The 57671-nt window shown below is 27.5% G+C and carries 52 protein-coding genes, 4 tRNA genes, 1 pseudogene and 1 riboswitch (1 of these 58 running past the window's edge); of the genes and pseudogenes, 20 read left to right on the plus strand and 37 right to left on the minus strand.

Annotated elements, in window-relative coordinates; translation table 11 throughout:
- Positions 1 to 227 precede the first annotated feature (227 nt).
- Positions 228 to 1376 (minus strand): CD0519/CD1768 family membrane protein, encoded by a 1149-nt coding sequence (locus X275_RS06395; RefSeq protein ID WP_047268065.1) that lies wholly within the window; start codon positions 1374 to 1376, stop codon positions 228 to 230.
- A 209-nt stretch (positions 1377 to 1585) separates the two neighbouring features.
- On the opposite strand from X275_RS06395, the gene X275_RS06400 reads away from it, so the two are divergent.
- Both X275_RS06400 and X275_RS06405 read left to right on the plus strand, forming a co-directional pair.
- Positions 1586 to 1676 (plus strand) — tRNA-Ser (locus X275_RS06400).
- Positions 1677 to 1722: 46 nt separating this feature from the next.
- Positions 1723 to 3753 (plus strand): alpha-amylase family glycosyl hydrolase, encoded by a 2031-nt coding sequence (locus tag X275_RS06405; protein ID WP_047268066.1) that lies wholly within the window; start codon positions 1723 to 1725, stop codon positions 3751 to 3753.
- A gap of 38 nt (positions 3754 to 3791) precedes the next feature.
- Here X275_RS06405 and X275_RS06410 read toward each other — a convergent pair whose 3' ends face one another.
- From X275_RS06410 to X275_RS06435, 6 genes are all read right to left on the minus strand, one after another.
- Complete coding sequence (locus X275_RS06410; RefSeq protein WP_047268067.1) at positions 3792 to 4919, minus strand: hypothetical protein; 1128 nt, start codon at positions 4917 to 4919, stop codon at positions 3792 to 3794.
- Between the two features lie 15 nt (positions 4920 to 4934).
- On the minus strand, positions 4935 to 5522 hold the full coding sequence (locus X275_RS06415) for a CPBP family glutamic-type intramembrane protease (protein ID WP_047268068.1): 588 nt from the start codon (positions 5520 to 5522) through the stop codon (positions 4935 to 4937).
- 129 nt (positions 5523 to 5651) lie between these two features.
- Positions 5652 to 5873, minus strand: coding sequence for a hypothetical protein (locus X275_RS06420; RefSeq protein ID WP_047268069.1), 222 nt, complete (start codon positions 5871 to 5873; stop codon positions 5652 to 5654).
- A 433-nt stretch (positions 5874 to 6306) separates the two neighbouring features.
- A tRNA-Phe gene (locus X275_RS06425) sits at positions 6307 to 6382 on the minus strand.
- Positions 6383 to 6392: 10 nt separating this feature from the next.
- A tRNA-Val gene (locus X275_RS06430) sits at positions 6393 to 6468 on the minus strand.
- Positions 6469 to 6480: 12 nt separating this feature from the next.
- A tRNA-Glu gene (locus tag X275_RS06435) sits at positions 6481 to 6556 on the minus strand.
- A gap of 195 nt (positions 6557 to 6751) precedes the next feature.
- Positions 6752 to 6853, plus strand: a riboswitch (purine riboswitch).
- 77 nt (positions 6854 to 6930) lie between these two features.
- On the opposite strand from X275_RS06435, the gene X275_RS06440 reads away from it, so the two are divergent.
- From X275_RS06440 to X275_RS06490, 11 genes are all read left to right on the plus strand, one after another.
- Positions 6931 to 7338: a 5-(carboxyamino)imidazole ribonucleotide mutase gene (locus tag X275_RS06440; protein ID WP_047264778.1), complete on the plus strand. Its 408-nt coding sequence runs from the start codon at positions 6931 to 6933 to the stop codon at positions 7336 to 7338.
- A 5-nt stretch (positions 7339 to 7343) separates the two neighbouring features.
- Positions 7344 to 8045, plus strand: coding sequence for a phosphoribosylaminoimidazolesuccinocarboxamide synthase (gene purC, locus X275_RS06445; RefSeq protein ID WP_047268204.1), 702 nt, complete (start codon positions 7344 to 7346; stop codon positions 8043 to 8045).
- Entirely contained in the window at positions 8042 to 8302 is a 261-nt protein-coding gene (gene purS, locus X275_RS06450; protein WP_047264779.1) for a phosphoribosylformylglycinamidine synthase subunit PurS, read from the plus strand. The genes purC and purS overlap by 4 nt, the downstream gene beginning before the upstream one ends.
- Positions 8302 to 8961: a phosphoribosylformylglycinamidine synthase subunit PurQ gene (gene purQ / locus X275_RS06455; protein WP_047264965.1), complete on the plus strand. Its 660-nt coding sequence runs from the start codon at positions 8302 to 8304 to the stop codon at positions 8959 to 8961. Before purS ends, purQ begins: the two co-directional genes overlap by 1 nt.
- Positions 8954 to 11098, plus strand: a complete 2145-nt coding sequence (gene purL / locus X275_RS06460; protein ID WP_047268070.1) for a phosphoribosylformylglycinamidine synthase subunit PurL — start codon at positions 8954 to 8956, stop codon at positions 11096 to 11098. The genes purQ and purL overlap by 8 nt, the downstream gene beginning before the upstream one ends.
- 2 nt (positions 11099 to 11100) lie before the next feature.
- Positions 11101 to 12471, plus strand: coding sequence for an amidophosphoribosyltransferase (gene purF / locus X275_RS06465; protein WP_052913699.1), 1371 nt, complete (start codon positions 11101 to 11103; stop codon positions 12469 to 12471).
- The gene (gene purM, locus X275_RS06470; protein ID WP_047268072.1) at positions 12461 to 13420 is read left to right on the plus strand and encodes a phosphoribosylformylglycinamidine cyclo-ligase; all 960 of its coding nucleotides are present in this window, start codon (positions 12461 to 12463) and stop codon (positions 13418 to 13420) included. Before purF ends, purM begins: the two co-directional genes overlap by 11 nt.
- 12 nt (positions 13421 to 13432) lie before the next feature.
- Positions 13433 to 13993 (plus strand): phosphoribosylglycinamide formyltransferase, encoded by a 561-nt coding sequence (gene purN, locus X275_RS06475; protein WP_047264783.1) that lies wholly within the window; start codon positions 13433 to 13435, stop codon positions 13991 to 13993.
- A 9-nt stretch (positions 13994 to 14002) separates the two neighbouring features.
- Positions 14003 to 15496: a bifunctional phosphoribosylaminoimidazolecarboxamide formyltransferase/IMP cyclohydrolase gene (gene purH / locus X275_RS06480; protein ID WP_047268073.1), complete on the plus strand. Its 1494-nt coding sequence runs from the start codon at positions 14003 to 14005 to the stop codon at positions 15494 to 15496.
- 12 nt (positions 15497 to 15508) lie between these two features.
- A complete protein-coding gene (gene purD, locus X275_RS06485) occupies positions 15509 to 16753 on the plus strand; it encodes a phosphoribosylamine--glycine ligase (protein ID WP_047268074.1) in 1245 nt (414 codons plus the stop codon).
- An 80-nt stretch (positions 16754 to 16833) separates the two neighbouring features.
- Positions 16834 to 17397, plus strand: a complete 564-nt coding sequence (locus tag X275_RS06490; protein ID WP_047268075.1) for a nitroreductase family protein — start codon at positions 16834 to 16836, stop codon at positions 17395 to 17397.
- Between the two features lie 55 nt (positions 17398 to 17452).
- On the opposite strand, the gene X275_RS06495 is transcribed toward X275_RS06490, so the two are convergent.
- The 28 genes from X275_RS06495 to X275_RS06630 all read right to left on the minus strand — a co-directional run bounded on the left by X275_RS06495 (position 17453) and on the right by X275_RS06630 (position 42809).
- Positions 17453 to 18553, minus strand: a complete 1101-nt coding sequence (locus tag X275_RS06495; RefSeq protein ID WP_047268076.1) for an SLC13 family permease — start codon at positions 18551 to 18553, stop codon at positions 17453 to 17455.
- A gap of 122 nt (positions 18554 to 18675) precedes the next feature.
- The gene (locus tag X275_RS06500) at positions 18676 to 20523 is read right to left on the minus strand and encodes an FAD-dependent oxidoreductase (protein ID WP_047268077.1); all 1848 of its coding nucleotides are present in this window, start codon (positions 20521 to 20523) and stop codon (positions 18676 to 18678) included.
- Between the two features lie 90 nt (positions 20524 to 20613).
- Positions 20614 to 21726: an NADH-quinone oxidoreductase subunit D gene (locus X275_RS06505; protein ID WP_047268078.1), complete on the minus strand. Its 1113-nt coding sequence runs from the start codon at positions 21724 to 21726 to the stop codon at positions 20614 to 20616.
- Positions 21723 to 22238: an NADH-quinone oxidoreductase subunit C gene (locus X275_RS06510; RefSeq protein WP_047268079.1), complete on the minus strand. Its 516-nt coding sequence runs from the start codon at positions 22236 to 22238 to the stop codon at positions 21723 to 21725. Before X275_RS06510 ends, X275_RS06505 begins: the two co-directional genes overlap by 4 nt.
- Positions 22222 to 22815 (minus strand): NuoB/complex I 20 kDa subunit family protein, encoded by a 594-nt coding sequence (locus tag X275_RS06515; protein ID WP_197072614.1) that lies wholly within the window; start codon positions 22813 to 22815, stop codon positions 22222 to 22224. The genes X275_RS06510 and X275_RS06515 overlap by 17 nt, the downstream gene beginning before the upstream one ends.
- On the minus strand, positions 22806 to 23717 hold the full coding sequence (locus X275_RS06520; protein WP_047268080.1) for a respiratory chain complex I subunit 1 family protein: 912 nt from the start codon (positions 23715 to 23717) through the stop codon (positions 22806 to 22808). The genes X275_RS06515 and X275_RS06520 overlap by 10 nt, the downstream gene beginning before the upstream one ends.
- The gene (locus tag X275_RS06525; RefSeq protein WP_047268081.1) at positions 23714 to 25555 is read right to left on the minus strand and encodes a proton-conducting transporter transmembrane domain-containing protein; all 1842 of its coding nucleotides are present in this window, start codon (positions 25553 to 25555) and stop codon (positions 23714 to 23716) included. The genes X275_RS06520 and X275_RS06525 overlap by 4 nt, the downstream gene beginning before the upstream one ends.
- Position 25556: 1 nt before the next feature.
- On the minus strand, positions 25557 to 26957 hold the full coding sequence (locus tag X275_RS06530; protein ID WP_047268082.1) for a complex I subunit 5 family protein: 1401 nt from the start codon (positions 26955 to 26957) through the stop codon (positions 25557 to 25559).
- Entirely contained in the window at positions 26950 to 27294 is a 345-nt protein-coding gene (locus tag X275_RS06535; RefSeq protein ID WP_047268083.1) for a sodium:proton antiporter, read from the minus strand. Before X275_RS06535 ends, X275_RS06530 begins: the two co-directional genes overlap by 8 nt.
- A complete protein-coding gene (locus X275_RS06540) occupies positions 27295 to 28044 on the minus strand; it encodes a Na(+)/H(+) antiporter subunit B (RefSeq protein ID WP_047268206.1) in 750 nt (249 codons plus the stop codon).
- Positions 28044 to 28289, minus strand: a complete 246-nt coding sequence (locus X275_RS06545; RefSeq protein ID WP_047268084.1) for a Na(+)/H(+) antiporter subunit B — start codon at positions 28287 to 28289, stop codon at positions 28044 to 28046. The genes X275_RS06540 and X275_RS06545 overlap by 1 nt, the downstream gene beginning before the upstream one ends.
- Positions 28276 to 28617 carry a monovalent cation/H(+) antiporter subunit G gene (gene mnhG, locus X275_RS06550; protein WP_047268085.1) on the minus strand — a complete coding sequence of 114 codons (342 nt, stop codon included), beginning with the start codon at positions 28615 to 28617 and terminating at the stop codon, positions 28276 to 28278. Before mnhG ends, X275_RS06545 begins: the two co-directional genes overlap by 14 nt.
- Positions 28614 to 28862 (minus strand): cation:proton antiporter, encoded by a 249-nt coding sequence (locus X275_RS06555; RefSeq protein WP_047268086.1) that lies wholly within the window; start codon positions 28860 to 28862, stop codon positions 28614 to 28616. The genes mnhG and X275_RS06555 overlap by 4 nt, the downstream gene beginning before the upstream one ends.
- On the minus strand, positions 28859 to 29344 hold the full coding sequence (locus tag X275_RS06560; RefSeq protein WP_052913701.1) for a Na+/H+ antiporter subunit E: 486 nt from the start codon (positions 29342 to 29344) through the stop codon (positions 28859 to 28861). The genes X275_RS06555 and X275_RS06560 overlap by 4 nt, the downstream gene beginning before the upstream one ends.
- Positions 29345 to 29418: 74 nt before the next feature.
- Positions 29419 to 29730 (minus strand): ArsR/SmtB family transcription factor, encoded by a 312-nt coding sequence (locus X275_RS06565; RefSeq protein WP_052913703.1) that lies wholly within the window; start codon positions 29728 to 29730, stop codon positions 29419 to 29421.
- A gap of 240 nt (positions 29731 to 29970) precedes the next feature.
- Positions 29971 to 31596, minus strand: coding sequence for a putative manganese-dependent inorganic diphosphatase (locus X275_RS06570; RefSeq protein ID WP_047268088.1), 1626 nt, complete (start codon positions 31594 to 31596; stop codon positions 29971 to 29973).
- Positions 31597 to 31687: 91 nt separating this feature from the next.
- The gene (locus X275_RS06575) at positions 31688 to 31996 is read right to left on the minus strand and encodes a ferritin family protein (RefSeq protein WP_047268089.1); all 309 of its coding nucleotides are present in this window, start codon (positions 31994 to 31996) and stop codon (positions 31688 to 31690) included.
- 11 nt (positions 31997 to 32007) lie between these two features.
- Complete coding sequence (locus X275_RS06580; protein WP_047268090.1) at positions 32008 to 32418, minus strand: hypothetical protein; 411 nt, start codon at positions 32416 to 32418, stop codon at positions 32008 to 32010.
- 143 nt (positions 32419 to 32561) lie between these two features.
- Positions 32562 to 32987 (minus strand): hypothetical protein, encoded by a 426-nt coding sequence (locus tag X275_RS06585; RefSeq protein WP_047268091.1) that lies wholly within the window; start codon positions 32985 to 32987, stop codon positions 32562 to 32564.
- Positions 32988 to 33061: 74 nt separating this feature from the next.
- The gene (locus tag X275_RS06590) at positions 33062 to 34795 is read right to left on the minus strand and encodes an NADH-dependent [FeFe] hydrogenase, group A6 (protein WP_047268092.1); all 1734 of its coding nucleotides are present in this window, start codon (positions 34793 to 34795) and stop codon (positions 33062 to 33064) included.
- A 15-nt stretch (positions 34796 to 34810) separates the two neighbouring features.
- A complete protein-coding gene (nuoF, locus tag X275_RS06595) occupies positions 34811 to 36601 on the minus strand; it encodes an NADH-quinone oxidoreductase subunit NuoF (protein WP_047268093.1) in 1791 nt (596 codons plus the stop codon).
- Between the two features lie 13 nt (positions 36602 to 36614).
- On the minus strand, positions 36615 to 37013 hold the full coding sequence (locus X275_RS06600; RefSeq protein WP_047268094.1) for a (2Fe-2S) ferredoxin domain-containing protein: 399 nt from the start codon (positions 37011 to 37013) through the stop codon (positions 36615 to 36617).
- Positions 37014 to 37025: 12 nt separating this feature from the next.
- On the minus strand, positions 37026 to 37529 hold the full coding sequence (locus X275_RS06605) for an NADH-quinone oxidoreductase subunit NuoE family protein (RefSeq protein ID WP_047268095.1): 504 nt from the start codon (positions 37527 to 37529) through the stop codon (positions 37026 to 37028).
- A gap of 532 nt (positions 37530 to 38061) precedes the next feature.
- Positions 38062 to 39129, minus strand: a complete 1068-nt coding sequence (locus X275_RS06610) for a GNAT family N-acetyltransferase (RefSeq protein WP_047268096.1) — start codon at positions 39127 to 39129, stop codon at positions 38062 to 38064.
- Positions 39130 to 39154: 25 nt separating this feature from the next.
- Positions 39155 to 40654: a YifB family Mg chelatase-like AAA ATPase gene (locus tag X275_RS06615; protein ID WP_047268097.1), complete on the minus strand. Its 1500-nt coding sequence runs from the start codon at positions 40652 to 40654 to the stop codon at positions 39155 to 39157.
- Between the two features lie 29 nt (positions 40655 to 40683).
- A complete protein-coding gene (gene ltaE / locus X275_RS06620) occupies positions 40684 to 41715 on the minus strand; it encodes a low-specificity L-threonine aldolase (protein WP_047268098.1) in 1032 nt (343 codons plus the stop codon).
- Positions 41716 to 41728: 13 nt separating this feature from the next.
- Positions 41729 to 42226 (minus strand): transcription repressor NadR, encoded by a 498-nt coding sequence (locus tag X275_RS06625; RefSeq protein ID WP_197072616.1) that lies wholly within the window; start codon positions 42224 to 42226, stop codon positions 41729 to 41731.
- Positions 42219 to 42809 carry an HD domain-containing protein gene (locus tag X275_RS06630; protein ID WP_047268100.1) on the minus strand — a complete coding sequence of 197 codons (591 nt, stop codon included), beginning with the start codon at positions 42807 to 42809 and terminating at the stop codon, positions 42219 to 42221. Before X275_RS06630 ends, X275_RS06625 begins: the two co-directional genes overlap by 8 nt.
- 314 nt (positions 42810 to 43123) lie before the next feature.
- Here X275_RS06630 and X275_RS06635 point away from each other — a divergent pair, with 314 nt between their 5' ends.
- From X275_RS06635 to X275_RS06660, 6 genes are read left to right on the plus strand one after another with little or no spacing between them, the layout of a single operon-like run.
- Complete coding sequence (locus X275_RS06635) at positions 43124 to 43564, plus strand: UPF0158 family protein (protein WP_047268101.1); 441 nt, start codon at positions 43124 to 43126, stop codon at positions 43562 to 43564.
- 13 nt (positions 43565 to 43577) lie between these two features.
- Positions 43578 to 46862, plus strand: coding sequence for a PD-(D/E)XK nuclease family protein (locus tag X275_RS06640; protein ID WP_047268102.1), 3285 nt, complete (start codon positions 43578 to 43580; stop codon positions 46860 to 46862).
- Positions 46863 to 46874: 12 nt separating this feature from the next.
- Positions 46875 to 50054, plus strand: coding sequence for a UvrD-helicase domain-containing protein (locus X275_RS06645; RefSeq protein ID WP_047268103.1), 3180 nt, complete (start codon positions 46875 to 46877; stop codon positions 50052 to 50054).
- Between the two features lie 44 nt (positions 50055 to 50098).
- The gene (locus X275_RS06650) at positions 50099 to 50410 is read left to right on the plus strand and encodes a hypothetical protein (protein WP_047268104.1); all 312 of its coding nucleotides are present in this window, start codon (positions 50099 to 50101) and stop codon (positions 50408 to 50410) included.
- 15 nt (positions 50411 to 50425) lie between these two features.
- The gene (locus tag X275_RS06655; RefSeq protein WP_047268105.1) at positions 50426 to 51613 is read left to right on the plus strand and encodes a metallophosphoesterase family protein; all 1188 of its coding nucleotides are present in this window, start codon (positions 50426 to 50428) and stop codon (positions 51611 to 51613) included.
- Complete coding sequence (locus tag X275_RS06660) at positions 51594 to 54404, plus strand: AAA family ATPase (protein ID WP_047268106.1); 2811 nt, start codon at positions 51594 to 51596, stop codon at positions 54402 to 54404. Before X275_RS06655 ends, X275_RS06660 begins: the two co-directional genes overlap by 20 nt.
- 298 nt (positions 54405 to 54702) lie before the next feature.
- On the opposite strand, the gene istB is transcribed toward X275_RS06660, so the two are convergent.
- Positions 54703 to 55461: an IS21-like element helper ATPase IstB gene (gene istB, locus X275_RS06665; RefSeq protein WP_047268107.1), complete on the minus strand. Its 759-nt coding sequence runs from the start codon at positions 55459 to 55461 to the stop codon at positions 54703 to 54705.
- Positions 55462 to 55518: 57 nt separating this feature from the next.
- Positions 55519 to 55883: pseudogene (locus X275_RS11785) on the minus strand (hypothetical protein); the annotation flags it as partial.
- Positions 55884 to 57009: 1126 nt separating this feature from the next.
- Here X275_RS11785 and X275_RS06680 point away from each other — a divergent pair.
- Positions 57010 to 57671, plus strand: the 5' portion of a protein-coding gene (locus X275_RS06680) for a glycerate kinase type-2 family protein (RefSeq protein ID WP_442914812.1). The gene runs 592 nt beyond the window's last position; the window shows 662 of its 1254 coding nt (coding positions 1-662); the start codon lies at positions 57010 to 57012; the stop codon falls past the right edge of the window.

The raw sequence follows: 57671 nt of genomic DNA on the forward strand, positions 1-57671 counted from the left end.
TTCCGGCACCAAATCCTCTATTGCTACCATCTCTATTTGTCTTCTTGCATCTCTTTTCCTTTTGGTGATCACTTCTTTCACCTCCAAAAAAAAATCCAAGTAATCCCTATTTTTATTATACCAGGATTACTTGGACTTTGTCGACAGTCTGAAATAAGTCACAGATAACTGTGACTTATTTTTTGTTTATTTCAAAAATTATTTGATTATATAATATACCTATGAATTCAGAAAATAAGAATATATAATAAATGGGTTATGAATCCTGCAATGATACCAGCAATTGTATGTGAAAGGATTGCTTTACTTGCAAGGTTTCTCGCTTTTAAAGAATCCATCATTGCTATATGAGTGGAAAGATATCCGCTCCACGTCATTCCAATAGCGGTTAAAACAGCTATATCATTTGGATGTATGGAATTTGTTTCTATAAATTTGGGAATTAAAGCTAATGCTGCTCCAGTTGAGCCTAAAGAGGTTAATGGAAAAGCTATTAATTTAGGCGATTTGAATCCAAATAAAAAATTTAAAATAAAATCCAATTTTGATCCTATCCATTGCAAAATTGGGACACCTTCATATGGTAATCCCTGATATCCAATTAAGGGATCTTTAGGTCCATTGGTAAACATCATTACAATAGTACTTATTATTAATACTCCAGGTATTATTGATAATCCTAAATCTACACCTGTTTTACCACCTTCAAGTAAAGCATCTATTAGCCTTGATATTACACTTCCTTTTGTTGCATTCCAATATTCAACATTCTCTAAATGTTGAACATGTTTAAAATCTTTATAATATTTTTTTGTATAAATAGAAAAAATCCTTACACTAATAATACTACCAATTACAGCACCAAAATTACCTAATAATACAGGCAGAAAAAGATTTTCTCCCATATTAGATGATTGTGCAATCATAAATGTTGTTACAATTAAGCCCATACCAAAAGATGTCCCTAAATTACATAATAAAGGAATTTGCCACTTTTCAAAATATTTTGTAAATTGTTTATCCTGAGCTAAAGATAATATTGCAGGATTATCAGATAAATATGTGGTCAAAATTCCAAGAGCAGAAGCTCCCGGGAGATTATATAAAGGTTTCATTAATTTAGAGAGTAATTTATTTAAAAGAAATACAACACCAAATTCTGATAACACATTACCAAATGCGCTCGTCAAAACTGCAACAGCCATTATAAAAAATACAGTATTTAACAATAAATCATGCGCTGTAGACATCAAAGTTTTAAAAAAATTGCTTAATCCCATATAATTCATTACAGGAAAAAAGATCAGAGAAGATATAATTAAAAACAAAAATGGTTCTCTGAGTTTGTCTTTTAACACAATTTCTTTTTCTTCCATAATAAACCTCCCGGCATATTGAATTTTTAAAATTGAATTTTCAAACAAAATATATTATAATAGATATGAAAATTTTTTCAAAGTTTAAATTTGACGATTTATGGTTTTTGAGTCCAAATAATACTATTTTTTCATTGATATAACAATAAATTTAATTAAAGCTTCAAATTTAAATAACTTATTTCTGTTAAAATATAATTACAATAAACGGAGGCGTGTTCCGAATTGGCTAAGGAGCCGGTCTCGAAAACCGGTGAGGGTTATACCCTCGTGTGGGTTCGAGTCCCACCGCCTCCGCCATTTTTTTATACATTATGGTTATATATTATGGTGGGAGGGTTTAGCAATGAAAAAATTAAAGGAATTATATGAATTTCTCATCGAAAAAGTCGAAAAGGGGAAAATAAACTATGCTATTCCGAAAAGATGGATGCCAGATGATTATGAAGGAAATATAAGATTGAAAGGAAGAACATTTGTTGTAAATCCATATGAATATTTTTCAAAAATAATAGAAAAAATACTAAATAACGCAGACGAAAATAATGATTATTCCAAACCTTTATCTTTTATAACAAAGGAAAAAACAACACAGTGGTTAAAAAAATCAATTATATATAGTGCTCATGTTAGAATGACCTCTGCTTACCAGCACGATATTAACTCTGCTTATTTTAAACCCGATGATGATCTTGGATATAGAGAAAGTGGCACCTTTCTAAAAATGATAGCTTTACTACCATATTTAAAACAATACAATGTTGATACAATTTATTTATTACCAATAACACAGTCCAGCAACAAATTTAAAAAAGGTGAAGTTGGTTCTCCCTATGCAGTAAAAAGTTTTCATCATGTTGAAAATGATTATCATGACCCATTGTTGACACGTTTCACTCCAGATGAAGAATTTTCTGCTTTCGTTGAAGCTGCACATATGTTAGGGATGAGAATAATATTAGATTTTATTCCGAGGACAGCCTCAAGAGACAATAATCTAATTTTGGAACATCCAGATTGGTTTTATTGGATTGATATAAAAGAATTATCTTCATACAAACCCCCGAAAATTGAGAATCTTGATTTTGAACAACCATCTATAGAAAATCTTCCCATTTTATACTCTAATGCTGATGTAAAAAAGCATTTGAAAAAGTTCAGATGGGCACCCAACATCACAAACCCCGAAAAATGGGAAAATTTTGTAAAAGCTAATAAAAATAACCCTGATTTTTTGGAAGAAATTGTCAAAGAATTTAAAATTATTACTGTTCCTGGTTTTTCTGATTGGATAAATGATCCACAACCAACATGGGATGATGTAACTTTTTTGAGATTATATCTAAGCCATCCAAAAGAAGCTGAAAAATATCTGGAAAATCCTGAAAAACAACCACCATATGTTTTATATGACGTTGTAAAATCAAGTAAATTCCCTGGAACGCAAAAAAACGAGAAATTATGGGATATGATTTCCAATATTATGCCATATTTTCAGAAAAATTTTGGCATAGATGGCGCAAGGCTCGACATGGGGCATGCATTACCTAAAGAATTAGAACATAGAATCATTTCAAATGCAAAAAATTATGACCCGTCATTTGCAATTATCGCTGAAGAATTAGCTATGGACAATCATAAGAAAGCTAAACTAAGCGGTTATGATGCTATTTTAGGAAATACATGGTGGGCAGAACCTAGACATAAAGAAAGCTGGTTTATAAAAACTGTTAGAGATATTATGCCAAATTTAGAACTCCCGTCATTTGCGACATCAGAAACTCCAGATTCTCCAAGAGCTGTAACAAGAGACGGTAAAGAATTATTTTCAAAATTATCAGCAGTTGTAAATACGTTTATGCCAAATGGAATTACCGTTATAAATTCAGGAAGTGAAATTTTTGAAAAACAACCTATGAATTTAGGGCTCGATTTTGAAAAACCAGAAGAGGCGAGATATAAGTATTTAAAACCTACAGATCCGTTTTATGGAAAATTAGCATTTTTTGATTATTATGCCCTTCACTGGGATGTGGACAAACATATGGTTAGATTATTAACCGTTCTTGGAAAAATAAAGAAAGAATATATTGATTTAATAACAAATATAAGCAATTATAGATATATTGAGCATATGGATAAAGTATTTTCAATTTTTTACTGGAATGGAAATAATGGCTTATTAATACCTGTTAATCTGAATTTTGATAAAGCAATATCTTTTGGTGTGGATTTAGGTTATCATACATGGCGAGGAAATCATAGAATTAGTTTATTACTGGAAAATTATAGAAAATGTGATTTTAAATGGGATGAAGGCGCATGGCTTAATGTGAATTTGAATCCTGGAGAAGCTAAGATATATCTTGTAGAATAAAACAAATGCCCTTATATAAGGGCATTTGTTTTATTAAATTATAAATTTAGTAATTTAGACATTAAACCATTATTTATTAAAATAATATTATTTTCATCAATAATGACAAAATTAAAATAACTATCACCAAACTCTTTTCTTTTAATAGTTTTATCTTTTGTGTCAAAGATAATAAAATTATTTCCAGATAAAATATATAATTTGTTTCCATATTTTTTTATTAAACTGCTATCACCATAAGCTTTTATTTTGTATCTTTTAACGTTCCCACTATTAATTGAAACTTCAAATAAATCGCCAAAATTTGTAGTAAAATATGAATTGTTAATATAATAAATGATATTCGAATTAATTTTCGGCTTATAATCTTTAAATTTATAATAATTTTCTAAATTTATAAATATTTCTGATTTATCTTTGGTATTTTGAATATAAAAAAAATTGTTTATGCTAAAAAGAATTTTTTCGTTGTAATAAATAGGAAACCCATATTTTATGTATTTCGGATCTTTTATAATAAAAGCGGTTTTTATAGGAATTACCTTTTTCACATAAGGTAATTTTTCCTCATCATGAGATATAATAACTTTGATAATAGTATCTTTTGTTTTCTTGAAATAAAAATAATCGTTATTATTTAAAGGATATATTTTTAAGTATTCATAAGCTGATATATAAGTATCTAAATATAAGGAAAACTCATTTATTTGAATATTTCCAGAATTTTCAATAATCATTTCACCTAATGATGGTAAATAATTTTTATCTTGATATAAAACTATAAATTTATTATCAGTTATTTTCCCTTTTAAAATTATAAACTTATAATCAAAATTTATTTTTTTTAGAACTTTACCTTTTAAATTTAACATATATAAATTAGAATTATTGGTTGTTAATATTAGTTTATCTTCTAAAGGTATAAAACTTAAAACGTTTGAATCAAAATTTTTTTCCCAATTTTTTTTTAAATTTTTTGAAAATGAATATAATTTATTATTTCTAAATCCTACATATATATTCCCTTTATTATCCTTAAACATATAAGATGAATTAATAAGATTTTTAAAAGAATACATTTTTTTTACAGATGTGTTTTTTATTATATATATCGAGGGTATAAGTAAAATAAATATAAAGATAATTAAAAAAAGATTTTTTCTCATTGAAAATAGCCTCCTTCATTTTAACGAAAAAAGATTTACTATTATATGAATTCCTGATAATATATATATATCTTTTACATAAGTATAGAAAATCAATGTGAAAAATTGATATAAAAATGTAAATTCAAAAAGTTTAAAATTATATGGTATTTTAAAAGTTTGTATTGAATAGTGAGACAATGTAAAGGCTAATGATAAAGCTATATAAATTAATAAAATATTGTATTTTTTTTCTTTAAACGAATTAAAAAGATACGCTTTAAAAAAGTATTCTTCACTAACGCCACCAATAATCAGAGTAAAAAAAAGAGCTTTTCTAATGAAAAAATACTTTAAATAAAAATAAACTATAATTATTAAAAGAATAATATAAAATGGAATATAAAACTTTTTAAGTTTAAAAGTTTTTTTTATTTCATTTTTTATGGATGGTTTCTTTAAAAATGAAATTATTAATAACGATTCGATAACAAATATTATATAAAAACCGTTGCTAAAAAAGTTATAATAGGTATTTAGATCATATATTTTAGATAAATTTTTTATAAATATAGAACCTAAAATATATATAGTCATATTAATATAGTCAATAATATCTTTCATATTATCACCTTAAAAATAAAAATTTGCAATAAAATGCGTAGGGGAAAAAACTTTTTTATTTTTATTATAAAATAGTGGTAATAATAAAAATTCCTTATTATAAGATTCAAAGCTATTTAAAAATATGCTTCATCTATGTGTTAGTTTTAAAATATCAGCTGTTCCGCCGCCGCCGCCCGTTCCTTGAATACCTTGTACAGTGCCCTGAATAGTTATAGTATTATTATAACGCTCCGAATAACTACCAGCATCAACTGTAGTAGATGTATTTCCATTCCCCAGAATTTTGTTATTATTTGCCGCATAATACGAACCATTTGCAGTGCCTGTAGATAAATATACAGCATTCATAAAATCCCCTCCTTGGATAAATTTGCATCATCCGGATGAATACATTATTATTATATACTTAAAAAGTAAAAAAAAAAAAAAAGTTATAGTTAATAATTAGTAAAATTTATAACATATTAATATTTTATTATATTTTAATTACTAAATGTTATAAAAAAATATCAATATATTATCTTTATATTAGAATTATTAAATTTATATTATAAATGTTTTATAAATAATTGGCAAAAAACTTTGAGATGACTTGATTCATCAAACAACTACAAAAAAATAATTGTTTACCTGACAACAATAAAAGTAGCAAAAATATTAAAAAGAACAAAAAGCAGGAATATATATTGTATAAAGAAAGAATAAAAAAAGATGAAAAAATGGATAAAAAATAATTTAGTATAAAAAAACAAAAAAATCCCCGAAAAATCGGGGATTTTCGTGGTGGCCAGGGACAGAATCGAACTGTCGACACCTGGATTTTCAGTCCAGTGCTCTACCAACTGAGCTACCTGGCCGCTAATAAAATGGTGGGTGCTGCAGGGATCGAACCTACGACCTTCTGCTTGTAAGGCAGACGCTCTCCCAGCTGAGCTAAGCACCCACTCGTTTTTTCTGGCGCCCCCAACGGGATTTGAACCCGTGCCTTTGGCGTGAAAGGCCAATGTCCTAGGCCGCTAGACGATGGGGGCAATTCAATTACAGTTTCTTTCGCAACCGAAGTATATAATACCAGAAAAAAGTTTAAATGTCAAGGAAATAATTATTGAATTTATGTAAATTCTAAATGGAGTATAAAATTTAATGAATTCATTTTATTTTAATCTTAAATATATTTCATTTTAATATTTTTTTTGATAGAATCGCGTTGTAAGGAAATAAAAATTGAATATTGTACATCCTCTTCCTGTATAATCCTGGGAATATGGCTCAGGAGTCTCTACCAGGCAGCCGTAAACTGCTTGACTACAGGAAGAGGGGTGTGGATTTTATATTAATCACGCCTCTCTTCCTGAGAGGCGTTTTTGTTTTTTTTAAAATTTATTTTTATCAAAGGAGGAATATTATGCCAAAGGTATTGGTAATTGCAGGTAGTAAATCAGATGAAAATTTTGTAAAACAGGCGTTAGAACTTTTTGAGGAATGGAATGTAGAATATGAATTTAAAGTTTATAGTGCTCATAGAAATCTCATTGAATTAACAAATTATATGAAAAATTTATCTCCAGACTTTAAAGTAATTATTGCTGTTGCAGGCCTTTCAGCTGCTCTTCCTGGTGTTGTTTCTTCTTTAACCTCTCTTCCTGTAATTGGGGTTCCTCGCGATGTTGGTCCATTAAATGGTGTTGATGCTCTTCTTTCAATTGTTCAAATGCCAAAAGGTATTCCTGTTGGAACAATGGGTATTGGTAATCATGGAATGAAAAATGCAGCTTATTTTGCAAAAAGAATTTTGGAATTGGAGGGTAAATAATGAATATACAAAATTTAAATTTATTATACGAAGGAAAGGCAAAGAAAGTATATGAAAATGGTGAAAATGAAGTTATTATTTATTTTAAAGATGATGTCACAGCATTTAATGGAGAGAAAAAAGATTCTATTCTTGGAAAAGGTAAAATAAATAAAAAAATATCAACATTTTTCTTTAAAATGTTTGAAGAAAAAGGTCTTCCCACACAATATATTTCAGATTTAAATGAAAATGCATTTATTGCAAGAAAACTGAATATTATTCCCCTTGAAATTATTATAAGAAACTATACTGCAGGAAGTTTTTGCAAAAGATATGGAATTAAAAAAGGTATAAAATTAGAAAAACCAATTGTTGAATTTTCACTAAAAAATGATGATTTAGGAGATCCGATGATTTGTAGAAATGTTATATTATCTTTAAAATTGGTTGAGGAGTATATTTTAAATAAATTAGAATATTATTCTTTAAAAATAAATACAATATTATCAGATTTTTTGATTTCAAAAAATATTATTCTTGTTGATTATAAACTTGAATTCGGAATTAATAATGGAAAGATATATCTGGGAGATGAAATTTCTCCAGATACGTGTAGATTCTGGGATAAAGAAACTTTAGAGTCACTTGATAAAGATGTTTATAGAGAAGAAAAAGGAGATATTATTGATAAATATTCCGAATTTTTAAGGAGGATAGATTTATGAAAAAGTTTTTCTTTGAAGTATTGATTATATTAAAAGATGGAATTCTGGATCCTCAGGGTAGTGCGACACAAAAAGTATTGAAAAGATTGGAATATCCTATTGATAATATTAGATTTGGAAAATTAATTACATTTGAAATAACAGCAAAAGACAAGGATAATGCAGAGAAAATTGCAAAAGAAATAACTTATAATTCTTTAATAAACCCTGTTTTAGAAAATTTTGAATTAAAATTGTTAAAGGAGATAGAAATATGATAAAAGCTGGAATTATAGTCTTTCCTGGTAGTAATTGTGATAGAGATGCAGAATTTGCCCTTAACATGGCTGGATTCAAAACAGAATATATATGGCATGATTATGAAAATATAAAAGATTATAATCTGATATTTATCCCTGGCGGTTTTTCATATGGAGATTACTTGAGAGCTGGAGCATTGGCTAAATTTTCTCCAGTTATGAAACAAATAGAAAAATATATCTTAAACGAAAATGGTTTTGTTCTTGGAGTTTGTAATGGTTTTCAAATATTAACAGAAGCTGAAATATTATCAGGTGCTTTAACAAAAAATAATTCATTAAAATTTATATGCAAAGATGTTGATATTAAACCAATTAATAGAGAAACGGCATTTTCAAGATATATAACAAAAGATAGTCTAACCATTCCTATAGCTCACTCAGAAGGAAACTATTATATAGAAAATTACGAAGAATTAAAAAATAAAAACTTAATAGCTTTTGAGTATATTAAAAATCCAAATGGCTCCATTGGAAATATAGCAGGAATATATAATGAAACTTTTAATGTACTTGGAATGATGCCACATCCTGAAAGAAATTCATTAAAAATCTTAGGGAATGGTGATGGATTAGAAATTTTACTTTCAATCAGGAGGTCTTTAGAAAATGAATAATTTTTATGTTGAAGTTGGTTTAAAGGAATTTGAATATGAAAAAATAAAAAGGACTTTAAACAAAGAACCTAATGAACTGGAAATATACATGTTTTCTGCTCAATGGTCTGAGCATTGTGGTTATAAGCATTCAAAAGAATTATTAAAAAAATTACCCAAGAACATTGAAAATGAAAATGCAGGATATGTTTTAATAGACGATTATGCGGTTGTTTTTAAAGTGGAAAGCCATAATCATCCCAGTGCTGTAGAACCTTATCAAGGAGCTGCGACAGGTATTGGTGGAATAGTTAGAGATGTCTTGGCAATGGGCGCAAGACCTGTAGCCTTACTTGATTCATTAAGGTTTGGAACTAGTGTAAAATCAAAAAATATTTTTGAGGGTGTTATTTCTGGAATAAGTGGATATGGCAATTCAATAGGTGTTCCTACAATCGCAGGTGAAACATTTTTTGATGAGAGTTATGATTCAAATCCACTTGTAAATGTTATGTGTGTGGGTTTGGTGAAAAAAGACAAATTAGCATCATCAAAAGCTAATTCATCAGAAAAATTATATGTTTATGTTGGTTCAAAAACAGGAAGAGATGGTATTCACGGAGCGTCATTTGCATCTAAAGAACTTTCAGGAAAAGACGAAAGACCTTCTGTTCAGGTAGGAGATCCATTCTCTGAAAAAAATTTAATCGAGGCAACTCTTGAAATATTAAGTTTAAGAGGGGTCTTGGCATGTCAGGATATGGGAGCTGCTGGTATTTTGAGTTCTTCATCAGAAATGTCTTTTAAAGGAAATCTTGGTTGTGAATTATATATGGAAAAGGTTCCTTTGAGAGAAAAGAACATGAAACCATGGGAAATATTGTTATCAGAATCTCAGGAAAGAATGCTATTTTTAGTTGAACCCGGGGAAGAAAAAGAAATAGAAAAAATTGCAAAAAAATACTTTTTGGATTATTCAGTAATAGGCAAAACTATAGAAGGAAAGAATATAAGAATTTTAAAAAATGGAAATTTATTATCAGAAATGCCTATTTCTGCCCTTGTTGATGCACCATCAATGTATAGAAAAACAAAAGAACCCGAGTATATATCAAAAATAAAAAATAAAAGTGTAAAAATAGATATTGATTTAAAAGAAGCTTTATTTAAGATGTTAGGTAATCTGAATATAGCGAATAAATCCTGGATATTCGAACAATATGATTATAAAGTAGGAACAAATACTTTAATTATTCCAGGGAAAGCAGATGCTTCTGTAATATGGATAAAAAATACAAAAAAAGGAATAGCAGTTACAATCGATGGAAATGGTTTATATACATATATTAATCCATTTGAAGGAAGTAAAAATATCGTTTTTGAAGCGGCAAGGAATCTCGTCTCTATTGGATCAAAACCGTTAGGAATTACTGATAATATGAATTTTGGTAATCCTGAAGATGATATGGTTATGTGGCAATTTGAAAAAAGTATAGATGGGATATCACATGCATGTAAAGTTCTCGATGTTCCTGTAACTGGTGGTAATGTTAGTTTTTATAATGAATCAGAAAATAAATCAATATTGCCAACACCTGTAATTGGCATGGTTGGAGAAGTGAATGTGGATAATATTATTGACATGACGTTTAAAGACAATCTTGATAAAGTTTATTTAATAGGAAAAGTTGAACTGGATAAAAGAAAGTTAGGCGGTAGTTTATATCAGAAAATTTTAAAAAATTTTGTTGGTGGAGAGATAGACATTATAGATGAAAGATTAGAATTAAATTTATATGAAACAATATTAGAGTTAATAAAGAATAAAATTGTTAAATCTGTTCATGATGTATCAAAAGGCGGTATAGCAATTGCTATATTGGAATCAGCTTTAAATGGTGGAAAAGGATTTAATGGTTATATAGGTAACAGTATTGAGGAATTATTTGGAGAAAACCAATCAAGATTTATTGTTTCAATATCTCCTGAAAAAGAAAAAATCTTTGAAAAATATTTGAAAGATTACAATATTGATTATAAAAAAATTGGAGAAGTTATGTCGGCTGATTATGGAATTAATTTAGGTTTTGAAAAATTTAGTTTTAAGGAATTATACAATACATATTTTAAATCTATTGAATCATATATGGAGGAATGATTATGCTAATGGAAGAATGTGGTATTTTTGGTGTTTTTTTGGAAAATAAAAGTAATGCTATTCCATATATAGTTGAAGGACTAATATCTCTTCAACATAGGGGTCAAGAATCTGCAGGCATAGCTTATGAAAAGAATAATGAGATTAAAGTCTATAAAAAGATGGGAATGGTTGCGGATATTTTTAGTAATGGGATAGTAAAAAAAATAAATAGTCATATAGCAATTGGTCATGTTAGATATTCTACCAAAGGTAAATCTGAAATTCAAAATTCTCAACCATTTCATGTTAGGTTTAGAAACGAACATTTTGCAATTGCGCATAATGGGCAGATAGAAAATTCGGAAAAATTAAGAAAAGAATTAGAAGAAAATGGCACGATATTCTTAACTGAAAGCGATACTGAATTAATATTACATATATTAATAAAAAATCTAAGTAAAAATATTTTAGAATGGACTTTAAAAGATATAGCCAGAACAATATTTAAATATGTATCTCCTTCATATTCCTTGTTATTATTATTTAAGGATAAAATTATAGCGATACGTGATAAATATGGATATAGACCATTATATTATTACGAATCAGAAAATGGATATTTTATTTCATCGGAAGACAGTGGATTTAATTTTTTGAATCCAGATTATAAAAACATAAAAGAAATATTACCCGGAGAAGCAATAGAATTTTCCGCTCACGGGATAAAAAAATACAAAATTGAGAGTAATAAAAAAAGATTTTGTTTCTTTGAACATATATACTTTGCAAGGCCAGACTCTAATATTTTTGGGAGAAATGTACATTTAATGAGAGAAGAATTAGGGAAATTATGTGCCATGGAAAATCCAATTGATGCAGATATTGTTGTTCCTGTGCTTGATAGTGGTTTTTCTGCAGCTATAGGATATTCAAAAGAAAGTAAAATACCTATAGAAATGGGATTAATGAGAAATAGATATGTTGGCAGAACATTTATAAATCCAAATCAAAAAGATAGAGAAATTGGTGTTAGAAGAAAGTTGCCTCCAATTTCTCCTGTTATAAAAGGGAAAAGAGTAATTTTAGTTGATGATTCAATTGTAAGAGGAACCACAATGAAAAAAATTATAACTATGTTAAAAGATGCGGGCGCAAAAGAAATTCATGTAAGAATCGCAAGTCCAAAAGTTGTTAATACCTGTCATTGGGGTGTGGATATACCAGAAAAAAAAGAATTAATAGCATTTGGTAAAAAAGTGAAAGAAATAAAAGAGGAAATAGGTGCGAATACTTTAGGATACACTTCCCTTGAAGGAATAAGAAAGATTTTAAAAGAAGACTATAACAATTATTGTTTTCATTGTTTTATGGAGGTGCATGATGAATTATAAAAATAGTGGCGTAAATATAGATGAAGCAAATAAAATGATCAATAATATAAAAGATAAATTAAAAGAGAATGCTGAAATGTATGCTGGTCTTTTTCCAATTAAGTATATTTTAAAGAATTATGATAATCCCATATTAGTCGCAAGTACAGATGGAGTAGGAACAAAAATGATTTTGCTTGAAGAAAGAAAAAAATGGGATATTATAGCTAAAGATCTCGTAGCGATGGTATTAAATGATCTTGTTTGTGTTGGAGCGAAACCTTTATTTTTCCTTGATTATTATGCAACAGGAAAGCTAAACAATATTGATGGTTCGGAATTTTTGAATTCATTAATTGATGTATTAGAAAGCGTTAACTGCAGACTAATTGGTGGCGAAACGGCTGAATTACCTGGATTATTGATAAACAATAGAGTAGATGTTGCAGGTTTTGGAGTTGGTATAGTTGATAAAAATGAAATTTTAGGAAAAAAAAATGTAAAAGAAGGTGACATATTAATAGGAATAAAATCTAGTGGTATACACTCAAATGGTTTTTCATTAATCAGAAAATTATTAAATGACGGAGTTTTAGAATTTTCAGAAAGATTAATCACTCCAACGAAGTTAATGGTTAATCAAACTCTATCAATAAGGAAATTTATAAATGCTGCAGCACATATAACAGGTGGAGGTATAGAAGAAAATTTATCTCGAGTAATTCCAGAAGAATTAAGTGCCAAAGTGTATGTTAACTGGACTTTAGATAAAGTTTTTTTTGATATATTGAATGCAGGAGTTTCTATAAAAGAGGCATTTAAAGTATTTAATATGGGAATAGGAATGATTTATGTTGTAAGTCCAGATAAATTAAATATGGTTAAAAATAAACTTTCTGAATATAAAGAAGAAATTATAGAACTTGGTAAAATAACAAAAGGAAAAAGAAAGGTAGAATTAATATTTTAGGAAGGCGATAATATGAAGAAAAAAATAGTTGTTCTTGCATCTGGTAATGGTTCGAATTTTGAAGCAATAGTAAAAAAATTAAGGAATAGATATGAAATAAAATTAATAAGTGACAATAAAAAAGCTTTTGTTTTACAAAGAGCCATAAATTTATATATAGATTATGAAATAGTAAATTTTAAAGATTTTAAAAAAAGAGAAGATTTTGAAAGAAAATTATTTGAATATTTGAAAAAAGAACATCCGGATTTAATAGTATTAGCTGGATTTATGAAAATATTACCTGAATATATAGTAGAATATTTTAACAATAAAATAATAAATATACACCCTTCTTTACTTCCTGCATTTAAAGGGTTGAATGCAATAAAAAAAGCTTTAGATTATGGTGTTAAATATACTGGAATTACCGTGCATTATGTAAATAATGAGTTAGATGGAGGTAAGATTATAGCTCAGGAAGTGGTAAAAGTGGAATACAACGATTCCTTAGAAAGTCTTGAAGAAAAAATTCATAAAATAGAACATAGATTATATCCTAAGGTAATAGATAAAATTCTAAGAAAAATATAGGAGGAGAAAATGAAAAGAGCACTTATTTCTGTTTATTATAAAGAAAATATAGAAAAATTAGCTGAAGTTTTAATTGAAAATGAATATGAAATAATTTCAACTGGAAATACTGCAAAATATTTAGAAAATCACGGATTTAAAGTTATTCGCGTTGAAGATATAACAGATTTTCCAGAAATATTAAATGGCAGAGTGAAAACTTTGCATCCTAAAATTCATGGAGGAATATTAGCCAGAAATACAAAAGAAGACAAAAAGACCATTGAAAATTTAAATATAAAAAAGATAGATTTTGTTTATGTAAACCTTTATCCTTTTAAAGAAAAAATGGAAGAAAATTTAAACACAGCACAATTAATAGAATATATAGATATAGGTGGTCCAACATTAATTCGTGCAGCTGCCAAAAATTTTGAAAATACAATAATTTTAGTTGATCCAGACGATATAGATCTAATAATAGAAAGTATTAAAAATCCCAATTATAAAACAAGGTTATACCTTGCATCAAAAGCATTTAATTTAACTGCTTATTATGACTCTATTATATCTTCTTATTTCAATAAAATACTAAATATAGATTTCCCTGAATATATGACATTGCCATTAAAAAAGAAAAGTGAATTGAGATATGGAGAAAATTCTCATCAAAAGGCTATGTTTTATGAAAATGTTATAGAAAACGGTTTTTTCAAAAATTTTGAACAATTAAATGGAAAAGAATTATCTTATAATAATTTTAAAGATATAGATATTGCATGGAAAATTGTTAATGAATTTGATGAAAAGGTTTGTTGTGCTGTAAAACATCAAACTCCATGTGGTGTTGCTGTTGGAAAAACAAATTATGAAGCATATAAAAAAGCATATGAATGTGACCCCATTTCAATATTTGGAGGTATTGTTGCATTTAATAATAAAGTTACAGAGGATACAGCAAAAGAAATAAAAAAAATATTTTTAGAGGTTATTATAGCACCTGATTTTGATAATAAAGCACTTGAAATTTTAAAAAAGAAAAAAAATTTAAGGATAATAAAAGCTAACATTCCACCTATTGAAAAACTTGAATATTCATCAATAGATGGAGGTATATTGGTACAAGAAAGAGATGTAAAATTATTTGAAAAATTTGAAATTGTAACAAATAATAAAATTGAAAAGGAATTAATGGAAGAATTAATTTTTGCATTCAAAATAGTAAAATATGCAAAATCAAATGCTATAGTTGTTTCGAAAAATAAGATGGCAAAAGGAATAGGTTCGGGACAACCAAATAGAATATGGGCTGCAATTGATGCTTTGGATAGAGCTAAAGATGGAATAGTATTAGCTTCAGATGCTTTTTTCCCATTTGATGATGTTGTAAAAAAAGCTGGAGAATATAAAATAAAAGCTATAATTCAACCGGGAGGATCAATAAGAGATGAAGATTCAATAAAGGCAGCAGAAAAACTTGGAATTTCTATGGTATTTACATATATGAGACATTTTAAACATTAATGAGGTGAAAAAATGAGAGTGACTATAATTGGAAATGGTGGAAGAGAGCATGCAATTGCGTGGAAATTATCAAAAAGCGAAAAAATAGAAAAAATATTTTGTATTCCCGGAAATGTTGGGACAAATATCGAAAATAAATGCGAAAATATAAAAATTGATTCAATTGAAGAAATAATTAAATTTGTGAAAAATAATAAAATAGATTTTACAATAGTAGGACCAGAAAAATATTTTATTGATGGCATTGTTGATGAATTTCAAAAAGAAAATTTAAAAATTATAGGTCCTGATAAAAGAGCTTCTTTACTGGAAGGAAGTAAAATATATGCTAAAAAATTTGCTAAAAAATATAACATTCAAACTGCAAAATATAAAGATTTTAATGATATTGACAATGCTCTATTATATTTAAAAAACAAGAAATTTCCAGTGGTAATAAAAGCTGATGGACTTGCAGCGGGTAAAGGGGTTATTATAGTAAACGATTATAATGAAGCAAAGGTTGCTCTTAAGAGTTTTATGATTGATGGAATATTTTCTGAGGCAGGAAAAAAAGTTGTTATTGAAGAATACTTGAAAGGTTATGAGATGTCTGTATTTGTGTTATTTGATGGTGAGAATTATAAACTATTTCAGACAGCTATGGATCATAAAAAAATATACGAAAGAGAAAAAGGACCAAATACTGGTGGCATGGGCGCAATATCCCCCCATCCAAAATTAAATGAAGATTTATTGAAAAAAATAGAAAATAAGATTATAAAACCTACAATAACTGGAATAAAAGAAGAGAACTTAAATTATAACGGTATATTGTTTATAGGCCTAATTATTCAAAATAATGAACCTTATCTTTTAGAATATAACGTAAGATTTGGTGACCCAGAAACTCAAGCTATATTACCATTACTTGAAAACGATTTAATGGAAATATTTGAAAAAACATATAGTAAAGAGCTAAATAAAATAGACATAAAATGGAAGGATAAAATATCCTGTTGCGTAGTAGCGGTATCAAAAGGTTATCCTTTTAGTTATGAAAAAGGGTTTGAAATTACAATTGATACTAATTCTCAGATTTTTTATGCTGGTACAACATTGAAAAACGGGAAACTTTTAACAGATGGTGGAAGAGTTCTTTCTGTGGTGGAATATGATGATAATATTAAAAAAGCACGAGAAAAAGCATATAATTCTTTACAAAAGATAAAATTTAAAAATATGTATTATAGAAAAGATATAGGAAATATGTTATAATATAATTTCATTGGAGTGATAATTGATGAAATGCAAATGGTAAAAATTTAGTTTTTTATTTTAAGTAGGGGGGAGATAAGATGAATATATATGAATTGGCGAAAAAAAGAAAAACTGTAAGAAAATTTAAAACAGATATACCGTCTTTAGAGGATATTAAATATGCTTTGAATGTTGCAAAGGAAGCACCGTCTGGTAAAAATGATCAACCATGGAAATTTTTATTAATTGATGAAATAGATAAAAAAGTTAAAATTAGAGAAATTTGTGAAAAGGGAGAAAAAGCTTTCTATGAAAAATCAAAAGGGAAATTAAGAAAATGGCTTGAAGAAAAAGGCTTTTCCTGGAAAAAAGAATTTTTAACTCAAGCACCATATTTATTATTAGCCTTTTCTTATGTTAGATCACCTTTTGCTAGCGAGTCATTATGGCTTTCAATAGGGTATTTATTACTGGCTTTGGAGGAAAAAGGATTGTCAACGGTAACTTATACACCAACAAATTTTAATGAAGTTTCTAAATTTGTAAACATTCCAAAAAATTATAAGCTTGAAGTTATACTACCAATAGGATATTCTGATGATATTAAACCAAAATATGAAAGAAAGAAATTGAGTGAAATTTTGTATTATAATAATTTTTAAATATTAGACATTACCTGAGGTGTATTTGCTTATCTTGCTTTTTTAATATGCAGTATTATGACAATATATAATATATTGTAAGAAATATAATAAGAAAAAATGGAATAGAAATTTTATGAAATTCTTTAAACCCTTTATCTATTTTAGATAATCTTAAACCAATTATATTAGCAAGAGAACCTAAAATAAAACCTATACCGCCAATGTTTACTCCATAACTTATTATCCTCCAGTTATCTGAAAAATTTGAAATAAAAATTGTAGCAGGTACATTACTGATAAATTGCGATAGCAAAACGCTAAAAGAAAAAAGATTCAAATTTTGATTTAGATTTATTTTTTCTATTAAAAAATTTATAAACTCAGCTTCTGAAATAATTCCAAAATTTATAAAGAACAAAATAAAAACTAATATAAGGTTCCAATCAGTTTTATAAATACTGAATTTGTCAAAAATAAGATAATAAATAAATATAAGGATAAAAAATGGAAAAAGGAAATGCGTTTTTGATATTATAATAAAAGTAATTAGTAAAAAAATAGAAAAGTAAAACTTTCTTTTATTATATGTTTCTTCTTTTAGATGTATTTCTAATTTCTCATCTCTAATCATAAAAAAAGAAAATATAGTGATTAAAGCTATTTGTAAGAAAACAATTGGCATCATTTTAACAACAAATTCTATAAAATTTATATCAAAATAATGCCATAGAAATATATTTTGCGGATTTCCGATGGGAGTAAGTGATGAACCTATATTTACGCTCAAAATTTCCAGAATAATAACTCTGGGAAAATCAAAATTCACTATTTTTTTCAATTCAATTGTAAATGGTATTATCAAAAATAAAGCAATATCATTCGTTAAAATCATAGATAATAATGCAGACATATATACAAGAAAAATAGAAAGAATTCTTTTTGAATGTATTTTATTGGATAAATGTTCAGCAATATAATAAAAGTAATTACTGTTTTTCATAGATGTAGTAATTATCAAAAGTCCGGATAAAAAAAATATAGTATTCCAATCTATGAAATTTAGAATTTTTTCATAAGGTGGTCTGGTAATTATTATCAATATTATAAAAAGAAAAATTAAAAAAAATAGTAGTTTTTCTTTTTTTAAAAAATATATTAGATTATTTTCAATCAAAAAAAAGCCTCCAATCCTGTATTTTCTATTTGATGTTTAATTATATCATAATAATACTAATATATTTTTAAAACCAAATCCCCGGATTTTTAATATTCCGGGGATTTTTTTTATCACATTATTTATTTTTTATCTTTGTCATACCCAGTTAAATAAAAATCAATACCTTGAGCAGCTTTATGCCCATCAGCAACACCGTGTATAATATCCGGACCATGAACAATATCTCCACCAGCAAATAACCACGGCACTCCAATAACATGATTATATTCATCTGTTTTTATCCTTCCTCTAACTATTTCTATTTTATCTTTTATATCTTCTGGCAAATATGAATAATCTGGCATTTGACCTATTGACTCAACAACCAAATCTGCATCTAATTCAAGAATCTGTGATTCATCATATTTTGGATTAAATCTTCTATTTTCATCAAATATTGATAAGACCTTTTTAAATCTTGCTTTTTTAACTTTGTCTCCTTCTGTTACTATTTCAATTGGACCCCAACCAGGGTGGAATATAACTCCTTCTTCTCCACCTTCATGCTTTTCATCCCAATCTGATGGCATTTCTTCTAAAGTTCTTTCCAAACTTACTACATGAACTTCTGATTTGCCATATTCAATGTTTTGTAATCTAACCATTGTTCTTGCAACATCCATAGCAACATTACCGCCACCAATAACAACCAATTTCTTTGGAATATATGGTTTTGGCCCGTCACCTACGACATAATATTTCATTTCTTTTAATACAACCATTGCTTGTTTTACCATCGGATGTTCTGTTCCAGGAACTCCAGTTGATCTACCTAATGTAAATCCAGAAGATAAAAATACTGCATCATAATTATCCTTTAATTCTTCAAGGGTGACATCTACTCCAACTTTTGTATTTAATCTAAATTCCACTCCTAATGATTCAATATATTTCCAGTCTTTTTCAAAAGATTCTAAAGGTAATCTGTATGTAGGTCCGCCATAATTTAAAACACCACCTGGTCTTTTTTCTGCTTCAAATACGGTAACCTTATATCCCATTAATATAAGGTAATATGCTGCTGATAATCCTGCAGGTCCTCCACCAACTATGGCCACTTTCTTATCTAATTTTTTAATTATTTGTTGTTCATGTTTTAAAACTTCATGATATTCTTCTGCTGGTATTTGGTCAACTATGTATCTTTTTAGCCATCTAATAGAAACTGCTTCACCTCTATGGCCTATTGTACACGCAGTTTCACATCTGTGAGTACACATTTTACCACAAACTAAAGGTAATGGATTTGTTTTATATAACCATCTTAAACCTTCTTCTACATTATCATCATATACAGTTCTAATATAATCAGGAATATCCATATGAGCTGGGCATGTTTTTGTACATATGCCGCAATCTACGCATCGAGCAGCTTCTTCAATTGCTTGTTGTTTAGAAAAACCTTTTACAACTTCAAGGAATGTTTTCTTTCTTGTTTCTGCATCAAGAATTTCCATAGGCACTCTTTCTAAATCAAGTAATTCTGAATCTTCAGTTCTTTGATAAGCTTTTTCAACTTCAATATGATGAATACCATCTTCTTTTGGTAAAAAGAAGAATGAATTTGGATCATTTGATAAATGAACATATTCTTTTGACATATTTAAAGAACCTGTTGTACATATATCTACACATAAGCCACAAAATGTACATCTTCCGTAATCAAATGCAGGTCTTTCAGGTTTTGATCCTTCTTCATCAGGTAATTCTGGAATTTTTATCATATTTATAGCTTCAGCTGGACAAATTTTAGAACATGTACCACAGCCTATACATTTTTCCCAATCATTTGTATGAAAACCTCTATAATTATCTGCGGCTTCTCTTGGATTTTCTATTACATCGTCTAATGGAATAGTTACGGGTTTTTTTGTTAAATATTTCCAGGCTTTTGCCGGCGAAAAGAAGCTCTTATTTATTTCAGACATGAACTCACCTCCGGTGGGATAATAATTTTACCCTTTTCTTTTTTTAAAATAATATAAAAGATTCCATTTAATATATATTCATCAAAAAAGTTATCTATCAATTTCTGGAGCACATACACCCATAGTATCTAACCAAATAGCTACATCATCAATTCTTGTTCCTGGTAAATATTTTTCAATTCCCAATAATCCTTGAGGGTATGAAGCGCCTCTAACTGCTATTCTATATGGCATATTTGAGCCATCAGAAACTATATAATATCCATATTCACCACGAGCACATTCAATATGACTAAATACTTGCCCTTTTGGAACTCTCCATCTTAAAGCACTACCCCTTGAAATACTTGCTCTTACAGGTCCTTCTTTTGGCATTTTGTCTAATACTTGTCTAATTATTCTAATGCTTTGTTGTATTTCTTTATATTTTATTGTTAATCTAGTATATGCATCAGAGTATGTGGCAGTTGGAACTTCAAATTCAACCTCATCATACCTTGCATAAGGATCAACTTTTCTAATATCATATGGTTTTCCTGATGATGATCTTAATCCTATACCAGTAACTCCAAGTTCCCAACATACTTCTTCTGGTAAGACAATATTATCTACAGTTCTTGCCTGAACCATTGGATTTTTTAATATTAAGTCATCATATTCTGGTAATCTTTTTTCTAAATAATCAAGAAAATTTTCTATTTTCTTTTCAATACCATTTGGAAGGTCTTTTCTAACACCACCAGGAACTATATACATGTGGTATACCCTTGCACCTGTAATTTCTTCAAATATATCAAGAATTAAATCTCTATCAGCTATAGCCCAATTAGGACCAGTATATAAACCGGTAGGGCCACCAATACCTCCTAATGACATCATATGATTTGCTATTCTTGCTAATTCTAAAATAATCATTCTTATCCAATGTGCTCTTTCTGGAACATCAACTTTTGCCAATGTTTCTACACCCATAGCATATACCATTTCGTTTATATCAGGTTCAGGAACGCAAATTCTTGGTATTAATGCAAGATTATTCATCCATAATCGTCTTTCCATTAACTTTTCGAATCCACGATGAAGCATTCCAGGTAAAGGTCTAGCTTTTTCTACTATATCTCCATCCACATAAAGATGAACACTAAAATTACCGTGCATACCTGGATGATTAGGCCCTAAAAATAGTTTTACCTGTCTTTTCATTCAGCTTCACCTTCTTTCGGAATAAAATCAACTTTATATTCTCTAACATCAAATTTCTTTTTAGAATATGCCAAAGGATCAAAATCTTTTCTCATAGGTGGCAGGTCATCCCATAACTCGAGGAATAATTCTTTTTCATGATTTGGATTTCCTTCAAATGTTACACCAAAAAATTCATGGACATCTCTTTCATACATTTCTGCACCAGGATAAATATTTATAATAGTTCTAAATTTAGGATTATTTCTATCAATTTTTGTTCTTATTTGAATTGTTATTGAATTTTCCCAATTCATTAATATATATACAAGTTGAAATTTATTTTCTTTTATCCAATCAACACATGTAAGTATAGTTAATTGTTTCCAACCCTGTGATTTTAAATAAGAAAGAACAGAATGTACTTCTTCGTTTTTTAAGTCAATAGCTATTTGATTTTTCTTTACAATTTCTGTATTTTCAGGGTTAAATTTTAACTTTATATCTTCAATAATATTATTCATGGAATTCATCTTTTACATACACCTCCCCAAGGGCGCGAATCTGGTTCTTTTTGTACCAGTCATAATATTTTTGATATCTTTTCCAACCTAATGCTTCACCTTTTTTAATCATATCCATTAATTTTTTAAAACCACTCATTACTGCTTCTGGTCTTGGCATACATCCTGCAATATATAAATCAACAGGAATATAATAATCTAATCTTGAAATAACAGCATATGAATCATAATAAACTCCGCCATTCAATGTACATGAGCCAAAACCAACTACATATTTTGGATTTTGCATTTGTTCATATGTATAAATAATTCTCCTTAATGTTTTAACACTTAGGTATCCTGTTATTAATAAAACATCTGCTTGTCTTGGAGTAGCCATTGGAGCCATACCTATTCTTTCCATATCAAATCTAGATGTCATTGTTGGAGGTAGTTCCATAGCACCACAACCAGTACAGTAATGCAACATCCAAATTGATTTACTTCTGAAAATATTACCAAATTTTTCCCAGAAAGTTAATGTATCTCTACAATCTAATTCATTTACATCTATTTCATTAATTTTTTCATTTTCATTTAAAGCCATATGCTCACCCCCAAACCGGTGAATATTACAATTGCTGTTTGAATTAAAGCTAATGCTAATGGAACTTTATAATAAAATACTACCAGTTGATCTATTTTGAATCTTGCTACTACAGAAGCAATCATAGTTGCTAAAATATATACAATAAAATATTTTATTAAGAAAGCTATTAATGTTCCTCCTCCTAAGAACAAATTGACAAATAATCCAACTTCTACAAAAGTTGCAAATTCATGTTGTAACATTAACATTCCTAAATGTTTTCCTCCATATTCTACTAAAGGACCTGATGCAATTTCTGCAGGAGCTATAGGAGCATCATAAGGTTTTTTTCCAAGCATACCCATTAGTGATATAAAACCAACAATTACGCCTAAAGGCATTCTAAACATATTCCATCCTAAAATACCCATTGTTTGTTGAGCCTGAGCTATTGCATGAATAGAAGCAGTTTTATTTGCATATATAATTCCAAATACAGTCATAATATAAGGAATCTCATATGCCAACATTTGCGTTAATGCTCTCATAACCCCTATGCTTGCCCAAGGATTCCCTGAACCAACGGCACTCATAGCCATTCCTAAAGATCCAACAGCCAAAAGATAAACTATAACAAAGAAATTATCAAGTTTATCAAAAACAACAATATGACCTGCTGGAACAAAAATTAATGTTGCTATAGTTCCACCTAAAGCCATTAATACTCCAAAATCATATATAAATCCATGAGAAATTGAACTCTTGCTCCATGTCTTAAATAAATCTATAAAATTTTGATACCACGGAGAACCTACCCTTCTATGGATTCTAGCTGTAACTTTTCTTTGAATACCAGCAAGGGTTAATTGCCAAAAGAAAGCTAATAATACTAATAATGTAGCTTTAAAAAACGTACTCATATTTTATCACCCCACATAAATATAGCAGTTATTACTATCGAAATCCAGAAAACTGTAAATGCAGGATTTTCATTAAAGAACCATGTTTTTATCAATTGTCCCAATTCATTTACTCTTAACGCTATTGCATTATAGAACTTTTCTACAGAAGGATGTTTTGCATATAATCTTTCAAATGGGGCATAATAATTTGATGAATAATGATATTTATCAGGATCATAAATAAACTCAGCAGATGTATATGTATCCATTAAATCTACCGATTTTGATTTTGGTAATACAAAATATAATATTGTTGCAATTATGAATCCTATTGTAAATACCAAGGTTACTATCCAAGAATCCCACATTCCATTTGGAGTTAATATTTTAAATCCTTCAACTTCAATAGCTTTTAAACCAACTGTTTCTTGAATTTTTGCGATGTATTTAAGCATTAGTCCAGGATAAACACCATATAATATAGTTAAACCAGAAATTACTAACATTGGTAATTGCATCCAAAAAGGTACTTCCTTAATTTCTTTATGTTTAGGGGATAATTGTCCTAAAAATGCTCCAGCTAATGGTCTGAAAACATACATAAATGATCCAACGCTACCAAAAAATGCAGCAAAAGCAATAAACATATTTCCTTTTCTAATTAATCCTTGATATATTAACCACTTTGAAGCAAATCCGCTCATTGGAGGAATACCAGCCAACGAAATAATAGCAATTAAATATGCAGTAAATGTAACTGGCATCCTTTTTATTAATCCACCAAGTTCTGATATTTTGGTTGTTCCTGTTCTATATGCAATTGCAGCAAATGAAAGGAACATAGCAGCAGATGCCATAGCATGATTAAATACATGCATCATTCCACCAGCGAATCCTGTCTGATCTACCATTGCTAAACCTATTAAAATATATCCACTATTACTTACTGTAGAATATGCAATGAGTTTTTTTGCATCATCTTGTTTTATAGCCATTAATGTTCCAATAATAATACTGATAGCACCAAGTATCATTAATATATAATTTTCATATGGATTATTCAATATATTTAAATGATTTGCAAATACTTTTGATGTTGGTAATACTGCTGTCATTAAAAAGGCTATAAATCCACCCATTTTTACAAGACCACCTGATAATACAGGTGAAAATGTATGTGGAGCATTCCCGTGTGCAATAGGCAACCATGTATAAAATGGGAAAATACCCAATTTAGTTAATCCGGCCATAATAATTAAAAAGAAGAATAATACGGCAAATTTTGGATCATTGGACATATTTTGAATATTTGTTTGTATATCAAATGTACCATACTTAACATTTAACATTAAAATTGCATACAACATTGAAAAGGAACCTATTGTACTAATTCCATAATATACAACCGTGGCTCTTCTGGATTTTCCCAAAGGAATAATAAACATTGAAGACCAAACTACTAATTCCCAGAAAATAAACAAAGTTAAAAAATCTTTAGAATAAAATACTCCTAAAGTTCCACCTAACGATAATAAATAGAATAAATTATATGCAGCTGGATGAATTACTTTCTCCATCCAATATGGATTAAAGAATGAAACCATCGAATATACGAGAACCATTACAATTGAAAAATACCATGCATAATTTGATGTAACTAAGTTTAGTGAATAGTTTCCATAGTTAAACACATTAAGTATAACTCCCGAAGAATCTTTCATAGAATATATAACAAATAAAGAAACTAATGATATTATTACTGTTAACCATGCTCCTGTTTTGCTATTTATTTTACTTACAAAATAAGTTATCAATCCGCCTAATAATATGAATAAGATTAAAGTATTTAAAGCCACGTCACATCCCTCCCGCAATATTGGAAAGGTAATTGCTTATACCTTGTGTTATAAATTCTGGATTATAGCTAATATAAATAATAAATAATCCTACTGCAATTGCTAATACAGCATAAGCAAATGTGTTTTCCAAAGTTAATTTTGTTGTGTATTCATCTTTTGATTCTTTACCTTCTTTTCCAGGATTCCATAATTTTGCTAACATTCTTATGTAATAAATCCCTTCAATTAAACTTGCAAATAAGATTAACGCTGGTAACCAGAAACTATTTAATTTAAGTAAATTTGTTAATGCAAAAATTTTTACATAAAACCCATAGAATAATGGCAATCCAACTAAAGATAGTGCAGCAACACTAAAACCGAATCCTATTAATTTATGTTTTTTAAATAAACCTTGCAATTTTTCAATACTATCTGTACCAGTGTATACATACATTGCACCAGCAATTGTAAACATTAATAATTTAGCAAAGGCATTATTTGCAACTTGCATCATTGCTCCACCAGTAATACCTGTTAAGAACAATGTTGCTATTAACCCGGCTTGTCCTATACTAGAAAATGCAAGAATACTTCTTATATTTTTTTGTGAAAATGCTGCAATTTCACCAAAAATAAATGTTAATACTGTAATAGTTAAAAATATTGTTTTTAAATTACCTTCTAAAACAAATATAGAAGTGAACAATCTTCCAAAAACTAAAATAACTGCTGTTGCATATGCAGAAGCAAAAATTCCACCATTTAAATCATTAACATTTCCATATACCATTTTTACCCATCCGTTGAACGGCATTATTTTAGCTTCTACTGCAAATCCAGCGAATATAAATGTTAATGCTAATAATAATATGTTATTATTTACAAAGCTAATTTTTGAAGACATATCAGCCATGTTTAATGTTCCAGTCGTTGCATAAAGAATAATAATTCCCAATAAATAAAGGTTTGAACCAAGAGCTCCTAAAATTATGTAGTTAAAGGTTCCTTTAAAACTTTTTGTCATCGTTGATATAATATATGCTGAAATTGATGCAATTTCTAAAAATACGAATAAATTAAACAAATCTCCAGTTAACATCATTCCATTTAATGAAGCCAGTGAAACCAATAATACAGTTGAATATTTTTTTACTGAAGCTAATGATGTAATAACAGATAAGGCAAAAACAATATTTAATATCATTAATCCAAATATCGAATATTGATCAACAACAAGATTTATACCAAATGGAGGTTTCCAACCACCAATGATAATATTACCTTCCTGAATAACAAGAGCTCCAAAAACATTAAATGCAACTGCAGCTAATAAAAGAGTTTTATCAGCTTTTTTGAAAATAACAGATAAAAAGGCAAACAGTAATGGGATTGCTATTAATAAAACAGGATTAATCATTGCTTTCACTCCCCATCTCGTCCAATTCTAATGTTTCATATTTTTCATAAATTTTTCTTACAACTGTTAGTGCTAACGCTGTAACTCCAACACCTATAACAATAGCTGTAAGAACAAGAGCTTGAGGTAAAGGATCAACAAACAAATTATTATTTGTTTTTACACCATTAAATAAAATAGGAGCAACTCCATCTTTAACATATCCAATAGATATAATAAATAAATTTACTCCAACTTCCAAAACATTTAATGCTACAACAATCTTAATTAAATTCTTTTGAGTTAAAAGACCATATATACCTATTAATATTAAACCTATAAATAAATATTGTATCATTTATTTCCCCTCCTCTGAGAGAAAATCTGAGATTAAGTTTGAAAGCTCAGATCCTACTTTTAATCCCACAAAAATGTAAATAATTGGAACTATACCTGCGCTGAATAATTCTCCGACTGTGCCTGTAGGTAAGAAATTGTATAAGAAATATCCACCTAAAGATAATCCTAAAAGACCGAATATTAAATATAAACTTCCAGCTGTTCCTTCTAATACTTTAAATGATTTTACTTTTGTTTTAAATTCATCATCAGATATGTAGAACAATAATACTGCAGAAGCAATCATAGAACCACCTGGAAATCCACCACCAGGAGTTAAATGACCATGAATGAATATATAAACGCCTGTTATTAAAATAATTCCTGAAATAATTCTTACTGCAGTTTTTAAAATAAAGTTTGGTGGTGTTTTAAATTTCATTCTTGTGTTACCGCTTAATAACAATCCAATACCTAAGGCGGAAACAAATAACACTGTAACTTCACCTAATGTATCAAATGACCTGTAATTTACAACAATTGAAGTTACCATATTAGCCGAACCGCTTTCTGCATCTTTTGTTTTCTTAAATTTTATTTCACCTGAATTTTCACTAACATTTTTATTTACAAAACTATTTGATACTCTTTCAGTTAAATTTACTTCACCAAATTTTGGAAATAATTTACCTTCACCTGTTGAATAAAGATTTGTAAAAATAAAAATTCCTAAAACCAATACTATTAATGCAGCAATAACCTTTTTCATCATTTTTTATCACCAACCTTTTTTATAGAAAAAAGGGTAAATATAAATATAGCTGTTACTAAGCCTGAACCTATCACTGCCTCTGTAATAGCAACATCTGGAGCTTTCATAAATATAAAAGATACTACTGATAACATACTTAATATTGATAAATAAATTACAGAGTTAATTATTTTTTTGGATTCTATAGCTAAAAAAGCAAAAATTAATAATGCAATACCTACTAAAATTTCAATTATTTGCATTTTCATCACCTCTACTTTTGTAGAGTTCATCTAAATCATTTTTTGTTAATTTAAATGGTTTTGCGCCGTAAATATAAGAAGCCTTAGCTAAAACAGAACTACCAACTGGATTAGTAATTGTTAAAAAAACTACGATTAATAATGTTTTTATAAACCATTGTGGTTGGGCAATTCCAACGCCTAAAACTAAAGAAAATGTTCCTAATGTAGTAGCTTTAGTTGCTGCTTGAAGCCTGTTATAAACATCAGGCATTCTGTATAAACCTAAGCCACCTAAAACATAAAAAAGAGCACCTATTATCATAAATACATATCCAATTATAGTCATTTTTTCCCCTCCAAATAACGGGCAATAACAACAGTTTCAAGAAAAGATAATGCCCCATAAACTAAAGCAATATCAAGATATAATTCACTCTTGAAAATATAGGATAAAAACACAATAGAACCTGTTATTATAACATTTAATGTATCAACAGCAACAACCCTGTCTGGTGTTGTGGGACCCTGAATTAATCTTAAAATAGAGAAAAATGCACCAATAGCAATTAAAATTCCTATTAAACTATTCATTTATAAATCCCTCCCAAAATTTTCTCAAATTTTCCTGAGACATATTTTTGATATTCTTCGGGAGATTCGCCTTTAACATCGATCCAATGAATATAAATATAATCCTTATCAGCATCAATCGAAAGAGTACCTGGAGTTAATGTAATAGAATTTGCCAACGTTAATTTTCCAACATTACCTTTCAATTTAGTTGGTATCTTCACGAATCCTGGATTTAATGGTAAAGACGGATTCAATACTCTCGCAGCAACATCAAAATTCGCTTTTATCATTTCCATAATAAAAACAGGAACATAGATAAAAACAAATACGAATAATTTTGGTACAATGGAAAAATCAAAAGAGTAATCAACTGTGTTTGCAATAATTCCAGATAATACCAGAGAAACTAATAAACCCGTAAGAATTTCTGGAAGCGAAAATCCTGTTAAGGCTATCCAGATTATCCACAGGGTTAAAAAAGTTGAAATATACTTTTTCAAAATACTCCCTCCTTTTTAAAATTTTTTGTGAAAAAAATCTTTATTTTTTCAAAATACATAGTATACCAATAATCTTATGTTTTACTTATGATCTTATTAGCTTCTTTGAGTTCTTGTGAAATTATTCTTTTTCCGTCAGATAAAAGTTCCAAAACTAAATTATGTTTCAATTTACAATAAACTATATTTCCTTTTTTTTCTTTTAAAATAATACCATTTTCTTCTAAAAGTTTTAAGTGCTGAGATATACTAGACTGACTTGTATTTAATTTCTCTGTAATTTCTAAAACAGATAATTTTTTATTACTTAAAAGCTTGATTATTTTTAATCTAATCGGGTGCGATAAACATTTAAAAATGTTAGATATTAACTTACATTCATCCAAAATATCATCTCCTTGTTATCTAGATTGACGAAAAAAGAATATTAGAAAATTCTAATATTATTATAATACAAAAAAACTTATTATAAAAATAAAGATTATCGAATATAAATAACAATAATTCTATATAAAACATATTATCTAGCTATAATCATGAAAAAATGAAAAGAGCGTAAAAATCGCTCTTTAATTGTTTTTTTACAATACTTTAAATACAGATAATTTTTATCTATATTGTTTTTGCTATAAATTCCTGAAAATTAAAGGCATAACTTGCTTTTTTCTTGATACTATTCCATTTAAAAAAGCTATTTTATTATCGAACTTAATTTTAAATATTTTTTCCGCTAATTTATATTGTCCTGCTGAAAAAATATAAGATCCTTCTTTAAGCACATCTGTTAATAAAAATAAAAATAAAACATAGTTTTTTTCTTTTGCGTATTTTTCCATTGATTTAAGAATTTTTTCTTTTTCTAAAAGAATTTGATGAGGATCTATAACTTCAATTTGAGATACTGCAATTTTACCTTTTGATATTCGTGTTTCTTTTAAATCCAGGGTTAAAATATCTTTTTCCGAAAAACCTTTTAAATTTGTTTTAGCTTTATACATATTGATTCCATATTCAATTGGATCTATATTTAACATCTTAGAAATTTCTTCAACTGTTTGTTTATCTTCATATGTCGTAGTAGGAGATTTTAATATCATAGTATCTGACAATATGGCAGATAACATTAAACCGGCAATTTCAGGTGGAGGGGAAATTTTATTTTTTTTATATAAATCCCATATTATTGTATTGGTACTACCTACAGGCCTAATATGGGCAGTAATTGGAAGACCTGTTTCCAATCCTCCTAGTCTATGATGGTCAATTATTTCTAAAATTTCTGCTTCTTTTATTCCTTCTACAGTTTGAGATTTTTCTGAATGATCAACAAGAATTACCTTTTTATTTTTAGGTTTAATTAAATCATGCCTTGTTATTATCCCTTTTACTGTATTATCATTATCTATAACTATCGCAACACCTTTTTTATCTTGCATCAATTCTTCTTCAAAATCTTGTAGCAATTCGTCTGGAAGTACTGTAAGTGGGTTTTTTTCCATTATTCTCTCAACATGAGTACTTAATCTTAATAATCTTCCTGTAATATATGTTGGATGAGGTGAAACAACAATTGGAATATTTTGTTTTTTTGCCAGTTCAACTATATCTGAATCTGGAAAAAAATTACCTGTTATTATCAAACAGCTTACTTTTTTTTCAAGGGCAATTTTTTGTACATCTTTTCTATTTCCTGTAATCAATACATCGTCTTTTTTTACATAACGTTGTACTTCTTCAGCTGTCATTGCACCAATTGTTGGACACCCTTTTAATTTTTTATTTTTATCTCCAACTATTAATTTTCCATTCATTGTTTTTATAACATCTTTTACTTTTGGAGGATTTTCTTCAAGGGTAAAATTTTGAATTTCATGTAAAAAATTTTTTGCTAATTCTCTTTCTGTTAAAAGCCCAATTAGTTTATTTTCTTTATCAACAATTGGAATACTTTTTATTTGATTATCAAGCATTTTATTTCCAACTTCGTAAATAGTAGATTCTTTATAGGCTGATATAACATCCTTTGTCATAACATCTTTTGCCTGTATATATACATGTTTTAAGAGTTTTGGAGGCTCAACATTAAAAAAATTCAAGACATATTTGCTTTCCGGATTAAGATTTCCAAGTCTATAAGGTATATATATATATTTATTATCGATCTTATTTTTTAAATAAGCATAAGAAATAGAAGCAACGATACTATCTGTATCAGGTTTTTTATGTCCTATAACATATATATTTTCTTTCATTGTATCCCTCCGAATTATTAAAAATAACGAAGATATTATAACATAAATAATTATATTTTCAAATAATAAACCGGTATCTTAAGATACCGGTTTATTTTGACTTAAACTTTTCAATTTCCTCTTCTACTTCTTTAGCACCCTCGTTATAAAATTTTTCTTCTTCAGGATCTAGTTCTTTTAATAATCTTAAAAATTCTCCAGCATGAACTCTTTCTTCATTAGCGATATCAGCCAATACTTCTTTTGCTAATTCATTATCTGTAGATTCAGCTAATTGCATATATAATTGTATTGCTTCATATTCTGCAGCAACCATATAGCGAATAGCTCTAACTAATTCTTCATCTGTTAATTTTCTACCACTTTTTAATCCTGAAAATGGATTTGCAAATTCCGGCATATTCCCCCCCCTTAATCATTTTCACCAAAAAGAATGGTGATACTTGCATTATTCGTTAAATTGATATGTTTTGTTGCATCTGGTGTGTTATTTAATAATGATTCTAAATTATTTTTATCAATATTATTATTGGCATCTGTATATACTTTCAAAATATAATTTCCTTCAAGAAGATTTTCTATTTTGAAGTAATCGTTTGTTGGTTCTTGATCATTAGCAATATCATAACCTTTAATTTTATTACTTGAATCTAAAGCAAGTATTACAAATTCTCCACTCCACGGATGTAATTGCCCATCTCCTTGATCATCCTTAAAATACCCTTCAATATAATAATATGTTTTTTCATTGTTTAAACCCATGCAACCATAAAGCAAAAATACTAAGAAAAAAATGCCTATAAAAAAAAATGCTTTTTTCATTCTATCCCTCCTTAAATTTAAAAAAATAAATGAAATATATATTAATATTATATCTCAGATTTCAAGCTAAGTCAACTTTTAAAACTTTTTTCTAAAAAGCAAAATAAAAAAGATGGCAAAAGCCATCTTAGAATATATTAATCTTAAAATATATCAATTATTAATAAATATAAATTTTTTATTTGATGATGATTTTTAATATTTTCAAATATTTTATAATTATCAATATGTTCAAAATCATTGCCATCATGAAATACCAGTTTCCATTCTTCGGGATAAGCATATTTTCCGTTTTCAAATCTTTTTAAATTATCTTTTAATTGATTTAAAATATAATCATCTTCAGGAACTTTTCCTTCAAATCTTTTTATCATATTTTCTGACGCTTCTTTTAAACTTTTATACATAGAAATTAAATCATTTACTGTATCTTCAAATAATTTTTTTTCATTTAAATAGTTAACACATGAAGAAACATTATGATTTCCATATCTTCTTGCATATTTTGAAGCTAAATTGTAAGCTTCTTCTTCATTATTTGCAATTAACATCAATCCATATGTATACATTTTGCACCTCCTAAATACAATATAAAATTTAAATTTTTATAATAAAAGCGGGGAAAATCCCCGCTTTTATTATATCATAACCATTCTCTTTCAAAATATTCAGTATGTAATAAATGATGTGCTTTTTCACTATTTGGTTTTCCTAAAAATTCGTCATAAATTTTCTTTATAGAAGGATTTTCATGTGATTTTCTTATAGGTTTATCCTTATCTATTTTGTTAATAGCTTCAATTCTTCTTTTTATAACATTGAAATCTCCGTGATGATAAGGTTGTCCTCCACCTCCAACACAACCGCCAGGACATGCCATTACTTCAATCAAATGAACCTTGACTTTTCCTTCTCTTATATCTTCCAACAATTTCCTTACATTTCCTAAACCATGTGCAACACCAACTCTAATTATTGTTCCTTTAATATCGATTTCTGCAATTCTTACACCTTCGTAGCCTCTCAATCCAACAAAGTCTACATCTTTTAATTCTTCACCTGTAATAAATTCATAAGCTGTTCTTAAAGCAGCTTCTGCAACACCACCAGTTCTACCAAAGATATCAGCTGCACCAGTTGATTCGCCTAAAGGATTATCATATTCGCCATCTGGTAAATTATTAAAGTTTATACCTGATTCCCTAATCATATCTGCTAATTCTCTTGTAGTTATTACAAAATCAACATCCTGATATCCTGAATCTCTTAATTCATCTCTATTTGCTTCATATTTTTTAGCCAAACATGGCATTATTGATACTACAACAATATCTTCTGGATTGATTCCTGCTTTTTGGGCATAATATGTTTTTGCAACTGCTCCAAACATCTGTTGAGGAGATTTAGCGGTTGATGGCATTTCCAATAATTCAGGGAATTGATGTTCTAAAAATTTAACCCAACCAGGACAACAGCTTGTTAACATTGGCATGTATCCGCCATTTTCTAATCTTTGAATAAATTCAGTAGCTTCTTCCATTATTGTTAAATCAGCAGAAAAATTAGTGTCAAATACTTTATCAAAACCTAAAACTCTTAAAGCAGAAACTAATTTCCCAGTAGATATTGTACCTGGTTCATGACCAAATTCCTCAGCAATAGCAACTCTAACTGCTGGGGCTGTTTGAACAACAACATGCTTCTTTGGATCTTCTAAAACATCCCATACCTGATCAATATATGATCTTTCAACTAAAGCACCTGTTGGACATACGGCTACACATTGACCACAGAATGTACAAGCAGTATTTTCGAGATTCCAGTCAAAGGTAGGTTTAACAACAGCATCAAAACCTCTGTTTACAGCGGATAGAACACCGACAGTCTGGAATTCATTACACATAGTTTCACATCGTCTACACATTACACATTTATTTGGATCTCTGATTATTGCTGCTGAAATATCCTTTTTATGTAAAGACATTTTACCCATATATGGATTATTATGAATATTTAATTCAGCTGCTAAATCCTGTAATTCACATTCACCATTTTTTGGACATTTTAAACAGTCTTGTGGATGATCAGATAATAATAGTTGAACTGCAGTTCTTCTTGCCTGTATAGCTCTTCTTGAATGAGTTTTTACAATCATACCTTCTGCAACTGGAGTAGCACATGCTGGAGCTAAATTTCTTCTTCCTTCTACTTCAACCATACATACTCTGCATGAAGCAGGTTTGTTTTCAATTCCTATATCATCTAATTTCATATAACATAATGTTGGAACATATCCACCAACAGATTTAACAGCATCTAAAACTGTATAATTTTCAGGTACTTCAACTTCTTTACAATTTATAGTAATTTTCGGCATATTTTTTCCTCCTTCCTATATCTTTTCTATAGCGCCAAATCTACATGTTGCATAACAAGCGCCACATTTGATACATTTTTCTTGATCTATTTCATGAGGATTTTTAATAGACCCATTAATAGCTTCAACAGGACAAACTCTTGCACAAGCGGTACAACCGACACATTTTTCTTTATCTATAACATATGTGATTAAGTTTTTACATACACCAGCTGGACAGGTTTTATCAAGAACATGAGCTTCATATTCATCTTTAAAGTAATGAAGTGTTGATAAAATTGGATTCGGCGATGTTTGTCCTAAACCGCAAAGAGCAGAATCTTTAATTGTTTCTCCAAGAATCCTCATTCTTTCAAGATCTTCCATAGTAGCTCTTCCAGATGTAATTTTATCTAATATTTCTAATAATCTAACATTTCCAATTCTACATGGAGTACATTTTCCGCATGATTCTTCTACTGAAAATTCCAGATAAAATTTTGCAACATCAGGCATACATGTATTTTCGTCCATAACAATCATTCCACCTGATCCCATCATTGAACCCAATGCTGTTAATGTATCAAAATCTATAGGTGTATCTAAGTATGCTGCAGGAATACATCCTCCTGATGGCCCACCAGTTTGAACAGCTTTAAACTTTTTATTTTCTCTAATTCCACCACCTATATCAAATATAACTTCTCTTAAAGTAGTTCCCATAGGAACTTCTACAAGTCCAACATTATTTATTTTACCAGCTAATGCAAATACTTTAGTTCCTGGAGATTTTTCTGTACCTAAACTTCTAAACCATTTTGCCCCTTTTAATAATATTGGAGCTATATTAGCAAATGTTTCAACGTTATTTATAATTGTGGGTTTTCCCCATAATCCTTTATTTGCAGGAAAAGGAGGTTTTGTTCTTGGTTCTCCTCTATATCCTTCAATAGAAGCTAATAAAGCTGTTTCTTCTCCACAAACAAAAGCTCCAGCCCCAAGTCTTATTTCTAAATTAAATGAAAAGTTTGTCCCAAATATATTTTCTCCCAATAAACCATATTCTTTTGCCTGCTTTATAGCATTTTCTAATCGTTTAACAGCTAAAGGATATTCAGCTCTTATATAAACATATCCTTGATTGGCGCCTATAGCATAAGCTGCAATAGCCATACCTTCGATAACTGAATGCGGATCACCTTCAAGAACGGATCTATCCATAAATGCTCCAGGATCGCCTTCATCGGCATTACATACTACATATTTAATATCACCTTTAGCTTTTTGGGCGAATCCCCATTTCAAACCTGTAGGAAATCCACCACCGCCTCTACCTCTTAATCCTGATTCTCTAACTTCTTCAACAACTTTTTCAGGTGACATAGATAAAGCTTTAGCTAATGCCTGATATCCATCATTAGCTATATACTCATCTATATCATCAGGATTGATTAATCCTGCATTTCTTAAAGCAACTCTTATTTGTTTTTTATAAAATGGCATTTTTTTTGATTCATCTATTCTTTCATGTTCTGTTGGTTCAACATATAATAATCTTTCAACCTTTCTACCTTTTATAATATGTTCATTTACCAATTCTTCAGCATCTTCTGGGGTAACTCTTACATAAAAAGTATTATCAGGTAAAAATTTCACTATTGGTCCCTGTTCACAGAATCCAAAACATCCAGTTCTAACTATTTGAACATCGTTTTCCAAACCTTTTTCTTTAACTAATTTTTCTAAATTATCTTTTATTAACTCACTTTTGGAAGAGGTACAACCTGTACCACCACATATCAAAACGTGATATTTATATGATGACATTTTTATTCCCTCCTTATTCATTAATTGATTTGTGAGTTTCCCCTATGATTGAGTCCTGCAATAATTCTCCATTTAAAATATGTTTTTCTATCAATTCTTTTGCTCTATCACCTGTAATTTTTCCATATAATATAGGTTCTTTTCCTGGTTCGTTAACTTCTACTGTAGGTTCAGCATGACAGTAACCCATACATCCTGTTTGTATAACTCTTATATTATCCAAATTTTTTTCTTCAATAATTTCAAGTAATTTCTCAAAGGTTGTTTTAGCTCCTGCTGCAATTCCACATGTTCCCATTGCAACTTTGAGAGTTATAATGTCATCTTTATCAGCTATTTTCCTTAAAGATAATTTACTTTTAGCTTCTTCTTTTTGTTTTAATAAATCTTCTAAGCTTTTTATTTTTGGCATAGGATCCCCTCCTTATTTATCTCTATTTCTATATTCGTTTATTAATCTTTTCACATCTTTTGTTGTTAATCTTCCGTGAACTTCGTCACCAATCATTACTACTGGGGCTAGTCCACACGCACCTACACACCTAACTGCATGGATACTAAACATACCATCTTCTGTAGTTTCGTTTTCTGTTATACCAAGTTGTTTTTTAAACTCTTCAAGGATATCACCCGAACCTCTAACATAACATGCAGTACCTAAACATACATTAATAGGATATTTTCCTTTTGGTTTCATACTGAAAAAATTATAAAATGTTACAACACCATATACATCAGATGCATGAACATCCAGTTTTTTTGCTATTATTTTTTGAATTTCAATCGGAAGATAACCAATTATTTCCTGAGCTTTGTGCAAAACATGAATTAAATAGCTTCTTTTTGTTACTTTATCTTTGTTTTCGAGGTTTAATGAATCAATATATTCTTCTACTTCTCTAAATTTGTTTTCAAGTTCTAAAGACATTGCATTCCCTCCTCGCTATGGATTTATTCTTATATACAAAAATTATATATATTAAATAGATAGATATTTTTTTCACAAATTATATAAAATATTTAATTTAGATAAATATTATCCAAATAAGATATTTTTTTCACAATTTCACAAAAAGAAAAACAAAAAATTTGATGAAGAAATCTTCACATAGATTATATAATATTATGATTTAAATTAATATGTGAAATATAACAGACAAGAAAAGAAAAGATTAATTTTGTGTAAAAAAGTCCAACTATACAGCTTTTAATTTAATAAATGATTAATAGGGTGTCCAATTAGTAAAGTAAGCGAAAACTCGCAGATTGTCCGAAAAAATAACGAATGATGCCGGTCAATTTTGCACGGATGCAAAATACCGAACATGGATGTGAGTCTGATATGACCGGCGAGAATGAGCTATTTTTGAGGATTAACAATCAAGGTTTGAGCGACTTTACTTTTTGGACATCGTAAATGATTAATATAAAACATCAAAAATACAAATAATTCACAAACTTTAAAACAAAAAAATTGGTTCTGTTATATACCCCATCATTATAATATCTAAATATTTAGAGTCAATATAAACAGCTTCTTTACGTCGTCCCTCTTCAACAAAACCTAATTTTTTATACAAAGAGATAGCTTTTATGTTATTTGAAAAAACTTCTAATTCGAGTCTATGTATATCGGGATTTTCTATACACCATGTTATATGATTGTTAATTAATGTTGTGGCTATACCCATATTTCTAAAACTTTCAAGTACACTAATTCCCAATTTAGCAGTTTTTTTTAATCTTTGTCTTTGAATATTCCAATAAATATCAGCATTACCTATTATTTTATCAGTAAATTTTGTAACTAATATCCTTAATCCAAACAATTTTTTTGATAAGTTGATGATTTCCTCAAAGTCTTTAACTGTTTTATTAAATTCGTTTAGTTGAGTTGCCAGTGTAGTTGAATTTGAAAAAACTTTTTCATAAAAATTAATTATCTTTTTTGAATCATTTTTTTGAGGATTTGTAATATATATACCATGCGAATTTAATTTATAAATATAAAAATTTCTTATATCAATAGTATTTTTGTTTGATAATAAATTTTTAAAATTTTTTTGATTAGAATATACGTTTATAACGTATGAGTTATTGACAAAGTAAGAAATATCTTTTAAAGTTTGAGTAATTAAATTTATATTTTCATTTTCAAAAAAAACAAAATCTACAACATTGTTTTTTAATATGTAAAATGCCAAAATTTTATTATATTCCTTTAAATAGCGAATTTTATATCCATTTTTATAAAAATTTACCAAATCCCATATAGTAAATGGAATTAAGGAATTTTTTGATAATTTTAAAATTGAATATATAAGACTATTATCTGGAATAAAATTTTTGAAACTTTTTTCTTTGCTTTTTTCATTTTCTATTTCTAAAACATGTAAAGTTCCTATATTATTCATATAATAAAAGTCACTTTCTACTTCGGAAAAGAAGTAAACATCTCTTTTAGGTATTTTAATTATTGAATCGAGTATCTCTATAAATTCTAATTTATCTTTTATTTTGAAAAACATATCTCCATATGAATTTTTATAAATTTTAATCCCCCCTGAATTGAAAGGCCTCTGCTATATCTTCAATTTTTATTTTATCGCTTCCTTTTAAATCGGCTATTGTTCGTGCAACTTTTAATATTCTATTAATTCCTCTGCCGGTCATTTTAAATTTTTTCGCACCAGTTTTTAAAAACCTTTCAACACTTTCATCAAGCTTAATAATTTTTTTTACTTCCTTTTGGGTAAGTTTTCCATTTAGTTTTCCCTGTCTTTTTATTTGTATATAACTTGCTTTTCTTACTCTTTCGCGTATAGTTGCTGAACTTTCTTCATTTATATTGCTGAAAATATCATCTATTTTAACACGTTCGATCTTTATTCTGATATCGATTCTATCATAAACTGGGCCCGATATTTTTCTATTATAATTATTAATTTGGTTTAATGTGCATGTGCATTCATGCTCTGGGTCACCATAATATCCACAGGGACATGGATTTTGTGCTGCGATTAACATAAATTTTGCGGGATATGTAGCAATTAATTTTGCTCTGGAAATCGTAACAATTCCATCTTCCATAGGTTGTCTGAGAGCTTCAATTACATCTGTTCTGAATTCAGGAAATTCATCTAAGAATAAAACACCATTATTTGCCAGGCTAACCTCTCCGGGTTTTGAATCGGCACCACCACCAATTATTGAAACAGCAGATGCAGAATGGTGTGGAGAGCGAAAAGGACGTTTTTTTATTACCATATTTAGATAACCATATATAGAATAGATTTTTGTTGATTCTATTATTTCATCTTTTGTCATTTCAGGTAAGATAGTAGGAATTCTTCGTGCAATCATTGTTTTACCAGATCCTGGGCTTCCCTTCATTAATAAGTTATGAAATCCAGCTGCGGCTATTTCAGCTCCTCTTTTTGCAAAAAATTGCCCTTTTATTTCTGAAAAATCAAGTTGTTCATCATTCTTTTCATAATATGTATTTTTAGGAGAAGCTTTATAATTTTCAGATTTTTCTGGATCGAATATATGAATTATATCAGTTAATTTATTAATTATATAAACTGTATTTTTTTCTATAAACAAAGATTCTTCTTCATTTTCTTTTGGAATTATAAACCGGGCATTTTTATTTTTATGGGATATATCCAGTAACAATAATGTTATTCCTGGTATTCCTCTGATTTCACCGTTTAACCCAATTTCACCAAATATATAATAATTATCAATATTAAAATTTAATTGTTTTGAAGCCAATAATATAGATATCGCTATTGGCAAATCAAAATGTGTTCCGTGTTTTTTAATATTACTTGGTGCAAGATTTACGGTTACATTCCCATTTGGGAATTTAAATCCTGAATTTCTTATAGCACTATATACTCTTTTTTGACTTTCTAAAATTGCTGTATTTGGCATGCCAACTATCTTAAAGATTTGTTGTGTTGCTTTTGAATTTATATCAACTTCCACAATAATAGGTTTTACTTCAAAACCTGAAACATATGCGCTATTCACTTTTGAGTATTTCACCCCATATCCCCCTTATACAAAAACTATAGTTATTTACTATGATAAAAATATTTTTCTATATTTTTTATTGTTTTATCGATATCCTCTTTTTTTATCCAGTAATGAGTAACAAACCTGTATATGTTTTCTTCTGGTGGATTTATTTTTATACCATTGTCTTTCATATATAATATAAACTCATTATCATTAAAATTTTTATTTATTTTAAAAAACACCATATTAATATCAACATCTTCGACAATATCAATAAAACCAAGTTTAGAAAGTTTATGAGCCAAATATTTAGCCTTTTCATGGTCTTCATTTAATCTAAAACGCATTTTATTTAAAGCAATTATTCCTGCAGCTGCTAATATTCCTGCCTGTCTTAGACCGCCACCCATAATTTTTCTATTTCTTTTAGCATTTTTTATAAAATCATAACTTCCAACAAGTAAAGAGCCAACAGGAGCGCACAACCCCTTTGAAAGGCAGATGTTAATAGAATCTGCATATGAAGCTATTTTTTGCGGTTCAACGTTTAATGATATGGCGGCATTGAATAATCTTGCACCATCTAAATGTATAGGAATATTATATTTATCAGCTATTGTTTTTATTTTTTCAAAATTTTCTAACTGTATGGCTCTTCCATTAGAATGAGCATTTTCTAATGTAATCAATCCGGTTTTAGGAAAATGTATATCTTCAACCTTTCTTATTCTTCTTTCTATTTCTTCTGGAGGAAGCATGCCTTTATTTGATTTAATTGTACGTAATTGAACACCTGCGATGATTGCAGCAGCTCCAGCTTCATGTTGAACAATATGACAATCGTCACCTAATATTACCTCATCACCTTTATTACAATGTGTGAATAAAGCTAATTGATTTCCAAATGTTCCACTTGGAACAAAAAGAGCTGCATCTTTTCCTAATATATCGGCTGCCAATTCCTCTAACTTTTTTATGGTGGGATCTTCTTCATAAACATCGTCTCCAACTTCAGCCTCACACATAGCTTTCCTCATTTCTTCGGTAGGTAATGTGACAGTATCGCTTCTCAAATCAATAAATTTCATATTATCCCCCCATTCAAAAATCTAAAATTAAGTATTTTTTTATCGCTTCTTTTACTTTTTCGAAGGTTTTTTCATCTTTGACCTCAATTGTATGAATATGAACGCCATCTGATAATTCCAATAATGGTGTTGCTTGTGTGGTTTTTAATAAACTCATAAATCTTATAATATCTTCTTCGTTTTTTACATCGATTCTTCCTTTAATTTCACCATAAAGAGGGTGTTCAACAATAACATCTATAATCTTTCCTCCCGCCTGTACAATAGCAAATAGTTCATTTTCAATTTCATCTGTTGAATGCTTTACAGCTATCATCTTTCTAATTCCTAATTCTTTTTCCAGAATATATCCATCTCTTGTAGCAATAATTTTATGTCCATCTGATTTTAATCTGGATATATATTGTATAATCATCTGACGGCTTATACCAATTTTTTCTGCTAATATTTTGCCTTTTACAGGATTTTCTGAATTCTCTAAAATTTTTAAAATCCTTTGTTTTTTATCCATCATCCACCTCATAAATATATAATAATTCTTTTTGCAAACCTTTTATAAATGTTTCAACAATTTTGGATTTTTCTTCTACCAATATTTTAGCGGTTTCTGTATTCATTAAATGTTTGAGTTTAAGTATTTTTTCGTAAAAGTGTTCGATTCTTTCTTTTAAATCTCCGCCATTTTTATGCATGAAAACTCTTGTTATTCCCACGTATCCTAAAGCATCTAATCTATCAGCATCTTGTATAATTTTTGCTTCTAATGTTTCTGGAATATTTTTCTTTCTAAATCTGTGATGTTCTATACAATATGAAACTTTTCTATATTTTGGATACTTAATTTTTCTTAAAAAAATTTCAGCTCTTCTTGCACCCTCGAGCGCATGATCTTCTATTTTTCCGGATAATTCATCATTTCTTGCTATATCATGAAGTAAAGCTGAAATAATAACAACTTCTATATCGGCATTTTCGTTTTTTGCTATAAATTCAGCATTTTTTGTAACTCTTAGTATATGACCTAAATCGTGTGTAGAATCAAAATTTTCATTTATAACATAATTATACACAAGATTAATAAAATTATTTTTCATAGTTTTCCACCTTTTTTAGCTTTGATTTAGTATAACATTTTTTTGTATTTTTTGTCAATATATTGAATATACGATATGATATAATAAAGATAAATTGAGAAAATAGATAAAAATTCACTAAAGATATTATAGGGGGTATTTAAGTTAGGAAAAAGAATAATATGATAAGGAGTGAATTTAATTTAGAGAGAGTCATTCCAGGAAAAAAGCAAAAAATAAATCAAAGGAAAGAAAAGATTTGAATTTGCACAATTTAAAAATACTATGAAAGGGGGAGAAACTATGAAAGTTAATATAAAAGACTTGTAGAAGAAATGGATGCGCAATTCTCAGAAACAACCAAATATTATAACAAAAAAACAGGTGAATTTGTTACGATTGAAAACGACTTTCTTTCAAAAGCTGAGTATGATGATTATGATTATATCTATTCAAAAGCTCAAGATTGGGAAAAAGAAGAGTTGAAATTAGCAGATGCTATATTAACTTATCCAGAAATCTATATTCCAATACCCTCGCAATATGATATTTATGAATATAAGATTATGAGAAACTTTTCTATTTATATGGTTGATGATGAAACTTCTGAAATTTTATTAAATGCACTTAATGGTAGAGGAGCATTTAGATTTTTTAAATATGAAATCTCCAGGCTTGGTTTAAGAGATAAGTATTATGAATACAAAATGGAAAAATTGAAAGAAATTGCTATAGAGTGGTGTGAAGAACATGGATTAGAATATTATGAGGAATAGCAGGAGGAATAATATGAAAAAAGTAGAGATTATTGATATAAAACGTAATCATTTTGAAGAGTTAGGGGAAATTATTCTTCCCTATTATAAAAAAGACCCGATGAATTTTTTGTTTATAGGACCATCTGGTGATTATGTAAAGCAAATTGCTGAAAGTGTTGCGAGGAAAGTTGATAAAACTATTAATAGAGATGCTTTTAGGGTTATAAATCAATATGCTGTTGAAATATTTAGAAAATATGAACCTTCATTCCTGTTTATAGACAGGGATTTTTTAAAATCATATATAGCAAAAGAAATGGAAGATTTAATAGAAAAGGAAAAAAATAATCCACAATTCAAAAATTATGTAAAAACTCTTTCAAAATCAAAACGCTCAATTGATTATCTTCTTGAAATTTTTGAAAGAAAATGGGAGATTTCAAGGATAGACGATGAAAATATTATTTCTTCAAATGAATTATATTCAGAAATAGATAAAGATGTAGATGGTGATAGCAATCTGTATAAGCTATATAAGCATCTTGAGGAAAAGCTGGAAGAAATACTCAATACAAAATTCGACAATTCTAAAAGTATAGATAAAAATTATGACCAGATTAGTATATATAAATGGTTCTATAACGAGCTGCCTAAACTTGAAAAAACCTTGGGAAATACATTGTTCATAAGCGGTTTTTTTGATATACCACCTATTTTGACTAAAGTATTAAAAACAATGTTTAATATGTTTGACAATGTTATATTTTTTGCTTGGAATCCGATAGATGAAGAATCATTCAAAAGTCTTGAAAGAATATTATACTTTTTAAAAAATGAAAGTTTTGAGATAAATTATCAAAAATCAGAATTAAAAAAATTATTCAAAGATATATACATACAAAAAACAGTATTTAAAAATACTGTATTAGAAATAGAAAATGTAGCAAAAGAAATAAAAAGAAAAATAATATATGAAAATAATCAACCTCAGGATTTTGGAATAATTGTTCCTGATACACAAACTGCGAATGCATTTGCTGAATTTTTTGAAGAATTAAACGTTCCATATAGATTGAAAAATGATATTCCACTATCAGAAAGCGTTATAGTTTCAAAATTATTATTACCATTAAAGGCGAAATACTCAGGATATGAAGTAGAAGATTTGCTTGCATTAATAGAAGCAGGATACGGAGGAGAACGTTCGTTATCAATTGATGAAATTGAATCGTTATTAAAAACTATTAATCTCTATTATGACTATCCAAAGTCTACGCTTAAATCAAGAAAGGAAAAGTGGTTAAATACAATTTCAAAATATCTAAAAGAAATAAAAGCAGAATTAAATATATCTGATGAAAAGGAAAGATTAGAAAAACAGGAAGAACAATTTAACGAATTATTTGAATTAATGAACACACTTTTTAATCTGTTAGAGAAAATAGATATAAATGATTTTGAAATTACATATTACAGAGAACTTTTAAATAGCTGGATAAATGAAGGAATTATAAACATAAAAAATATAGAAAAAGTGGAAAGTGAATTAAATGCATTATATAAATTTCATGAATTATTACTCACTCTTGAAAAAAATCTGAGTCGTTTAATAGACGGTGAAATTAAGCTTTCTAAATTTTATAACATACTTTCCAGTTTAATAGAAACAGAAAAATTTAGAATTTCTGAAAGATATTCAAATACAGTAGAAATATTCACATTAAATGATTCAAGATTTGTACATAAAAAATACAAGATATTTGTATCTTTTACTGACAGAAATTATCCATCAATCGCTGTAAATCCATTATTATCACAAATCACACAAACAAATAATTATTCAAAAATTTCCGAATTGCAATTCAGAGAAAACCTTTATATTTCCATGCTTTTTTCTGATAATGTAATATTTACCTATCCAAAAGCGACATTATCAGGAGAAGAAATACTCTCTTCTCCATATGAAAAAGATTTTGAAAAATTATTTAAGGTTAAAGATTGGGATTTAAAAATAAAAGGTGAAGAAATTATTCCCGCAGACACATATGAAATTTTTTCTTTAGAACAGGCAGCATTATACTTTGCATATAATAATTTAAAATCTGATATAAAAGAGATAAATAGTGTAATTACAGAAATAGAAGATTTAAAAGTAAAAAGAGATAATTATAACTGGATGTTGAATGATGAAATAAATACTGGCGATATTAGCCATAATAAGATTTCAACATATGTAGATTGTCCATTTAAATATTATCTAAAATATTTAGCAAATATAAAAGGTAATAAAGATTTTTCCATTTTCTATACAGGAAACTTAAAACATCGTATAATGAAAAGATTATTCGATAAATATCCAGCATATAATTCTATTTTTAGTCTTATTCAGAATGAGGATATTCTATATAACGAAATAAAAGAAATTGCTATGGAAGAATGGGATAATTCCGGCGTAGAAGAATTAAGATCATATAAAATAGTAAAGGAAATAGAAATAGAAGATATAGCCAGTGAGATGGTTATAGTTGTGAAAAAATTAGTTGAATCATATATATTCTTTGGTAGTAGTAGAGTCAAAAATAACCAGGATAAAAAAACAATATTATACAATAAAGTTTTGAAAAGCGAATATTCGGTTTCCGGAAGATATAAAGATTATAATTTTTTTGCTCGTATTGATAGGATAGATTTGCTTGAGGAAGATATAAGGTTTGGTATGGATAAAAAGAAAGATGAATTAAAACCTGTGGAAAAAATAGAAAAAGAAGCATTATCTATAATAGATTATAAAAATAGCAAAAGTTTTCAAAGTGAACAATTGTTGTTTTACTATTATATATTATTAAATAATCCAGATTGGAAATCAAAAATAAAAGGAAAATCCATATTTTTAAGTTTTCTTCCAATGAAGGAAAAAGAACTGGGGAAAAAAGATAGCTTAAAATGGATGAAAATTGAAGATAACGATATATATATAAAATATCCCGGTAATTCAACGTCATATAGTAAAACTCCTCTAAAAGAATTTGAAAAATGGTTTGATGATGTAATAAAAGCTATTAAAAGTGCAGAGTTTTATCCTGCATTCATTGATGATAAAAATAAATTAAAATATAGATTCTTAGATTATTTAAGGATGAAAGAATATAATGTTCAAAACTCCAGTGAGAAATATTATACATGTGATGGTGGATATAATTCAAATGGTAAAGATAATAAATGTGAATATTATAGATTATGTAGTGTTTTAGGCTGGGGAAAATATATTAACCTAAAAACAAGAGAACATGTAAAATTTAAAAAGAACTCTAAATAATGGGGTGAAAAAATGTCTAAAATTTTAAATATAGATAAAATGAAAAAAAATGTTGATAAAAATTATTTTATTTCTGCTTCTGCAGGAACAGGCAAAACATACACAATAACTCAATATTATATAGCTATATTGGAAAAATACGAAAAGGAAAACAATCCGGATATTGTTCAGAATATTCTTGCAGTAACATTTACCAACAAAGCGGCGGGGGAAATGAAAGAAAGAATCCTTGAAGAAGTAGAAAAAAAATTAAACATAGAAGAAAACTATAAATACTGGCGTGAAATAAAAACAAACCTAAATCGCTCATGGATAATGACAATAGATAGTTTTTGTTCGAGAATATTAAAAGAAAATAATATCGCAATAGGAGTAGATCCGAATTTCACTATAATTAATGAATTAAAGATGAATATAGAAATTGAAAAATCGGTATATAACACATTAAAAATATTATTTACCATCTATGAAAATATTATGGATAATAAAAGACTTGATATAGATGAAATTACATTTTTTATTTCTCCAGAAAGACGTGAAACAGTAAAAATAATAATAAATGAAATTCTTCGAGACAAAAAGCGATTTATAATAGCTTTGAAATATATATTAAAGGAATTAAAACTTGATACATTTAAAAAAGTACTTTTAGATACATTAAAAAATTGGAGAACAGAAATGAAAATGAGTTCAATCCCGACATTCGAATTGCCAAATCCTGATTTTAATAAAGTATTATGGTTGTTTAAAAATACTGTATTAATTGCTCAGGAAATATATAATCTATATACAGCAGATCAATTTCAATATGATTTTAAAGGTATACTTGGCAAAACATTGGAAGTTTTAGAAGATAAAAGGATAAAGGTTAAATATCAAAATAAATTCAAATATATTATCGTTGATGAATATCAGGACACGAACTTCCTTCAAAAAGCATTATTTGATAATATTCATACAGAAGAAAATTATATATTCTATGTTGGTGACAGGAAGCAATCAATATATAGATTCAGAGGCGCAGATGTCTCTGTTTTTGCTGTTACAGAAAATGATTTTGATGAAAATAGTAAATTTCAATTAAGGATTAATAGACGTTCGAATTCAGAAATAGTAGAATTTGCAAATGAATTTTCTGAAAAGATATTATTTAGTGAGGAAACTATAAAAAGTTATGAAAGTGTAAAAAGAGTGTATAACGATGTATATAATAATCTTTTATTTAGTGATGACAAAGACTTTTCCGAATATGAAAAAAAAGACGAAAATGATATTATTCCATCCATTTCGAAGAACAAAAATGATAAGCACAGAATAAAATATGTAATAAACACAGAAGACGAATATGAAACAATTGCGAAAACAGTGCAATCATTAATTGGTAAAAAAATGAAATTCAGAAAAAGAGAAAATGGGAAAATTATATTTGAAAAAAGAGAAATAAAATACAACGATATAGCTATATTATTAAGGGAATTAAAAAATTCAGAAGAAAAAATCAGAAAGACATTTAAAAAGTACAATATACCTTTTTATATAATTGGAAGTAAATCATTTTATGATAAAACAGAGGTTCAAACTGTATTTTCCGCATTAAATGCTATTCAAAATCCAAATAATGACTTGAATTTAAGTGGTTATATAATGTCTTTAATGGGTGGTATGACTTTTGAGAGATTAAATGAATTTATAAAAATAAAAAATGCAAAAAAATATAATTCATTATACAAAACTATACAGGAAAACAAAGATAAACTTTTAGAAAGTGAAAAAAGAGCGTTTGAAGTACTGGAAAAATATGTTGAGTTAAAATATTATTTAAAGCCAACACAAATATTAAAAGGTGTTATAACAGAAAATAATTACCTTTCAAAATTAACATTATATACAGATTCCTACTATGCTATAGCAAATGTAAAAAAATTGATTGATGAAGCAGAACAATATAACACACTTGCAATATCTTTTGCTGAATTGATGAGACTATTAAAAAAATCATCAGAAATCTCAGAAAGTGAAGCTGCTATCCTTGATGAAAAAGAAAATGTTGTAAAAGTATTGACTATTCACAAATCAAAAGGCCTTGAATTTCCTATTGTAATACTTGGTGGATTAGGAGGAAAAATAAATTTAAATTCAAGTGAGGAAACTGGAGAAAAAGTAAATATTTCTGATGAAAAAACAGAATTTTCCTTACCAAAAGATAATGTGAGATATTTTATCCTAAAAAAGCTATTCTTAAAAACAGTAAAAAATGCTGATATACCTTTAACAGATAAAGAAAAAATAAACATTGAGCTTGGAAAAGAATTTTCTGAAATGTTCGATATAAACAAATTTCTTGAAGACACTGAAATTTTAAGATTAATATATGTTGCAATAACAAGGCCAAAAGAAATGTTAATACCTATAATCGCTGCTACTAAAGATAAAAAAGATAATAATAAAATAAAAAAAATTTCGGATTTATTCATGAAATTGTCATATAAAACAAGAGATATAATTATGGCAGAAGAGCTTGATATTAGTGAAATAGAGATTTCGCACAATGAAAAACAGGAGAAAAAAATAAAAATAGAAAAAAAGCAATTAAAAAATCTTATGGATTTTGCATATAAAAAATACATAGCACCAACGTATATTATAAATGAGTTAAAAAAAGAAGAAATTGCAGACGACCTAACAGAAGAAGGTTATATAAAAATTGAAACTGATGATTTACTGTCAGATGAAGATAAATTATTAAAAGGTTCAGAATTACATAATTTAATGGAGAGTATAAACAGCTTTAATCAAATACAATATTTAATAAAAAATGGGGATCTGCCAAAAGAATTAAATAATGATACAATAAAAAAATTATTTTCCATTAAAAGATTTAAAACAGAATGGAGATTGGTAAAAAGATTGGAAATTGAAAATAAAGAATATATGATCTTTGGAGTGCCGGATAGAGTTATTTTTGATGAAAAAAACAACATAGAAGTGTTGGATTATAAATATTCAGAATTACATAATTTAGGAAAAATAGAAGATTATAAATTTCAATTACAATTTTATATGTATCTCTTAAAAGATTTTGGAAATCCAAAAAAAGGATATATTATAAGTCTAAAAAATGGGAATATAATTGAAGTTGAATATGATAAAAATTTTGAAAAAAAATTAAAAAAACAAATAAGCATGTTATAATTAAGAATGTATGTTTACAAATCTATACTCTATGGGTGATTTATATGAATATACTTGAAGAAATCTTATTTAATTACCCACAGGAAAATGTTGATTTTGGAACAATAAAAAAAGATTTTAAAAATTATACTGGAAAAGAGTTAAATGAAAACAAAATGCTAAATCTAAAAATTTTAAAAGAATATAATAAAAAACATTTTCTCACTATTGATGGTGCATTGTTAATTGGAAAAAATGATGTTGAAAAAATTTTGAATATAAGAGAAAGAATAGCACGTAGTATTTTAAAAGACTATGTGGAAAAAGGATACCTTAAAAGATATGGAAAAGGTAGAAATACTTATTATAAGCTTTAAAAAGGAAGTGTTGAAATGAAAATATTACACACATCTGACTGGCATCTTGGCAGAAGGCCTGTTGGTGGAATAGGTGAATATACAAACAAAAGATATGAAGATTACTTTAAGGCAGCTGAATATATAGTGGATAAAGCTATAGAATTATCTGTTGACATATTTTTGATAAGTGGTGATTTATTTGATAAAAGCACATTATTACCTGATATACTATATAGAACAGAAAAAATTTTGGAAAAATTAAAAAACAATAATATTATTACATTGATAATAGAAGGAAACCATGATAAAATATATAATTCAGATGATTCATGGATCAATTATCTTGAAAATAAAAACCTTGTAAAAGTTCCGAAAATTTTTATTAATGAAGAAAAAATAATTTTTGAACCAATTAAAATCAATGATATAAATTTCTATGGACTTGGTTATCCAGGTGCATTTATTGATAAATATATACTAGATTTAAATGATCAATTAAATCCTGATGAAAAAAATATAATTATGGTACATACAGCTTTAGCAGGAGAATTTCTTCCAGGATGTATTTCTTCTGAAAATATAGATATTTTAAAAGAAAAAGTATTATATATAGCAGGTGGTCACATTCATACATTCAAAACATATCCAAAAGATAATCCTTTTTTCTTTATTCCTGGTTGCCCTGAATATTGGGATTTAAATGAAAAAGATGAAAAAGGTTTTATTATTTTTGATACAGAAACAAAAGAATATGAATTTTATCATTCTCTAAAAAGAAAAATATTAAGACGTGAAATAGAATACAATAACAACTTTGAAATAATAGAAAAATTTATTGAAGAATTGGAATTTGAAAAAGATGAAGAAATTATCATATTAAAAATAAAGAATAGTTCAAAATTTTCATTAGATACGGAAAAAATAGAAAAATTACTAAAAGAAAAAGGAGCATTGAAAGCTGTTGTGCAGATTGACCATGTTTATGAAAAATCAAACGAAGAATATTATGAAATTACTGATAAAAATGCTATAGAACGTAAAGTTGTTGAGAGCTGGGATAATATATTTTCTGCTGACAGTAAAAAAACAGTTAAATTTTTAGATAAATTAAAGAGTATGGAGCATGAAGGAATTAAAGGTGAAGAATTATTTGATGTGTTTGATAATTTTTTGAGTTCTTTTATTATCGAAGGTGATATAAATGAAAATAAAAAAAATTGAATTAAAAAACTTTAGAAATCACGAAAGTTTAAAATTAGAATTTGAAGATGGAATTAATCTTTTACTTGGAAAAAACGGCAGTGGAAAAAGTTCGGTTTTTGAGGCTTTAGGAATAGCATTATTCAATGTTGAACCACGAAATGGACAATTAAAAGATGCTGTAAAAAAAGGTAGCAAAGTTGCAGAAATATTTGTTGAATTTGTTGGAAATGATGGTGTTGAATATATTGTAGAAAGAAAAATTGGAAATCAATCTAAACATCTATTGAAAGATAAATACGGAAAAGTAAATATAAACAAAAGAGTACCTGAAAAAATTGGGGAATTAGCAGGTATAACAGGAAAAAATATAAAAGAAATTTTTAAAGGTGTGATTAGTGCATATCAAAATGATATAGTAAATATTTTCTTATTAAATCCGTCTGACAGGAAAAAGTATTTTAATAAAATATTCGATACAGAAGTATATGAAAGTATCTTTAAGGATTTAAACGAAGTCGAAAGAAGATACAATCAAAATATAGAAAACCTAAAAAGTAAAATAGAAGTTTATAACGGCAGTTTAAAAGAATTTGAAAATATAGAGAGTGATATTGAAAAAAATAGAAAAATATTAAATGAAAAAATTAAAGAAGAAGAAAAAAATAAAAATGAATATGACTTACTTAAAAATAAAAAAATAGAAATACAGCAAGAAATTGATGCACTAAAAACATTAGAACAACAGATTAAATTATTGGAAAATAATTTAGAAAGTTATAACAGTCAGAAAGAAAGTTTAAATTTGCAAATAAGTGAATCGGAAAATGCAAAAAAAATAGTCGAAGAATCAAAAGATAATTATTATAAATATCTTGAAATAAAAAAAACTCTGGATGAAAAAACAAAAAAAGAAAATTTCTTGAGAAATCAAGAAAAGGAAAAAAATCAATTAGAAAAGGATATATATTCTTTTAAGAATAATTTAAACACATTGGAAGAAAGAATCAAGAATATTCAAGAAAATATAAAAGAATTAAATCAATATATCGTTGAGTATAGCAAGGACTATGATGAAATTAAAAGTACTATAGATTCAAAGAAAGAGGAATTTCAAAAGGTTTTAGATGAATATAATAAACTAGAAAATCAAAAACAATTGTATCGACAATTATTAGAACAGAAAAAAGAATTTATTAGAAAAATTGAAGAATATAATAAGCATATAGGTGAAGAATATGATTTAAAAGAACGTTTAAAAGAAAATATTTTAAAAATTGAAGAGTTGAACAAAAAAAAGGATGAATTAGATAAAAAAATACAGGAAAAAGAAAAGTTAAAAGAAGAATTGTTATATATAAACAAGGACATTGAAAATACAGAGCAGTCAAAAAAACAATTATCTGGCGGATTATGCCCAATTCTAAATGAAAAATGTAAAAACCTTGAGGAAAAAGAAGGTGGAACTAATTACTTTGAAATAAGACTTATAGAATATAAAAAAAGGAAAGATATATTGGAAGATAAATTAAAAAAACTAAATACAATTGAAAGTGAAAAAAAAGAAATTGAAGAAAAATTGAAAACTATTGAAGTGAATAAACAAATGATTTTAAAACAATTAGATGAATTGAAAAATATAAAAAATAAAAAAGTTGAAATAGAAAAAGCGCTTAATGTATTAGCGAAAAAACATGGCGATATAAATAAAAAATCAACCGAAATAGATATTAATTACAAAAAGTATTTAGAGGAAAAAAGTGTATTAATCAATGAAATACAAAATTTGGAAAAACAAAAAATTAAAATAGAAAAACAATTGAAAGAAGCTGAAAACAAGCTTGAAAATTTAGAAAAATTTTTAAAGAAAAATATTGAGTCAATTGATGAATTAAAACTTAAAATAAAAATGAATAATGAAAAATTAAGTAAATATATGGATTTAGAAAATAAAATTGATAAAATACAAGTTGATATCAAAAATTTAAAAAGTGAAATTGAAAAATTAGAACCATTCTACAATAATTATATAATCAACAAAAAAATTGCAGACAAACTGAATATACTGAAAAATAAATTGAAAAATCTAAATAGTGAAATTGAAAGTGAAACTAAAAAATTATTAGAACTCAAAAAAAGAATTGAAAAATATGAAAATTTAGGAAAATTAAATAGCGAAATAAAAAAAATAGAAGAAAAAATCTCAGAAAAACAAAAAATAATAATTGATTTAAATACTGAAATAGGAAAATTGGAAAATGAATTAAATAATTTGAGAAAAACATTGGAAAAAAGAAATGCGATTTTAAAAGAAAAAGAAAAATTGGATAACGAAATAAAAATTTATTTTAAAAAATTAGAATTGACGAAAGAGTTTAGAGATAAAATAAAAACAATGGGAAATTATGTAAGTAAGGAATTTACCAAAACAGTCTCAATAAAAGCAACTGAAAACTATATAAAAATGTCTGGAAAGAATGAAAAAATAATCTGGGATTCTGAAGACAATTATCAGGTGAAAATTCATGATGATATAAAAGGAGAAAGAAATTTTAGTATATTATCCGGTGGAGAACAAGTAAGTGTTGCGATTTCAATAAGAGTGGCTCTTGCTAATTTTTTATCAAAAGCTAATATTTATTTACTTGATGAACCTACCATAAATCTTGATGAAGAAAGAAGAAATATGCTTGCAGAAAATCTTAAAAATATGCTAAATGAAATAGAACAGGCATTTATTGTAACTCATGATGGAACATTTACGGAAATGGCACAAAAGGTTATAAATTTTGAAAGTCCATCGAAATTTTAATAATCTATGAAAAATCCCTGGATTTTCTTTATTTAAATTAAATTTGCGGTTTGACCCCCGAAAATTAGACAAAAAGTAAGGAAATCTCATTTTTTCACAGAAATAACCATATAAAATAAAAAAAGGTAAAAAAAAGAAAATAAAAAACAAAAGTCGTTTTTGACTTCGTCAAAAAAATTATCATTAAAAAGATAAAAAACGAAATCAGGTGTAAGATACTTTAAAGACCTTTTGCAGCTTGTAAAAACAACTACAAGAATGTTAAAAAAAGGGAAAATAAAAATGTACAAAAAAGGGATTAAGAATTAGAAACAGAATTAGCAAAAAAATCCATTTTTTCTTTTAATCTATAAGATTCACCTTTAATTGAAATAACATGAGAATGATGTAATAATCTGTCTAATATAGCTTGAGCCAAAACTGGAGAACCAAATATTTCACCCCAACTTGAAAATGGCATATTTGTTGTAATTATTGTACTGTGTTTTTCATATCTTTTTGATATTAATTGAAAAAATAAATTTGAAGCATCTGTATCAATTGGCAAATATCCTATTTCGTCTATTATTAATACTTTGTATTTCGAAAAATGCTTTAATCTTGTTTCTAATCTATTTTCTTTAAGAGCTTTTTTTAATTGAGACATTAAATCTTGGAAATGGATAAAATATGTTGAATATCTATGTTTTGCACATTCTATTCCAATGGAGACGGCAAGATGTGTCTTGCCAACTCCAGGGGTTCCTACAAATAGTATATTTTCATTATTTTCCACAAATCTTAAGCTTTTTAAATCTAAAATTTCCTGTTTATTTATTCCTGGTTGAAAATTGAAATCTTCTATTCCTTTCAGAAATGGGAAATTAGCTACTTTTACACATGCATTCATCGCTCTTTTTTCTTTTGCCTTTGTTTCTAATTCACTTAATTCATATAATGCGTCTATTACACTTTTTTCTCCTGTATTTATTAAGTTCAAATATTTATCTAAATTGGTTTTTATATTTATTAAATTTAATTCTGTTAGATTATTTTGTAGTTTTATATAATTATTCATATTCCCCTCCTACAAAAAATTATCTAATTTTTTCAGGTTATTAGAACACATTTCATTTAGTTCCTTTTCGTCTTCAAAATCCTTATCATACGCTAATATCCAAGATATGAATTTATTTGCTGATTCAACCTTCCCTTTAGTATATGAATGTCTTGGCTTACATAATTTGATTTTAAATCCAAAATCTTTTGCAAATGCTTTCATTTTATAATTTATTCTTCTTCCTTTTTCTTTTCTATCAACCCCTTTCTTTTAACATGCTTTCTAAAATTAGAATATGTTCCTATATTTAGCCCTTCATCTTTTAATTTTTCATATACTGCTCTCATTGTAATTCCCTTTATTGATAACAATTCTTCTATCCTCTTTAAATAATTATCCAATTTGCTTTTCTTATTTCTTTTTTTTGGTTTCCCTTCATATGTATTTGTCAAGTGAACGGTGGACGTGATTACAATTGAAAAATGGACCAAAAAAATAAAATGTTGAACACATCAAGGTTTTGAATAGTATTAAATTTTGGTTAAGAATTATACCTCCTTTCAAAAAAGAAGGATACCATTATTTCTTTATCCTTTTTGTACATTTTTGTACATTTTTATTTTCCTCTTTTTGTTCTTTTTTATTTTACCATTTACATATTGGGAAGCTGATATTAAATTTGTTTTTACTATTTATGGAATAAATATTATTATGTTTTTTTATAATTATATTTTTTATTTCCTTATTTCTTTGCGAAGCAAATGTTTTGGTTTTGTTGGTATTCTAAGTATTATTGATTTTAACATGCTCATTATCATTCGCAAATATTTGGTATTTTTATTTAGTATTTTATTCTTTAATAAATAAAATTAAAAATTTTATTTATTAACAGGCTATTAAATTTAGAAATGCTATACCTCAAAATTTAATTATTAGAACTGATAATGGTCCTCAATTCAAAGCTAACATTACCATAACTTTTTGGCAAAGCTAAAAATTATTCGGTTTTTATTTTAATAATTATATTCCATAAACTCGCTTTTCTTCGAAAAGCTGTTTATGTTCAAAGAGAATTTGTTGAATATATTTCTTTTAACGATATCAATGATGTTTATAATTATTACATGTCCTATATTTATTTTTATAATCATTTTTGTTTCGCAAAAAATAATTTTGATTTTTATAATAATTTTTAATGCTATTCATATTTTAAAATAACTATATAGTTTGTTTATAAGTAATATCTATTTATTATACTATTTTATTTTTTCGCTTTTCGAAGAAAAGCTACAAAAGGTCTTTAAAGTACCTTACTCCTGATTTCGTTTTTTATCTTTTTAATGATAATTTTTTTGACGAAGTCAAAAATGACTTTTGTTTTTTATTTTCTTTTTTTACCTTTTTTTATTTTATATGGTTGTTTCTGTGAAAAAATTAGTTTTTCTTATTTTTTGTCTAATTTTCGTGGGTCAAGCCGCGTCTAGGGATATATTATGTTTTTTATGTTATAATTACAGAGTATTGAAGAGCACAAAAAATCCAAGTGTAATTTTGAAAGGAGGAGATATTATCGATAATTTATTAACAAATGATTTAAAGGAAATAATAAACTACTCAATTGAATCTGTTTTGCCTGAAAATGCTGTAAAAAATAATATAAAAAAGTTAAATATTGGAAATAAAATATTTTTAATCTCAATTGGAAAAGCAGCGTGGAGAATGGCAAAAGCGGCAAAAGAAGAATTAGGAAATAAAATAGAAAAAGGAATAGTTATAACAAAGTATAAGCATAGTATGGGAAATATTGACAATATAGAAATATACGAAGCGGGACATCCTATTCCAGATAATAATTCGATAAAAGCTACAAAAAGAGCTATAGAAATGATAAAAAATTTAGATAATAATTATGAAATATTATTTTTGATATCTGGTGGTGGATCAGCTTTGTTTGAACTTCCTGAAGAAGATATAAATCTTGAGGATATTCAAAAAATGACAGAAAAATTATTAAAATCTGGAGCGAGTATAGTTGAAATCAACGCAGTAAGAAAAAGGATGTCAATGGTAAAGGGAGGAAAATTTGCATCTTTGATATCACCAAAAAAAGTATATGCATTAGTGTTGTCAGATGTATTGGGAAATAAGATTGATAGCATAGCTTCTGGACCCGCTTATATTGATGAAACAACTACAGAGGATATTTTTAAAATATTAAAAAAATACAA

It is taken from the genome of Marinitoga sp. 1197, assembly GCF_001021165.1.
GTDB lineage: Bacteria > Thermotogota > Thermotogae > Petrotogales > Petrotogaceae > Marinitoga.

Coding starts and splice junctions, on each gene's coding strand:
- X275_RS06580 (WP_047268090.1), bottom strand. CDS start 32,418: ATGAAAAAAGCATTTTTTTTTATAGGCATTTTTTTCTTAGTATTTTTG.
- X275_RS06530 (WP_047268082.1), bottom strand. CDS start 26,957: ATGATTAATCCTGTTTTATTAATAGCAATCCCATTACTGTTTGCCTTT.
- X275_RS06555 (WP_047268086.1), bottom strand. CDS start 28,862: ATGAATAGTTTAATAGGAATTTTAATTGCTATTGGTGCATTTTTCTCT.
- istB (WP_047268107.1), bottom strand. CDS start 55,461: ATGAATAATTATATAAAACTACAAAATAATCTAACAGAATTAAATTTA.
- X275_RS06590 (WP_047268092.1), bottom strand. CDS start 34,795: ATGCCGAAAATTACTATAAATTGTAAAGAAGTTGAAGTACCTGAAAAT.
- nuoF (WP_047268093.1), bottom strand. CDS start 36,601: ATGTCATCATATAAATATCACGTTTTGATATGTGGTGGTACAGGTTGT.
- X275_RS06570 (WP_047268088.1), bottom strand. CDS start 31,596: ATGAAAGAAAATATATATGTTATAGGACATAAAAAACCTGATACAGAT.
- mnhG (WP_047268085.1), bottom strand. CDS start 28,617: ATGACTATAATTGGATATGTATTTATGATAATAGGTGCTCTTTTTTAT.
- purH (WP_047268073.1), top strand. CDS start 14,003: ATGAAAAGAGCACTTATTTCTGTTTATTATAAAGAAAATATAGAAAAA.
- purF (WP_052913699.1), top strand. CDS start 11,101: ATGCTAATGGAAGAATGTGGTATTTTTGGTGTTTTTTTGGAAAATAAA.
- X275_RS06575 (WP_047268089.1), bottom strand. CDS start 31,996: ATGCCGGAATTTGCAAATCCATTTTCAGGATTAAAAAGTGGTAGAAAA.
- X275_RS06405 (WP_047268066.1), top strand. CDS start 1,723: ATGAAAAAATTAAAGGAATTATATGAATTTCTCATCGAAAAAGTCGAA.
- X275_RS06650 (WP_047268104.1), top strand. CDS start 50,099: ATGAATATACTTGAAGAAATCTTATTTAATTACCCACAGGAAAATGTT.
- X275_RS06395 (WP_047268065.1), bottom strand. CDS start 1,376: ATGGAAGAAAAAGAAATTGTGTTAAAAGACAAACTCAGAGAACCATTT.
- purL (WP_047268070.1), top strand. CDS start 8,954: ATGAATAATTTTTATGTTGAAGTTGGTTTAAAGGAATTTGAATATGAA.
- X275_RS06535 (WP_047268083.1), bottom strand. CDS start 27,294: ATGATACAATATTTATTTATAGGTTTAATATTAATAGGTATATATGGT.
- X275_RS06625 (WP_197072616.1), bottom strand. CDS start 42,226: ATGGATAAAAAACAAAGGATTTTAAAAATTTTAGAGAATTCAGAAAAT.
- X275_RS06655 (WP_047268105.1), top strand. CDS start 50,426: ATGAAAATATTACACACATCTGACTGGCATCTTGGCAGAAGGCCTGTT.
- X275_RS06660 (WP_047268106.1), top strand. CDS start 51,594: ATGAAAATAAAAAAAATTGAATTAAAAAACTTTAGAAATCACGAAAGT.
- X275_RS06515 (WP_197072614.1), bottom strand. CDS start 22,815: ATGGCTTTAAATGAAAATGAAAAAATTAATGAAATAGATGTAAATGAA.
- X275_RS06410 (WP_047268067.1), bottom strand. CDS start 4,919: ATGAGAAAAAATCTTTTTTTAATTATCTTTATATTTATTTTACTTATA.
- X275_RS06500 (WP_047268077.1), bottom strand. CDS start 20,523: ATGTCTGAAATAAATAAGAGCTTCTTTTCGCCGGCAAAAGCCTGGAAA.
- X275_RS06520 (WP_047268080.1), bottom strand. CDS start 23,717: ATGAGTACGTTTTTTAAAGCTACATTATTAGTATTATTAGCTTTCTTT.
- X275_RS06545 (WP_047268084.1), bottom strand. CDS start 28,289: ATGCAAATAATTGAAATTTTAGTAGGTATTGCATTATTAATTTTTGCT.
- purM (WP_047268072.1), top strand. CDS start 12,461: ATGAATTATAAAAATAGTGGCGTAAATATAGATGAAGCAAATAAAATG.
- purS (WP_047264779.1), top strand. CDS start 8,042: ATGAAAAAGTTTTTCTTTGAAGTATTGATTATATTAAAAGATGGAATT.
- X275_RS06510 (WP_047268079.1), bottom strand. CDS start 22,238: ATGAATTCCATGAATAATATTATTGAAGATATAAAGTTAAAATTTAAC.
- X275_RS06635 (WP_047268101.1), top strand. CDS start 43,124: ATGGATGCGCAATTCTCAGAAACAACCAAATATTATAACAAAAAAACA.
- X275_RS06600 (WP_047268094.1), bottom strand. CDS start 37,013: ATGCCAAAAATAAAAAGCTTAGAAGATTTATTAAAACAAAAAGAAGAA.
- X275_RS06540 (WP_047268206.1), bottom strand. CDS start 28,044: ATGAAAAAGGTTATTGCTGCATTAATAGTATTGGTTTTAGGAATTTTT.
- X275_RS06490 (WP_047268075.1), top strand. CDS start 16,834: ATGAATATATATGAATTGGCGAAAAAAAGAAAAACTGTAAGAAAATTT.
- X275_RS06645 (WP_047268103.1), top strand. CDS start 46,875: ATGTCTAAAATTTTAAATATAGATAAAATGAAAAAAAATGTTGATAAA.
- X275_RS06505 (WP_047268078.1), bottom strand. CDS start 21,726: ATGAAAAGACAGGTAAAACTATTTTTAGGGCCTAATCATCCAGGTATG.
- X275_RS06605 (WP_047268095.1), bottom strand. CDS start 37,529: ATGTCTTTAGAACTTGAAAACAAATTTAGAGAAGTAGAAGAATATATT.
- X275_RS06440 (WP_047264778.1), top strand. CDS start 6,931: ATGCCAAAGGTATTGGTAATTGCAGGTAGTAAATCAGATGAAAATTTT.
- X275_RS06415 (WP_047268068.1), bottom strand. CDS start 5,522: ATGAAAGATATTATTGACTATATTAATATGACTATATATATTTTAGGT.
- X275_RS06630 (WP_047268100.1), bottom strand. CDS start 42,809: ATGAAAAATAATTTTATTAATCTTGTGTATAATTATGTTATAAATGAA.
- purN (WP_047264783.1), top strand. CDS start 13,433: ATGAAGAAAAAAATAGTTGTTCTTGCATCTGGTAATGGTTCGAATTTT.
- X275_RS06420 (WP_047268069.1), bottom strand. CDS start 5,873: ATGAATGCTGTATATTTATCTACAGGCACTGCAAATGGTTCGTATTAT.
- X275_RS06640 (WP_047268102.1), top strand. CDS start 43,578: ATGAAAAAAGTAGAGATTATTGATATAAAACGTAATCATTTTGAAGAG.
- X275_RS06610 (WP_047268096.1), bottom strand. CDS start 39,129: ATGTTTTTCAAAATAAAAGATAAATTAGAATTTATAGAGATACTCGAT.
- X275_RS06585 (WP_047268091.1), bottom strand. CDS start 32,987: ATGTATACATATGGATTGATGTTAATTGCAAATAATGAAGAAGAAGCT.
- ltaE (WP_047268098.1), bottom strand. CDS start 41,715: ATGAAATTTATTGATTTGAGAAGCGATACTGTCACATTACCTACCGAA.
- purD (WP_047268074.1), top strand. CDS start 15,509: ATGAGAGTGACTATAATTGGAAATGGTGGAAGAGAGCATGCAATTGCG.